38 protein-coding genes (1 of these 38 cut by a window edge) are annotated in these 49347 nt (G+C 61.2%); 12 read left to right on the top strand and 26 right to left on the bottom strand.

Going from position 1 to position 49347, the window contains the following annotated elements; genetic code table 11:
• A partial coding sequence (locus DW195_RS05150) for a bifunctional 5,10-methylenetetrahydrofolate dehydrogenase/5,10-methenyltetrahydrofolate cyclohydrolase (protein WP_147356490.1) occupies positions 1-895 on the bottom strand: 895 nt, incomplete at its 3' end.
• A gap of 2 nt (positions 896-897) precedes the next feature.
• A complete protein-coding gene (locus DW195_RS05145) occupies positions 898-1530 on the bottom strand; it encodes a cyclodeaminase/cyclohydrolase family protein (RefSeq protein ID WP_118094757.1) in 633 nt (210 codons plus the stop codon).
• A 377-nt stretch (positions 1531-1907) separates the two neighbouring features.
• Here DW195_RS05145 and DW195_RS05140 point away from each other — a divergent pair, with 377 nt between their 5' ends.
• From DW195_RS05140 to DW195_RS05130, 3 genes are all read left to right on the top strand, one after another.
• Positions 1908-2507 carry a hypothetical protein gene (locus DW195_RS05140; RefSeq protein ID WP_147356489.1) on the top strand — a complete coding sequence of 200 codons (600 nt, stop codon included), beginning with the start codon at positions 1908-1910 and terminating at the stop codon, positions 2505-2507.
• Between the two features lie 240 nt (positions 2508-2747).
• The gene (locus DW195_RS05135) at positions 2748-3341 is read left to right on the top strand and encodes a hypothetical protein (RefSeq protein ID WP_118206050.1); all 594 of its coding nucleotides are present in this window, start codon (positions 2748-2750) and stop codon (positions 3339-3341) included.
• Between the two features lie 305 nt (positions 3342-3646).
• Entirely contained in the window at positions 3647-6112 is a 2466-nt protein-coding gene (locus tag DW195_RS05130; protein WP_118206049.1) for a phosphatidylinositol-specific phospholipase C, read from the top strand.
• Positions 6113-6207: 95 nt separating this feature from the next.
• Here DW195_RS05130 and DW195_RS05125 read toward each other — a convergent pair whose 3' ends face one another.
• Positions 6208-6477 carry a hypothetical protein gene (locus DW195_RS05125; protein WP_118206048.1) on the bottom strand — a complete coding sequence of 90 codons (270 nt, stop codon included), beginning with the start codon at positions 6475-6477 and terminating at the stop codon, positions 6208-6210.
• Between the two features lie 167 nt (positions 6478-6644).
• On the opposite strand from DW195_RS05125, the gene DW195_RS05120 reads away from it, so the two are divergent.
• The 3 genes from DW195_RS05120 (at position 6645) to DW195_RS05110 (ending at position 8803) form a co-directional block, all read left to right on the top strand.
• A complete protein-coding gene (locus tag DW195_RS05120) occupies positions 6645-7694 on the top strand; it encodes a YhcG family protein (protein ID WP_118206047.1) in 1050 nt (349 codons plus the stop codon).
• A gap of 66 nt (positions 7695-7760) precedes the next feature.
• On the top strand, positions 7761-8549 hold the full coding sequence (locus DW195_RS05115) for an ADP-ribosylglycohydrolase family protein (RefSeq protein ID WP_118206046.1): 789 nt from the start codon (positions 7761-7763) through the stop codon (positions 8547-8549).
• Positions 8550-8581: 32 nt separating this feature from the next.
• Positions 8582-8803: a hypothetical protein gene (locus tag DW195_RS05110; RefSeq protein ID WP_118206045.1), complete on the top strand. Its 222-nt coding sequence runs from the start codon at positions 8582-8584 to the stop codon at positions 8801-8803.
• A 514-nt stretch (positions 8804-9317) separates the two neighbouring features.
• Here the strand turns inward: DW195_RS05110 and DW195_RS10750 are convergent.
• From DW195_RS10750 to DW195_RS05095, 3 genes are all read right to left on the bottom strand, one after another.
• Entirely contained in the window at positions 9318-9488 is a 171-nt protein-coding gene (locus DW195_RS10750; protein WP_117764911.1) for an SHOCT domain-containing protein, read from the bottom strand.
• Positions 9415-9786 carry a DUF1499 domain-containing protein gene (locus DW195_RS05100; RefSeq protein WP_055250926.1) on the bottom strand — a complete coding sequence of 124 codons (372 nt, stop codon included), beginning with the start codon at positions 9784-9786 and terminating at the stop codon, positions 9415-9417. The genes DW195_RS10750 and DW195_RS05100 overlap by 74 nt, the downstream gene beginning before the upstream one ends.
• 116 nt (positions 9787-9902) lie before the next feature.
• Positions 9903-11240: a hypothetical protein gene (locus DW195_RS05095; RefSeq protein ID WP_118206044.1), complete on the bottom strand. Its 1338-nt coding sequence runs from the start codon at positions 11238-11240 to the stop codon at positions 9903-9905.
• A 218-nt stretch (positions 11241-11458) separates the two neighbouring features.
• Here DW195_RS05095 and DW195_RS05090 point away from each other — a divergent pair, with 218 nt between their 5' ends.
• Entirely contained in the window at positions 11459-12640 is a 1182-nt protein-coding gene (locus DW195_RS05090; protein WP_118206043.1) for a cation diffusion facilitator family transporter, read from the top strand.
• Between the two features lie 18 nt (positions 12641-12658).
• Here DW195_RS05090 and DW195_RS05085 read toward each other — a convergent pair whose 3' ends face one another.
• The 12 genes from DW195_RS05085 to DW195_RS05030 form a co-directional block, all read right to left on the bottom strand.
• Positions 12659-13648 (bottom strand): hypothetical protein, encoded by a 990-nt coding sequence (locus DW195_RS05085; protein ID WP_118206042.1) that lies wholly within the window; start codon positions 13646-13648, stop codon positions 12659-12661.
• Between the two features lie 177 nt (positions 13649-13825).
• Positions 13826-15493 (bottom strand): formate--tetrahydrofolate ligase, encoded by a 1668-nt coding sequence (locus DW195_RS05080; protein WP_118206041.1) that lies wholly within the window; start codon positions 15491-15493, stop codon positions 13826-13828.
• Between the two features lie 144 nt (positions 15494-15637).
• Entirely contained in the window at positions 15638-16705 is a 1068-nt protein-coding gene (ruvB, locus tag DW195_RS05075) for a Holliday junction branch migration DNA helicase RuvB (RefSeq protein WP_089572158.1), read from the bottom strand.
• A complete protein-coding gene (gene ruvA, locus DW195_RS05070) occupies positions 16705-17325 on the bottom strand; it encodes a Holliday junction branch migration protein RuvA (RefSeq protein ID WP_117806235.1) in 621 nt (206 codons plus the stop codon). Before ruvA ends, ruvB begins: the two co-directional genes overlap by 1 nt.
• Entirely contained in the window at positions 17325-17846 is a 522-nt protein-coding gene (gene ruvC, locus DW195_RS05065; RefSeq protein ID WP_035137351.1) for a crossover junction endodeoxyribonuclease RuvC, read from the bottom strand. Before ruvC ends, ruvA begins: the two co-directional genes overlap by 1 nt.
• 164 nt (positions 17847-18010) lie before the next feature.
• A complete protein-coding gene (locus tag DW195_RS05060) occupies positions 18011-19996 on the bottom strand; it encodes a hypothetical protein (RefSeq protein WP_089572161.1) in 1986 nt (661 codons plus the stop codon).
• Between the two features lie 117 nt (positions 19997-20113).
• The gene (locus DW195_RS05055) at positions 20114-20476 is read right to left on the bottom strand and encodes a desulfoferrodoxin family protein (RefSeq protein WP_089572163.1); all 363 of its coding nucleotides are present in this window, start codon (positions 20474-20476) and stop codon (positions 20114-20116) included.
• Positions 20477-20626: 150 nt separating this feature from the next.
• Positions 20627-24091 carry an SNF2-related protein gene (locus DW195_RS05050; protein ID WP_118206040.1) on the bottom strand — a complete coding sequence of 1155 codons (3465 nt, stop codon included), beginning with the start codon at positions 24089-24091 and terminating at the stop codon, positions 20627-20629.
• Positions 24092-24226: 135 nt separating this feature from the next.
• Positions 24227-28030 carry a DNA polymerase III subunit alpha gene (dnaE, locus tag DW195_RS05045; protein ID WP_117716861.1) on the bottom strand — a complete coding sequence of 1268 codons (3804 nt, stop codon included), beginning with the start codon at positions 28028-28030 and terminating at the stop codon, positions 24227-24229.
• A gap of 178 nt (positions 28031-28208) precedes the next feature.
• Positions 28209-31841: a UvrD-helicase domain-containing protein gene (locus DW195_RS05040; RefSeq protein ID WP_118206039.1), complete on the bottom strand. Its 3633-nt coding sequence runs from the start codon at positions 31839-31841 to the stop codon at positions 28209-28211.
• A gap of 3 nt (positions 31842-31844) precedes the next feature.
• Positions 31845-35015: a PD-(D/E)XK nuclease family protein gene (locus tag DW195_RS05035; RefSeq protein ID WP_118206038.1), complete on the bottom strand. Its 3171-nt coding sequence runs from the start codon at positions 35013-35015 to the stop codon at positions 31845-31847.
• Between the two features lie 157 nt (positions 35016-35172).
• A complete protein-coding gene (locus DW195_RS05030; protein WP_022094855.1) occupies positions 35173-35472 on the bottom strand; it encodes a YerC/YecD family TrpR-related protein in 300 nt (99 codons plus the stop codon).
• A 324-nt stretch (positions 35473-35796) separates the two neighbouring features.
• Between DW195_RS05030 and DW195_RS05025 the strand changes: the two genes are divergently transcribed.
• Positions 35797-36162, top strand: a complete 366-nt coding sequence (locus tag DW195_RS05025; protein WP_055250947.1) for a phage holin family protein — start codon at positions 35797-35799, stop codon at positions 36160-36162.
• Between the two features lie 142 nt (positions 36163-36304).
• Here DW195_RS05025 and DW195_RS05020 read toward each other — a convergent pair whose 3' ends face one another.
• Complete coding sequence (locus DW195_RS05020; RefSeq protein WP_118206037.1) at positions 36305-36733, bottom strand: Rrf2 family transcriptional regulator; 429 nt, start codon at positions 36731-36733, stop codon at positions 36305-36307.
• Positions 36734-36986: 253 nt separating this feature from the next.
• Here DW195_RS05020 and cysK point away from each other — a divergent pair, with 253 nt between their 5' ends.
• Complete coding sequence (gene cysK / locus DW195_RS05015; protein WP_118206036.1) at positions 36987-37925, top strand: cysteine synthase A; 939 nt, start codon at positions 36987-36989, stop codon at positions 37923-37925.
• Positions 37926-37982: 57 nt separating this feature from the next.
• Positions 37983-39206 (top strand): tRNA 2-thiouridine(34) synthase MnmA, encoded by a 1224-nt coding sequence (mnmA, locus tag DW195_RS05010; protein WP_255413539.1) that lies wholly within the window; start codon positions 37983-37985, stop codon positions 39204-39206.
• Positions 39207-39342: 136 nt separating this feature from the next.
• On the opposite strand, the gene DW195_RS05005 is transcribed toward mnmA, so the two are convergent.
• Together DW195_RS05005 and fucO are read right to left on the bottom strand one after the other, a co-directional pair.
• On the bottom strand, positions 39343-40386 hold the full coding sequence (locus tag DW195_RS05005; RefSeq protein ID WP_118206034.1) for a M42 family metallopeptidase: 1044 nt from the start codon (positions 40384-40386) through the stop codon (positions 39343-39345).
• A gap of 604 nt (positions 40387-40990) precedes the next feature.
• Positions 40991-42157 (bottom strand): lactaldehyde reductase, encoded by a 1167-nt coding sequence (fucO, locus tag DW195_RS05000; RefSeq protein ID WP_022094861.1) that lies wholly within the window; start codon positions 42155-42157, stop codon positions 40991-40993.
• 415 nt (positions 42158-42572) lie between these two features.
• Between fucO and DW195_RS04995 the strand changes: the two genes are divergently transcribed.
• Positions 42573-43109 (top strand): hypothetical protein, encoded by a 537-nt coding sequence (locus DW195_RS04995; RefSeq protein WP_117757906.1) that lies wholly within the window; start codon positions 42573-42575, stop codon positions 43107-43109.
• A 79-nt stretch (positions 43110-43188) separates the two neighbouring features.
• Here the strand turns inward: DW195_RS04995 and DW195_RS04990 are convergent, their stop codons facing one another.
• Positions 43189-43908 carry a YoaK family protein gene (locus tag DW195_RS04990; protein WP_118206033.1) on the bottom strand — a complete coding sequence of 240 codons (720 nt, stop codon included), beginning with the start codon at positions 43906-43908 and terminating at the stop codon, positions 43189-43191.
• A 253-nt stretch (positions 43909-44161) separates the two neighbouring features.
• Here DW195_RS04990 and DW195_RS04985 point away from each other — a divergent pair, with 253 nt between their 5' ends.
• The gene (locus DW195_RS04985; protein WP_233540822.1) at positions 44162-46303 is read left to right on the top strand and encodes a YgiQ family radical SAM protein; all 2142 of its coding nucleotides are present in this window, start codon (positions 44162-44164) and stop codon (positions 46301-46303) included.
• On the opposite strand, the gene DW195_RS04980 is transcribed toward DW195_RS04985, so the two are convergent.
• The 4 genes from DW195_RS04980 to DW195_RS04965 all read right to left on the bottom strand — a co-directional run.
• Positions 46300-47211 carry a CPBP family intramembrane glutamic endopeptidase gene (locus tag DW195_RS04980; RefSeq protein ID WP_147356488.1) on the bottom strand — a complete coding sequence of 304 codons (912 nt, stop codon included), beginning with the start codon at positions 47209-47211 and terminating at the stop codon, positions 46300-46302. The two genes, DW195_RS04985 and DW195_RS04980, sit on opposite strands and share 4 nt — an antisense overlap.
• 88 nt (positions 47212-47299) lie before the next feature.
• Positions 47300-47503 carry a hypothetical protein gene (locus DW195_RS04975; RefSeq protein WP_117734431.1) on the bottom strand — a complete coding sequence of 68 codons (204 nt, stop codon included), beginning with the start codon at positions 47501-47503 and terminating at the stop codon, positions 47300-47302.
• 214 nt (positions 47504-47717) lie between these two features.
• The gene (locus DW195_RS04970; protein WP_147356487.1) at positions 47718-49094 is read right to left on the bottom strand and encodes an ATP-binding cassette domain-containing protein; all 1377 of its coding nucleotides are present in this window, start codon (positions 49092-49094) and stop codon (positions 47718-47720) included.
• 3 nt (positions 49095-49097) lie between these two features.
• Positions 49098-49347, bottom strand: partial view of an ABC transporter substrate-binding protein gene (locus tag DW195_RS04965; RefSeq protein ID WP_118206029.1) — the 3' end only. The gene runs 806 nt beyond the window's last position; the window shows 250 of its 1056 coding nt (coding positions 807-1056); its start codon lies off the right edge, out of view; its stop codon occupies positions 49098-49100.

Below are 49347 nucleotides of genomic sequence, written 5' to 3'. Positions count from 1 at the left end.
CTTGCAGCGACGGACCTCGGGACGCTCTTACACCACGTCTGCGCGCGCCACCGCGCTCGGCCGCTTCGATCACGTGTTTAGCGAGGATCGCCGTCGTCACAGCGCCCACGCCGCCCGGCACGGGCGTGATGGCTTTAACGACCGGCTCCGCAGCATCAAAATCGACGTCACCCACCAGCTTGCCAGCGGCCTCGTCCCAATTAATGCCAACATCGATGATCGTCTGGCCCTCGCGAACCGCGTCCACGCCAATCGTGCGCGCGCGTCCAACGGCAGCAACCACAATGTCGGCAGTACGGCACTCGGCAGCAAGGTCGCGCGTATGCGTATGACACGTTGTCACGGTCGAATTGCGCGCCGTAAGCATGGCAGCAACAGGACGCCCGATCACCAGCGAGCGCCCGACCACAGCAACCTTAGCTCCATCCAGCTCAACGCCGTAATGATCCAGCAAAGCAAGCACGGCTTCGGCTGTGCAGGGGGCAAAACCCTCGCCGCGCCCCGAAAGCGTGGTGAGCAGCGAAGCCGGCGTCATGGAGTCGACGTCCTTGGCAGGATCGAGTGCCGCGGCAACCGCGTCCTCGTCAAGGCCGGCGGGCAGCGGGCGGAACATCAGGCAGCCATGAACAGACGAATCGGTATTGATGTCCTCGATGGCCGCCAACAGCTCGTCCTGCGAAACATCGGCGGGAAGCAAAACGCGGCGAGCCTCAATGCCAACCTTTTCGCAGCGCTTGAGCGCACCGCGCTCGTAGGATAGGTCGTCCTCGCGTTCACCCACGCGCACGATAGCCAGCGTCGGCACAACGCCGCGCTCGCGCAAAGCCACGCAGCGAGCAGCAAGTTCCTCAGTCAAAGCGCGAGCAACGGGGGCACCCTTCAGCAGTTCAGCCATGGCTATCCCCTCTTCCTTGCGGCGTCGGCGGCGCGGCGCGCCAGCGCATCGGCGCGCGGCAACCACATGTCGAGCAACTCATCACACGCCGTCTCGAGCTCCTCAGCACGAGCGCGATCCTTCATAGACGTGGTGTTCGCAAAGAGCGTCAAGCTCGCGCCCTGCATAGCGGAACGGCAGAACACGGCGCCGCACGCCACATCGGACAGCAGCTGACGCGAACCCTTGTCGGCCATGTCCTCGAGCAGCGCCAGCGCGCGCCCGCAGGCATCCATAATGCGATACGGCGGCATAGCGGCCACATGCAGCGCATCCTGAATCGCGGTCGCTCGAGCCGGATCGTCACGCGGAATACCGTATGCCGCGGACACCTGCCCATAGGCACGAACGTCCTCGGCAACCAACTCGACAAGCTCCTGGGCCAGCTCATCAGCATGGGCAAACGCACGCGTCAGGTCATCCGCACGATCAGCAAGCGCGGGATTGGTCGCACCGTAGCGGGCAACCATTCCGCACAGCGAGGCGCCCAGCGCGCCCACAAAGGCGCTCGCGCTGCCACCGCCGGGAACCGGCTCGCGTGCGGCAAGTGCCTCGGCAAACTCTCGACAGGTTTTATCCATCATCTCTTGGCTCATACGCACGCACCTTCAAGTCATATACATCGGTCAGGCGGCAACCGCCGACCAACCGCATCGAACACGTAATGGTGCTAAGTCTAGCCCATAAGCACATGGGCGTCAGCACACCTGGCCATCGCGGATTTCTATGACGAACGATAGGCCATGCCAACGCAAACATGGGACACATGGCCCACGTTTCGAGACTCCCGGGCAGCGGCAACTAGGGCATACATATAGGTAAGGAGCCCCATGTTGGGGCAACGCTCATCACGGCACCGGACGACGAATGGAGGAATCACCGCACAGCAAACAAAGTCATCATGTGCACGCGCAACCGCCGCCCCAGCGATCCGCGGCACACGATGTCCCTGGCAGACAAGGAGGACGCCACCATGAAGAAAAAGACCCTATCGATCCTTTCCCTTTGCATCGCCCTCTTTGCCGCGTTTGCCCTTGTCGGCTGCGGCGGGAGCGCATCGGGCGGCAGCAGCGCCTCCAAGAGCGAGAGCAAGGAAAAGACCCCCGTCGCCAAGAAGACCGACTTTATCTGGTTTAAGGTCGAGATGCCCGAGGGCGTCGGCGTAAGCGACTCCGCCGGCAAGAATGCCGACAGGGTCCAGCTCACCTTCCCCGAAGACGAGAACGCCTCGGCCGATCGTTTTATCCCCGTTTGGAAAAAAGCGCTGACTGCCGAGGAATCCCACGCCGACCAGGCGGAAAAGAAGGGGGATACGTTCCAGTGGAAGGATGGCGGGTCCGTCGAGTATAACGGCAGGACGTGGCTCGTCGGAACGTACGAGGACAACAGTGGCATCACAACCCTCCTCTTTAGCGACGTTGAGCCGGGAAGCGTCTACGTCCTCATCTCGAACTTCGACCAGCACAAGAAAGAAGCCGAGGCGCTCCTCAACTCCATCGAGTTCCCCGATGACATGGCAGAGGCAGTTTCCGAGGCACGCGAAGTCGAGATTTCGAGCATCGAGATCAAGTAACGGGACACCCGCACGCGCCTACGCGCACCAGCGCGCATGCGCCCATTAAAACAACGGGCGCCCAACCCGGGGGGGGCCGACAGCATCGGCCCTCCCCTCTTTTTGACCCGCGCATATTGCCACTTAACGGCGCAATTCCGGCCCTCAGAATGGGACACATGGCCCACCCTAGCGAGCCGTCCGCGCGTACAGTAAAGGCAGGCAATCCATGGGCGGTTACAGATCGAGGAGGACACGACCATGAAAAAGAAGGCCTTAGCGATTCTCACCCTCTGCATAAGCCTCTTTGCCGCAGTCTCCCTGGTGGGCTGCGGCGGCAGCGGCGGCGCTACCGGCAGTGGCGGTGGCGGCGGAGCAGAAAAGCCAGCCGTGGATATGAGGACCGACTTCATTTGGTTTAAGGTCGAGGTCCCCGAGGGCGTCGAGATCACCGACGTCGCCGGCGACACCGCCGACAGGGCCCAGTTTAAGTTCACCGAGAGCGAGCACGCCAGCGACCGCTTCATCCCCGTCTTCGACACTGACAAGAACGCCGACGAGCTGTTTGACTACGAGGCAAAGTGGAAGGCCAACTCCGGATGGACCGAGAGCGATCCCGTTAAGTACAACGGCAAGACCTGGCGCAGCGCCTACTTTACGCACACGGGCGGCGTGACGACCGAGTACTTCACCGACGTTGACGGCGGCAGCGTGTACGTGCGCATCGACAATGTCGAAGAGCACAAGGACGCCGTCGAGACCATGATGAAGTCTCTGGAATTTGCCGACGACATCGCCGAGGCAAAGACCGAGGCCATGGACGTCAAGCTCGACGATATCGAGATCAAGCGCTAAGCGACTGGCGAGCGCAGCGGGAAACACGGGCGCAGTGCAAACAAGCGACGGTGCCCCAGCGTTTCGTACTAAGGGAGGGCCGGTAAACCGACCCTTCCTTTCTTATGCCGGTAGCCGACGAACGCAGGATGCCGGACGCCGAAACCACCCCAAATGTGGCAACGGTACGAAAACGGCAAGCACCCCAACACGTCCACCCGCCGATTTATAGCGCCGCGCACACAATTTAAGCCGACGCCTTTAAACATCCGGGCAGTATAGTGACCAAAATGAGTGCATAACCGCACCCTGCGAATGGAGGAGTTATGACCGAACACCACGCCATCAGTCGCCGAGCGTTTACGCTGGGCCTTGGACTTGCAGCGTTGTCGCCTCTGGCAAGCCTGCCCGAAACCGCCATGCTGGGCATTAGTCCGCGGACAGCCTTTGCGGACGGCACGGCCGAGTCAGCGGCCACCCTCGACAAGTTCGTCATTCGCCTTCGCCCCGCGGGCTATTTTCGCACCGCGAGCGTCAACGAAGACGGCAACGTCATCGGCAACGTCTGCCACCTGTTTAATGACGGCACGTCCAGCAAGCTCATCCTTGAGCATGTACTGACCGATGCGGACGGCACAAACTGGTACGCCATCCGCACCCTGCTCAATTTCGAAGAGCACAAGAAAACGGGCAACAGCATTTGGTCGGTCGATGGCGACTCGGACAAAGATGGAAAGGTCATCCACGTATGGAGTGGCGAGCATGACGGCAAGGCCAGCCGCTCTTTTGCGTTCGACCGCCAGCTAAACGGAACCTACATCATCCGAGACCGCACAAACGAGAAAAAAGACATTAATTACCTGGCCATAGAAAAGGACGGCAAAGACCAAGACAACAATAAGATCTGCCACAAGAGGAAGAGCATTCCTTGGGAGCTCGAACTTGTCGGTTACGACATGGGCGAGATCAATACCACGGTTAGAAGTATCGACTGGACCACGTATAGCAGCTACGTCGACGGACCATGTTGGATGAGCTACGTCGATGGCAAGAAATACCTCGACGAGCTGAGCATCCCAGGCACGCACGATTCGAGCACCTGCAGTGTGGACAACGACACCGAGCCCCAAACCTCGCTTGTAAAGTGCCAGCAGGACTACATACCAACGCAGCTGCTCGAGGGAATCCGCTATTTTGATATCCGGCTCGGAAAGGGCGACAACCCTGGCATCGACCATGGGATGTTCTACCTGCTCAAAAAAGACGGGAACTTTCTGCATCTCTCCGATGTCATCGGGTACTTCAAAACGTTTTTGAACGAACACCCGTCAGAAGCGCTCATCATGCTCGCATCGCGCGGCAACGACGAGGCTACCAACGAAAGCATAACGACGGCCTTCGCCAAGGTTATGGCCGATAACCCCGATCTGTTCTACACGTCGAGCCACGTCCCCACGCTGGGCGAGGTGCGCGGAAAGATCGTCCTGCTGCGTCGATTTGAACTCGCCGGCAACAGCGTAGACGGCCACACGTGGGGCCTCGACCTCACCGAATGGGACGACAAAATCAAGACGCATTCCGGAAAGTCCATGTGCCTCGTGAAATACGAGCAAGGCTTTGAGGCTGCGGGCAATACGGGCGACAAAGAGCCCTATAGCACAACGGTATATGCCCAAGACCATTACAGCTGCACGGGGTCCAGTAAAATCGACTGGGTCGATATGGCCCTGAAGGCAGCGACCGAACTCGAGCGCAACCTCGTATATATCCCTGCCGAGGACGGGACAAAGGTGCAGGTAACGGAGCGCTGCTGGTTTATCAACTACACGAGCTGCACGCAAAACAACCCATTTACCGCAGCGCGCGTGGTCAACGAGCATCTGTACAAGAGCTCGTATATAAACAGCACCGGAATTGAGAGCACTAAGGCAGACTGCCGCAAGCACATTGGCATCATCGTATCCGACTTTGTTGATGCGTCACTGGCCCGGAGCATCTACCAACGCAATTACAACGATGCGCAGCATAAACAGACCGTTTCGTGCTATCTCCCGACCCGCATGCGCATGACGTACGGCGACTCGCTGAGCGATGCCTCGCTCCAGGATGGCAAGACCGTTGGCGAGGGCCATTTCCGCCTCGTCGGCAGCAGCAACGTACTCAACGTGGCGGCTTCGGGCCATGCGTTTGCCATCGAATATGTGGATGTCGACGCCTTGGGCAACGAGACCGTTACGGAGCTGCGGGGTCATGTGCCCATCGATATCGATCCGCGCGCGTTGACGCCCCATTTTGAGGGGCTCGAAGGCCTTAAGGCCGGCGAAGACGTGCGCGCCAAGATTGCGGCATCACTCGAGGGCAAGCTCGAAACCGATGCCTGCACGGCCCAGCTCGAGTTTGTGCACGACGCGAACGGCGCTCCGGGCACGACAATGGCCGAGGGCGAAACATTTGCCGCAGGGACGTACTGGGTGCGCGCGAAAGGCCTTTTGGGCGACGCGGCACAGAACTACACGCTCGCCAGCGATGGAGCCGCAAGCTTTACCGTAGCGGCCTCGGGCAGTGCAGGCGGCACCGGCGCCGGCACCGACGGTGGCACGGGTTCCAACGCAGGCAGCACTGATAAGAACGGTAAGGGCAACAAGGGCAAGAACTCGGGCGGAAAACTCGCCGACACGGGCGACGGCTCCGGCATTGCCGCCGGGCTCGCTGCCGCCGCCGTGGCGACAACGGTCGCCGGCGCAGCAATGCTTGCAAATGACCGCGAAGACAACGGAGACGTTGACGATTAGGCCAGCCGGCCCTTTTGGACACATCGATTTAATGAGGGGCGCAGGACACCGTTCTGTGCCCCCGATTTTTACCTTGGCCCGAACGCCGCCATAGGCTACATCACCATGTCCAGCGCGTTAACAAACTCCTGGGCCTTCGCACGGCTGCTCAGACTAAAGACGCAAGCAGTCAACAGCCTGTTACGTAGGAAAACGTCGCGGCCCTTGATCCTGTTGACCCCCGTGATGTCCTTAAGATAGACAATCTCGGTGTGCTTGCCACCAAACGTGCCCTTCTTGAGCACCTCAATACGGTTAGGGTAGATCTTGACGTCTTTAAACCCACCCGAACCCTTGTCCTGAAACAGCAAGGTGTTGTTGTCCATGCGTGCCACTCCCATGGGGTTCGTTAAAACTGTCTCTATGGCCACATTTTAGTCACAGCAAGACCCCATGCGAAGATGTCAGACAGCGCAGCAATTCGTGTCCGCGCGAGGCTTTAAACTAAATGCGATAAAGATGCATTCCACAAGAGGAAAGTGGGGCGACAGTGATGGGCGAACTGGTAAACCGCGGGGAATCGACAATCGTGCCAGAAGTTTTTTACAAGCAGGTTTCCTCGATTCTCAACGCCGCTCGCGACAAGGCCTATACCGCCGTTAACTATGCGATGGTTGAGGCGTATTGGGATATCGGCAAGAGCATTGTTGATGAGCAGGGCGGAGAGGAGCGCGCCAAGTATGGAGAGGCGCTGCTCAAGGCCCTCGCAATCAGACTTACCAAGGATTTTGGTAAAGGTTTTGAAGCAAGAGAGCTGCGTAAAATGCGTCAGTTCCATCTTGCATTTCCAATTCGGGACTCACTGCGTCCCGAATTGAGCTGGACACATTACCGCAGGTTAATACGCATTCCTGACCCCGAAACTCGAACATGGTACATGAACGAATGCGCCGATTCTCGCTGGAGCACGCGTCAGCTCGAACGCCAGATCAACACCATGTTCCGAGAGCGCCTACTTGCCAGCAAGGACAAGGAGGCCGTCACCAAGGAAATCCAAAAGAGCGCCCCGGCTCGTCGCCCCGAGGATATCATCCGCGACCCATACGTACTGGAGTTTTTAGGTTTCACGGACGATGCTGCGTTTCGCGAGAGCGATCTAGAGCAGGCACTCATAACGCATCTTCAGAAGTTCCTGCTGGAGCTTGGCCGTGGCTTCGCTTTCGAGGCGCGCCAAAAGCGCATCACCTTTGATGGGCGCCATTTCTATATTGACCTTGTGTTTTACAACTATCTGATGCGCTGCTTCGTGCTCATCGACCTTAAGACCGATGACCTTACGCATCAGGACCTGGGCCAGATGCAAATGTATGTGAACTACTACACACGCGAGCTCATGAACGAAGGCGACAATCCGCCCATAGGCATCGTGCTCTGCGCGGACAAAAGCGATTCGATTGTCGAGTACACGCTGCCCGAAGACAACGACCAAGTGTTTGCCGCCAAATACCTGCCGTATCTTCCAAGCAAGGAAGAGCTGGCGCGCGAGCTGAGTGCCGAGTACCGCGCCATCAACGAAGCGACTAATGGCGAAACGCAAGGGTAGCGGCACGTTGCGACCGATACCCCCCCCCACGGCGTTTCATATCCCCCGACATAAGAGGAGCGCTCCATGACAGACGGACCGAAAACAACACTGCGCGACTGCATCTATGGGCTCGCCGTCGGCGACGCACTGGGCGTTCCTTACGAGTTCAGGCCCCGCGGCACGTTCGAATGCGCGGACATGATCGGCTACGGCACGCATGGGCAGCCCGCCGGCACCTGGAGCGACGACACATCTATGACGCTTGCTACCTGTGATTCGATTAGGGAGCTCGGGTATATCGACACCGCAGACATGCGCGACAAATTCGTAAGCTGGATTGCCCGTGGCGAGTATACGATCGACGGCGTTTTCGATTATGGCGGCACGACCGCCCGCGCCCTGCACACCGGCAAAGGAGGCTCCGGCGAGCGCGACAACGGCAACGGATCGCTCATGCGCATCGCTCCCCTGGCGTTCACCGATGCGACAGACGAAGAGGTCAGCAAGGTCTCCGCGATTACGCACGCTCACAGAACATCGACCGACGCATGCGTCATATTTGTCGAGCTGATGAGGGATGTGATGAACGGCACGCTTCCCTCGTGGGCGCTTCATCTGAAAGGTGTGCCTGAGCAGGAAATCAGGTCCGGCGGCTTCGTGCGCGACACCCTTAAGGCCGCCAGCTGGTGCTTTGTCAACACCAACAGCTACGAAGATTGCGTCCTTGCCGCCGTCAACCTGGGCGACGACACCGACACCACCGCAGCCGTCGCCGGCGCCCTCGCCGGCACGGTCTACGGTCTCAAAGCCATCCCACAGGAGTGGATCGACACTCTACGCGGAAAAGAGCTGATTGAGAGCTGCTTGTTTTAGGGCGCCATTCAAGAAATAAGGCAGGAGGCACCATGGAGAGGAAGATCGCGAATTTAGACGAGTTCCAAGTGGACGAAAACGGGATTCCGCTATTTCCAGCAGGACTGAAGGAAGAAGCCAACCTCTACGTCCTCCCCGATGGGCGCTACCTCCCCTGCGGGCTCTACAGGACCGCGGACGGCGGTTCGCTCATTTATGAACCGTTCGAACTCAGCACCTTCGGGCAGATGCTTGCTCAATTCAAAGAGTGCTAGAGGTTTGATTGCCCGTTAGATCGACACTGTTCCAAACCATGGGGTGGGTAGGATGTCTCCCACCGCGGCCTGTGAGGTAAAATCTTGACTGCCGCGGAATCCGCCTGCGGGCAACGCTCCGATCTCCGATTGGGGTGAAGCCTATGAACTTGTTTCTTGAAATCCTGCGCCTCTCGATGTATGTGACCGGCATTGCCCGGAACCTCTACTCGATCTGGCGGGAATATAAGCAGTAACGGATAGCGAGGGGAGTCATGAAAAGGGCCGGTTGCAGCCGGCCCTTTAGACATTAGCACCTGCGTTGCCCGCGTCTCCGAAGTTTGAGTAGCTGAGGAGCGGGTTCCGCGGCACATCTTGATTTTACCCAGTGGCAAGACTCTTTTACAGCCGTTCCACCGTTTATTTACATCCGCCAATCAAGACGAGGCTACTACGCACCTTTATTACACACGATGTTTTCAGCCTGGTATAAACAAGTTCAATAATAGAATGCAAATCCAACCATCGTGTCTGATTACGAAAGGATTTTTGCCTTTTCTGCAGCAAACTCTTCCTCGGTAAGTACTCCACTCTCACGCAGTGCTGCAAGCCTCTCAAGCCTTGCAACTACATCAACCACTATCCGCCAGCGTCTCAATAGTCTGTGAAACCTGCGGATACCGCTCGAGCTCCTTCGATAGGGCATCGACTATCTTGGCAATATTCTTTGCATTTTTGCCCCCGTTTAATACGTTTGCCCTGACCTTAGATGACGACTTGACAGTAACGCCAGATCCGCCTTCAACTGGAACAACCGAAATACTGATATTTTCGCCCCAAGACCAAAGGCTCATACCAATCTCGGCTGCAACTGTTCTTGTTGTGGGCGATGCACTATCAACTTTTACTTTAGGCAGCTTTTCCATAGCTGCCTTCAAGGCATTAAACGTGTCGTCAGGAGAATACGGTACCTGAAGCTGAAGCTGCTGATCCGCAAAACCCATAATCTGGCCTCCGCTTCTTACAAGATTAAGGCTATCGGCAATGGTAGCACGTTCCCAGCAGTCTTAAGTTCGTCTCATGACCTTGCGATGCAGCCCGACGCCCCGGCACCACTCCCCTACTTACCAAAAATCGCAGCGAACAATCCCTTGCGTTTGGGCTTTTCTTCTCGGTAGGAACCCTCAGCTGCCGCTGCAACCTGGCGCGGTTGCTCGCCACCTCCACGGCGCACGATCTGGTATAGGAAGGGCGATTTAACGTATTTGACCTCGATGGGCGTGGCATGCACGGTGCTCTCACCGGACAGATGCAGGCTCGAATTGAGCGGCGCCACGACGTGCGTTTCGCGCTTGTCACTAAACACCACCGCGGCCGCGCGGCCCGTCTGTCCGTTTACGGCAATGCGCACCTGCTCGCCATCGCGGCTGTCCGTCGCCGGACGATCGACAAAGTAGACCGGCACCATCACCAGGCCATCCTTATGCTTGCGGGCCTTGCATGCCCACGTGCGGATGCTCTTTTTATTGAGCCCCAGTACAGCCTCAGCATCGTTGCCCGCAACGTCGAGCGCCAACTTATCAATGACCACCTGGTCCTTGGTAGACGCATCGACAGAGACGACGCGGAAGTCGCCTTCCTGCATGGCGGGATCGAACGGGCCGACCTTGGCAAAGTCCCATGGCTCCAAAATGCCCATGAGGCGAACGTCCAGGTAGTTTGCCCTGGGATATGCCCAGTCGAGCGCCTCGTAGTACACCAGGGTCTCCTTGCTCAGGCCCCTGCCCGGGAAGCTCGCCATCATGCGCAGGTCCGCCAGCGCCATGGGGAAGTAGAAGAGCATCATGTCGTTTTGGATCGCATCTTCTACATCGTGCCCGGCAAAGGCATCCGGGTACTGGCGCACCAGCTGCAGCGCGTTGGCACGTGCCTGCTGCGGCGAGATTTCGCAAGGAATACCCTGCTCAGGCACATACTCCGCACCTACGCCCATGGTCAGGCGCTTGCTAAACGTCCCCGGCTTGAGCAGGTCGGCAATGCCGATCTTGTTGCCGCAGGACGGGCACTCAAACACGCGCTGCGTTGACTCGCCCTCAAAGGACGCTCCGCAAAAGGGGCAAGGAATGCTCACATGCGTGGTCTCTTGGAACTCCTGCGCCGTGCCGCGGTCCTCCCACAGCAGATGCTCCAGAACCGACTGGTTGCGCCAGTACGAATTGAAGAAATACCAGTCCGGGTCCTCCGGGCGCTCGAGCTGCGACACGTGGGTGAGCTTAAGCAGTCCATCGACAACCGTCAGCGGCGCATGACGAATGCCCAGGGCGCTCTTGGGCTCCCCCGCATCGGCCTGCCACGGAACGACCGTGCCGCAATAGGCGCACTCAAAGCTGCGTTTAGCCTGGTGTGAGTACATAGGGCCGCCGCAGTTTTGGCATTTAATGGCAAACATCTCGTCCATGGATACGTCCTCCTTTGCACAGGGGCTGTCGACATTAAGTATGTCGGGCAGGCAGGCACATGCCCATACCCATGTGGCCCAAAATGGACCACCCAAGCAGACGAGAAGGTTCGCTCGTTAGCACCGGCAGACCATTGCTGCATTTTCTGAGCATCGGTGCACAGCGCCCCCGCGCGAGCTACACTATCCCCTTAAACATGATTGTGAGGACGACCGCTATGCTATTTGTAAATCGGCTGGTACATACACTTGTTCCCGGCAGCGAGGGCGAGCCGGTCGATACATCTTGCCGCACCAACGCGGGCTTTGCCGCAAGCCTCATTTGCATTGGCCTCAACATCACCCTGTGCCTAGCCAAGGGCATCGCGGGCCTGCTCGCCGGTTCCGTCTCCCTCGTCGCCGACGCTTTCAACAACCTCTCCGATGCCTCGAGCAACATCGTGAGCTTGCTCGGGTTCCGCCTTGCCAGCCGCCCGGCAGACGAAGGCCACCCCTATGGCCACGGCCGCTACGAGTACCTAGCCGGCCTGTTCGTCGCCGTCCTGGTTTGCGCCGTCGGCATCAACCTGATCCTCGGGTCGGTCACTAAGATCATCAAGCCTTCCCCCACTGCATATTCGGTGCTCTCCTTAGCCGCCCTCGTCTTGTCCATGCTCGTTAAGCTCTGGATGGCCGCGTTCAACCGCACGCTGGGCGACCGCATCGACTCGGAGACGCTCATCGCCACAGCACAGGACTCCAAAAACGACGTCATCACCTCGGGCTCGGTCTTGGTGGCGGTGCTTATTTCGCAGACGACCGGCTTTGACCTCGATGGCTGGGCAGGCCTGGGTGCGGGCATCTTCATCTGCATCAGCGGCATGGGCCTGGTGCGCGATGCCATCAGCCCGTTGCTGGGACAAGCGCCCGACCCCAAGCTCGTCCAGGCAATCCGCGACAAGATCATGTCCTATCCGCAGGTCTTGGGCACACACGACCTGATGGTGCACGACTACGGCCCCGGTCGTCAGTTTGCCAGCGCCCACGTGGAGATGCCCGGCGAGGGCGACGCGTTTGAGCACCACGAGATTCTGGACACCATCGAGCATGATATCAAGCGGCAGATGGGAATCGGCATCACGCTGCACTGCGATCCCATCGCCACCACCGGCGACGACCTGCGCGGCTGGGTCAAGCGCGGCGTCATGCAGATCGATCCCGCGCTCTCCATCCACGACCTTCACGAACACGATGGCTTTGTGTCATTTGACCTAGTGCGTCCCGACGACTTTGACATATCCGACGAGGAGCTGCTGGAGCTCGTCACGCGCATCGTGCACGAGCGTCGGCCCGATGCGTCATGCGTCGTCACGTTTGACTCGGGCTTCAGCTCACCCGACCGTCCGGCCGAGCAGCTGTAGCCCCGCTCCGCTCGGCCGCTAGTTTCCCTGTGCACCCAAAATGCCGTTTTGTAGGGCGTTCCAGGCATCTGTCGCCATGTCTCCCAAGTTCTGCGCGGTGTCGCCCAGGTTTTGTGTCGTATCGCCCAGCTCTTGCGCCTTGTCTCCCAATTCCTGCGCCTTGTTGCTCAGGTCCTCCAGCATGTTGGAGCTCGAGCTGTCGGTGCCGCTTTGGCCGTCGGACGAGTTGCCCGAGCTGTTCTTATGCGTGAGTTGAATTTCGAGGTTGCCGTTGTCGTTATAGTAGGCAGAAGTAACAACCCAGTTGGCATCGACGACGGGCGTTGAGCCATCATCAGTCAGGACCACGGCATTCGAAAGATCGGCGCCGCGCGACTTGAGGAGCTTCTTGGCGTTGGACCAGTACTGCCCCGGAATATCGCTCAGATCGACGGTACTAGACGAGGCGGACGCGGTTTGCTCGGCAGTGGTATCGGCCGTTGAGCTCCCCCGCTTGTTGAGCATGCCCGACACGATGGCAAACACAACCGAGAGAGCAAAGAAGATCGCCAACACGATGAGGATCTTCTTGATCACGCTCGACGAACGCGACGGCTTCTTCTCCTCGTCCTCGCCATATTGCGGAATCGACTTGGGGTACTCGCGATACGGCTCACGCGACTCGTAGCGAGGCTGCGCCGTGCGAGGCATATACGTCGTCTGCTGAGGCTGCGGAATGGGATTCTGCGGCAGGTCATCATAGGGATTCGGTGTCGAGGCGGCATAAGAATCCTGCGGCGCGTAATCAAACGGGTCCGGAGCTGCGTTGCCATAGGGGCCTTGCGAAGATGCGGCGTAAGAATCCTGCGCCGAGTCGCCATAGCCCATAACCCGGGTGGGCTCGGCAGAAGGCTGTGTCGCGGCGGGGTCGGTATAACCGGGGTTGGGAACAACGCGGGTCGCATCGGCGCTATCGCCAGCCTGCGCGGAACCGTAGCCACCCATTACGGTCGTCTTATCCTGGTCCATGCAACGATTCCTTTCCGTCGCCGTAAGCATCAAGTTATCCATGCATTCTACCCGCGCAAAAGCCTATGGTGGGCAAAGCCATCGGTATCTACAAGACATGCGCGGGCCTAAGGATAAACAAGCCCCGCCGGGCCTTGTGGGCACGGCGGGGCGGGCTAGCAGCTATGGACAGCAGACTTAGAACAGGCCGGTGATGTTGCCGTCGTTGTCAACGTCGATGTTCTCGGCCGCGGGGACCTTGGGCAGGCCCGGCATGGTCAGAACACTGCCAGTCAGTGCGACCACAAAGTGGGCGCCGGCGGAAACCTTGAGCTCACGCACCGTGATGCGGAAGTTCTCGGGAGCGCCCAGGGCCTTGGCGTTGTCGCTAAAGCTGTACTGCGTCTTGGCGACGCACACCGGCAGGTTACCAAAGCCGTTCTCGCGCAGCTCGGCGAGCTGGCGCTTGGCGGCCGGCGTAAAGTCAACGCCGTCGGCGCGGTAGACCTTGGTGGCAACGGCCTCGAGGGCATCAGCGACATCAGCGCCGTCCTCATAGGCAAACTTGAGCTCGCTCGGCTGCTCAATCAGACGCATGACCTCATCGGCAAGCTCGAGCGCGCCCTCGCCGCCCTTGGCCCAGACCTCGGAAAGCTTAACGTTGACGCCGAGCTCCTGGCACTCGGACTCGATGAGAGCAAGCTCGGCCTCGGTGTCCGTCGGGAAACGGTTGATGGCGACCACGCAGGGCAGACCATAAACGTTCTGGATGTTGTCGACATGACGCAGCAGGTTGGGCATGCCGGCCTTGAGGGCCTCGAGGTTCTCCTCGTTGAGGTCGGCCTTGGCGACGCCACCGTTGTACTTCAGCGCACGAGCGGTCGCGACGACCACGACGGCGCTGGGGCGAACGCCCGTCATGCGGCACTTAATGTCGAGGAACTTCTCGGCACCCAGATCGGCACCGAAGCCGGCCTCGGTAATGGCGACATCGCCAAAGCGCATCGCCATACGCGTAGCCATGATGGAGTTGCAGCCGTGGGCAATGTTGGCGAAGGGACCGCCGTGGACAAACGCGGGCGTGCCCTCGAGCGTTTGCACCAGGTTGGGCTTGAGCGCGTCCTTAAGCAACGCGGCCATGGCACCCTGGGCCTTAAGGTCGCGGGCACGGACGGGCTCGCCGGCAAAGCTGTAGCCGACGACGATCTCACCCAAGCGTTCCTTGAGGTCGCTGATGCTCGTAGACAGGCACAGGATTGCCATGACCTCGGAGGCGACGGTGATATCGAAGCCGTCCTCGCGCGGCACGCCCTGGGCCTTACCGCCAATGCCGTCGATAACGTGGCGCAGCTGACGGTCGTTCATATCGACGACGCGCTTCCAAGTAATGCGCTTAACGTCAATACCGAGCTGATTGCCCTGCTGAATATGGTTGTCGAGCATGGCGGCCAGCAGGTTATTGGCGGCGCCGATAGCATGGAAGTCACCGGTAAAGTGCAGGTTGATATCCTCCATGGGGATGACCTGAGCCCAGCCGCCGCCGGCAGCGCCGCCCTTAACGCCAAAGACGGGGCCGAGCGAAGGCTCGCGCAGGGCCACGGCACTCTTGACGCCGCGACGACGCAGGCCATCGGCCAGACCGATGGTCGTGGTGGTCTTGCCCTCGCCCGCAGGCGTTGGGTTGATAGCGGTCACGAGGACGAGCTTGGCCTGGTGATCGGTCGGCTCGTTGAGCAGTGAATAGTCGACCTTGGCCTTGTCGAAGCCGTACGGAATAAGGTGCTTAACGTCGACGCCGGCGTTCTTGGCCACCTCGGTAATAGGCAGCGGCGTGACAGAACGTGCGATTTCGATGTCAGTAGGCATGGGCGGTCCTTTCGTTACCGAATGAGAAAAAGACCAATTCAGCATAGCACGGGCGCGCAATAGTAAAACGCCCATAACCGATGAACGGCGATATGTTTACCCGATGCCCGGCGATAGCCCAACAGCCCGCCAAAACAAAGCGCCCTAAACGGTAGGTTCAATCCCCAGGTGCTCAAAGGTGCGAAGCGTTGCCTGACGGCCCTGCGGCGTACGAATCATCAACCCGCACTGCAGCAAATAGGGCTCATAGACATCCTCGAGCGTGCCCGGGTCCTCGCCCACCGCGCTGGCAAGGGTCGTAAGTCCCACGGCACGACCGGAGAACGTCTTAGCGAGCGTCTCCAAAATGCGAATATCCATCCAGTCCAGACCGAGCTCGTCGATCTCGAAGAACTCGAGCGCCTGGCGACAGATATCGAGCTCGATGGGGCCGTTGCCGCGCACCTGTGCGTAATCGCGCACGCGCTTGAGCAGGCGGTTGGCAAGACGTGGCGTGCCGCGCGAACGCGAGCCGATCTCGAGTGCACTGGGATGGTCGATCGTCACGCTCAGGATAGTCGCCGAGCGCGTCACAATCTGCGCGAGTTCCTCGACCGTGTAGTAATCCAGGCGATATGAAATGCCAAAGCGGTCGCGCAACGGGCCGGTCAACATGCCTGAGCGGGTCGTTGCTGCTACCAGCGTAAACTTGGGGATATCCAGGCGAATCGAGCGCGCCGCCGGACCCTTGCCAATCACGATATCGAGGGCAAAGTCCTCCATCGCGGGGTACAGGACTTCCTCGACCGAACGGTTGAGGCGGTGGATCTCGTCGATAAACAGCACATCACCCGGCTGCAAGTTAGTAAGGATGGCCGCCAGGTCGCCCGTGCGCGCGATGGCGGGGCCACTCGTGGTCTTGATCTGAGCGCCCAGCTCGTTGGCGATAACCGTAGCCAGCGTGGTCTTGCCCAGACCCGGAGGGCCCGAGAAGATCACGTGGTCGAGCGTCTCGCCACGGCTCTGCGCCGCTTCGATCAACACGCGCAGGCTCTGCTTGATATGCTCCTGGCCGCAGTAATCGTCCAGGCGCTGGGGGCGCAAAGTGCGATCGACATCGAGGTCCTCGGCCGTCAGCTCCGAGCCCACCATGCGCTCGCCGTGCGCCATGGATGCCGCCGGCGAGTTGCCGGGCGTCGCCCACAGGTCCTGAGAGTCATCGGCTTCCCACATCACGCATCCATTCCGAGTCGCTTAAGCGCCGCGCCGAGCAAATCCTCGACACGCATATCCTGCCCATCATACCCGCTCAGGGCAACATCGGTCTCCTGCGGGCTAAAGCCCATGGAAAGGAGCGCCGCACGGGCGTCATCGATGGCCGAGGGAGCGGCAGCGGGCACGGGCATCGCAACCTGGCCGGGAATCACGTCGACCGGCACAAAGCCCTTGTCCTTGGCAAAGGTGCTCTTGAGCTCCAGGATCAGACGCTGAGCTGTCTTTTTGCCCACACCGGGCACCTTGGCCATGCCCTTGTCGTCCTCGGCCATCACCAGCGAATACAATTGCCCCACGGTATAGGTGGAAAGCACGGCGAGCGCCAAGCGCGGGCCAACGCCCGAGACAGACACGAGCCGATCGAACATCGTGCGCTCATCCTTAGAGGAAAAACCGAAAAGTGTCATGGCGTCCTCGCGCACCTGCATACGCGTGTAGAGGCGGACCTCGCCGCCGGGCGTCGGCAACGTGGCCGCAGTGCTGCCCGAGATGCCGAGCTCAAAGCCAACGCCCGACACATCGACGACAGCAGAGCTCATCGTGGCCTCGACAAGCGTTCCGTGGAGCTGGGAGATCATCAGTATCCGGTTCCTCTCTGTTGATAGAACTCGCCGCCGGTAAGCGCCCGGGTGCGGCTGAGGTTAACGTGGCAGATGGCGCAGGCCAGGGCATCGGCGGCATGGTCGGGATGCGGGTCGTGATCGAGCTGCGTGAGCGTACGAACCATATACGCGACCTGCCGTTTGTCCGCAGCGCCGGTGCCCACAACAGCCTGCTTAATCTGCATAGGCGTATACTCGCCAATCTCGAGCGCGCATTCCGAAAGCGCCACGAGCGCGGCGCCACGGGCATGCGCCGTAGGGATGGCCGAGCGAACGTTGGCGCCAAAGTAAATGCTCTCGATAGCAGCGGTATCGGGTCGATAGCGCTCCACGACACCCTTGAGGTCGCGGGCGATATGCGACAGGCGCACCGCGAGCGGACTGCCTGCGCTGGTCTCGATGCAGCCATAGGCACGGCAGCGAACCTCGCCACGCCGCTCCTCGATAATCCCCCAACCCGTATGAGCCAAACCGGGGTCGATGCCCAAAATAACCAAGCCAACCTCCCCTCGCCACAAGCGCAGCGCAAGACAAGGCCCCGCGCATCATTCACGAACGTCTGTTCTAGAATAACACAACGGGGGCAAAGTGCTTAAAGCAAGATAGATTCGGCAGAAGCAATGTGTGTAAGAGAATCTCTCCCGCAATGTTTCCGTCTGCCCTAGTTCTGGCTAAAGAACGGGAACTGCCTCGGATCCACCGGCGGATGCGGCATCGGCGTGCCCTGGGGTCCACCCTGCGGGCCACCCTGGCCGCCCATCATCTTATCGATGGCGTCCTGAACCTCGCCCTCGAACTTTTTCATGCCCTCGTGCAAACGACGCTGACCGTCCTCAGAGCGCAGCTCCTCCATCTGCTCGGGCGAAATACCCAGCAGCTCACCCAAAATGCCCATCATCTCACCGCGCATACGGTCACTCGTATCGTCGTCGGCAAAGCGACGCACCTCGGCGCGCGCCAGCGAATCAACCGTCATGCGCTCCTTGCCGTTGAGCCCCAGATCGGACCACGCAAGCATGTACGGCCAGGCGCGCTCGGCAAACGAACGGGCAGAGACGATCGGCACCGTCGGCAGCATGCGGCGGGCGGCCTCGCCCTGACGCACGAGCATCAGCAGCAGCGAGCAGGCCTCAGGCTTGCCAGCGGCCATCGGGATGTCGTCGAAAGATCGATTGCGGTCCACGTGCGACTCGAGCGCACCATCGACCTCACCCGGCTCGAGCCCGCCGAGCAGCTGTGCCGCGCGGTCGAGCATATCGACCGGACCGTCGAGCGTCGAGAGCGCCTGCGCCAGCACTCGCTCCATACAATCTTCCACCGCGTTGAGCGTCACGAGCTCTTGGGGCACCACGGCAGACGTGCGGTTGCGCACGCGCGCCACAAACTCAAGCGTCGACAGGTACACATCGCCAAAGGGCGCGTAATCGCCCTGGTAGCCGCCGCAAAGCGCCGGCGCCGCCAGCGCGTACTCGGTTTTGGACAGCGGACTCAACGCCATCGCACCCAGCTCGAGCGCCGTGTCCTCCAGCATGAGGCCCAGCGTGCGAGAGCGCAGGCGCTCGGCGTCGCCCGCCGACACATCGCGGTCGAGCACGCGCGCGGCATCCGGCGCATCGCGCTCAACCGTGCGAATATGCAGGCGCTCGGCAATGGCGCGAACGGCGGCACAGCGAGCAGCCTCGGCCTCCTCCTGCGCCGGCGTAAAGATGCGGTTGCGCCCCAGCACCAGGCCAATCACATTACGTGGGCCCAGAGCGTCGACGGCCAGCGCCGCCAGCAGGGACGACGGCAAGTCGCCCTCGAGTGCCACCACGGCGCGCGACGCACCGTGGGCCCGGGCGTTGTCGCGCACGGCGAGCACCAGCGCCTGCCACAGCCACTCCTCGGAACGGAACTCGGGCAGTTCGTGATCTTCCAGGGCATCGAGCATCACGCCGCGCTGAATCTCCTGAACCAGCAGGCTCTCCTCAAAACACGGCGCTTGGGCCACCACGCGACCGCAGTCGTCGAGCACAAACGAACCGCCGGTATACACCGACTCGTCATAGGCACCGACCGGCGCCATACAGGCAAACCACACGCTGCGCTTGGATGCGATCTTGCGGTAGGCGCCGCTGCGAACGGCGGCAATGGCGGCAGTCTCGCGGTCGGTCATGTCAAACGCATTGAATTGGAAATACGCAATGAGGTCAACACCGGTCGGCAACATCTCGAGTTCGCGGTCCAAGTCAAAAATCACGGCGATGCGCACGCCGTCCACGTCGAACACCGGCGGCGCCCAACGCGTGTCGTTGTTCTCGCCACGCTGCAGGGCAATGCTCGAACGCGCCGGCACCACATGACCGTCCTTGAGCATCATGTAGTCGAGCAGCGGCTGACCCTCAAACGAAACCGCCGCGGGCACGATGCAGATCATGTCAAGCTCCTGGATGCGCTCGGCGACACCAGTCAAGCCGGCAAGCATGTCGTGCTCAAAGTCGGCAGCGCCCACCAGGCCACCGGGCATGGCGCCCATAAAGAGCGGAGCCGGAACGCACAGCACGCGCGCCCCGCGCTCGTGGGCCAGACGAGCCTGGTCCTCGATGCGGCCGCAAATGCCCTCAATATCACCCAGGCGCATATCGATCTGTGCAAGCGCGAGCTTCATGGCTCAGCCCTTTCCGTCGTAAACCATCGAAATCGTAGTAAAAGCGCCGGCCGCATGATGCAGTCGGCGCTCGCATGTGCATATGCTAGCTATGATACCCCGAGCGGGGGCGCGCTCCTAGAACGTCGCGGACCACAGCCCGTGCAGGTTGCAGTAGGCATAGACGGTACCGGTCTTGGAACCGCCGGCAAAAAACGTCGCGGGCTTCATGCCGGGCTCAAGGTAATGGACCTCTAAGCGGCCCTCGGCCTCAAGGGCGATCCACTCAATATAGTGCTCGGGCAGGCTGGGGTGCTCGACCGAGCCAACGCGTGCGCGAATCACGTGACCGTCGCGCTCGGTCTCGACAACAGGCACGTGCTTCTCGTGCGCCGCGTCCTCAGTGTTTGCGGTCAGTTCCGTGCAACCGGCAGGGGTTGCAACGTCGTTGCCAAGGGCGGCAATGAGCTTACCGTCGGGGTCCTTAAAGAATTTCGCCATGATGTTCTCCTTTGCTGACGTGCCAATGTTCTTGATGGTTCTTATGCCCAAAGGCAGACAAACCATCCACGGCATTGCAAATGAACACATAACGGGCGGGGACGATGGGGCAGCGTGCGCTATCCGCCCTGGCGGCCCCACCCGAGCGGGTTAGCGCCCGTCGCCGCCCAGCAGCGCCAGAACATCTTCGCGGGTAAACAGCGCCGACGAGATGCCGTCGCCGCCGAGCACGCTGTTGACCAGGTCGCGCTTGGACTCCTGCATCTGCATAATGCGCTCCTCGATCGTGTCCTTGGCGATGAGCTTGTACACGGTCACGGTATGTTGCTGGCCAATACGGTGCGCGCGGTCGGTCGCCTGGTCCTGCGCTGCCACGTTCCACCACGGGTCGTAGTGGATGACCACGTCGGCCGCCGTCAGGTTAAGGCCCACGCCGCCCGCCTTGAGCGAAATCAAAAAGACCGGAACCTCGCCCGCTTGGAACTGCGCGACCATCTTGGCGCGGCTCTCCTTAGACGAAGCGCCCGTGAGCTTAAGGAAGGCGATGTCCTCCTTGGCCAAGCGCTTACCGATGATATCGAGCATACCCGTAAACTGGCTGAACAACAGGATGCGATGCCCGCCGTCGAGTGCGCCGTGCACGAGCTCCATACACGTATCGAGCTTGGCGCTCCCCGCCTTGTAATCCTCGTAGTGTAGACGCGGGTCGCAGCAGATCTGGCGCAGCTTGGTGAGCTCGGCGAGCACCTTGAGTTTGTCCTTCTTAAACTCCCCAGCCTCGCGGTGCTGCACCTGCTGGGCGATGCGGTCCTGGTTGGCCAGGTAGAGCTTGCGCTGCTCGCCGGTAAGCTGCGCCATGACGGTGTCTTCGATCTTCTCGGGCAGGTCGGCCACCACGTCTTCCTTAACACGGCGCAGCACAAACGGCGACACGAGCGCCTGCAGGCGAGCGGCGCTATCGCCCTCGGCATGCTCGGCCGGGCTTTCGAAGCGCTTTGCAAACGACTCGCGCGTACCCAGCAGGCCCGGCATCAAAAAGTCGAAGATGCTCCAGAGCTCGGACAGGCGGTTCTCGATGGGCGTGCCCGTCAGGGCAAAGCGTACACCGGCCGGCAGGCGCTTGGCGGCGCGCGCTACCTGCGTGAGCGGGTTTTTAATGTACTGGGCCTCGTCGAGCACCACACGGGCAAAGTCCTGCTCGACGTACTCGTCGATATCGCGCCGCATAAGGTCATACGACGTTACAACCACGTTATGCTCGGCCACGCCGGCGATTTGCACGCGACGCTGGGCCTTGGCGCCCACGATGGCGCACACATCGAGCGACGGGGCGAAGCGCTCCAGCTCGGCGGTCCAGTTGTACACAAGCGACGCAGGGCACACCACAAGCGTGGGCTTAGTGTCCCCCGCCTCCACGCGCGCCAGGACATGCGCAATCATCTGGAGTGTTTTGCCCAGGCCCATGTCGTCGGCCAAAATACCGCCAAGGCCCAGGTGTTCGAGCGAGCCGAGCCACTGGTAGCCGTCGACCTGGTAGCCACGCAGCGTGGCCTTGAGCGAGGCAGGTACCGTAAAGTCCATCTTGCCGAGCGTGTCCAGGCGCTCGACGGTACGGCGGAACGCAGCGTCGCGATCGGCCTCAAGCGCCGGCGTGCGCGCAAGCATGCTGTCGACGAACAGGGTACTCGACGCGGGAAGCGACACGCCGTCGAGCAGGTCGACAGCATCGACCCCCAGATCCTCGGCAAGGCCAAACGCGGCGCGCGCCCCCTCGTCCAGGCGAACGATGTCGCCGGACGTCAGGCGCGCAAACGTTTGATGACGCTTGTACGAATCGAGGTAGACGGCAAGGTCTGCCGCTGAAAGGCCGCTCGCGCCCAGTTCGACATCGAGCAGGTTGCTCTTGACGGTCGCACGCACCGAAAGCTTGGGCGCAGGGCGGACCGAAATCTGGCGCAGACGGTCGCTGAGCATGACCTCACCCAGCTCGGACAGGGCAGACAGGCCCTCGGTCAGCAGGCAGAACAAGCGGGCGTCATCGCGTTCCTCAAACGCCAGGCCGCCCTCGTAGAAATCGAAGTACAGGGCCGCCGTGTCCATAACGCGAAACTCCGCCACCTCGTCGCGGGGCGGCACGCCGGGGCGTTGCTCTTCGAAGGGACTGCCCGGAGCGCCCAGGCTAAAGAGATCCGCCGACCAGTCGCCGTAGGTAACCGTAATTTTGCAGGTCACGAGCCCATCGTCGACGCCGATTGCCATAGCAAAGCTCGGCTCGGGTGCCACGGTATCGAGCGCGGCGGGCGCGGTGAGGTCGGTGTAGTCGCGCAAAATGGGTAGAGCCATACGACAGAACTCCCCCACCTGGTCGGCAGCGATATGGACTGGCGTGCGACAGGGCAGTAAGCGCGATAGGAACGGCGCCGCATGCTGGGCAAACGCCACATCGGTGCGGCGCGCACGGCGGGTGTCGACCAGATAGGCAACGTCGCCCGAAGCAAAGCAGTATGCATCGGCCGGCAGGCGCAGATCGTAGCTGTCACCAGCCGCCGGCGCGATTTTGGCGGCAAGGAGCGGTGGGCGCTTAGCGGACGCCTCGTCCTCCCCTTGCGGAGACAGCTCAACCGCCACGTCATAGGTGCGATGCGCCGCCGTCCCCCGAGACCAGGCGGGCTCAAAAGAGATGGTCTGGCCGCGCAGCAGGTCCAGCACATATACGATGCTATGCTCGGACAGCGGCAACTGACGCTCGGCAACAAAACCGCTGCGGGCAAAGTCGTACGACGCCGAACGCGAGCTTGTGATGTCATCGAGATAGGCAACTGTCGTCACAACAAGGTTGAGCAGCTTTGTCGACACGTCTTCGAAGGCTTCGGGCGTATGGACAAACGTGAGCTTCTTGCCGTACGAGAAGGTGCCGCCTCGGACATAGGCGTCGGCCATGCCGTCGATATCCTTGACCACGTAGGACACCGAACCGCAGCGAATGCGGAACTCGAGCGCCCAGCTAAAGCGGTCGGCGAACAGCGGATTGTAGTACGGCACCAACGAAGGCTCCAACGCCGCTTTGGGAGCGTCGGGATCAACGGCACCGGCAAGCTTGCGGCGCATGCTCGCCAGCTCATCCATGCGCGCGTCCGAAAGATCAGAAAGCGCCGCCATGAGGCTGGGGCTCGTGGGGACGGGCGCCGGAAAGGGAAAGTTAGGGTTGACGGCCGGCGCTTTGGGCGCGGTGCGAACGGGCTGTTTCGGCTGCGCCGTAAACGTGCGAACCGGTGTGCGCAGCCCCTCAACAGGCTCAATGCCGCTGGCGTCCAGGTATGCCAGCGCTGTGGCGATGGCGTGCTTGCACATGCCAGGGTAGCGATAGGCAGCGGGGCAATCGCAGTCGTAGTCGATCACCTCGTGCTCGTCCATGTCGAGCGCCACGTGCGTCCTGTACAGGTCGCCGCGCGAGCCGCGCACCGAGCCCTCAACCGTCACGTTTTTGGAGAAGCGCGAGCCGCTGTCCTCGATCGACAGCACGGCGCCGTTGAGCATGAGCGAACGCCCCTTCATAAAGGTGCCGCTCAGCGCCGCCTCTTTCCGAAGCGCCCGCACAAACGTCCCCTGCGCCATCGCTTCCTCCAATCTCGCACGCCAAATGATTTTTCTGGGACGGGGATGAAAAAATCATTCCCGTCCCAGAAAGACTGGTCTACCGCTACACGTCACCCAAAATGATTTTTTAATCCCCGTCCCAGAAAAATCATTTTAGATAACCGTCACTCTGCCTTGGTTGCCGACGATGGCCTTGGCCTCGGCCAGCAGCGGAATCGAACGCGCGTTGACCTTGGCAGGTACCTCGGCACGCAGCACGCGCCCGTCCACCTGCTCGATAAAGATCTCCACGCGGTCGCCGCCCGGGTTAGCGGTGAGCACCGTGGCCAGGCGCGCCATATTGCCCTGGCTAAAGCGGCTGTTGGGCACCATGACCTCAAACACCTTGGGCTTGTTGTTCTCCTCGTTGAGCTCGAGCGGCACGATCTCCTGCGCGATGATCTGGTCGCCGCGGTCCGAGCGCTCGAGTTTGCCCTTAATGCGCACAAAGGCATCGGACAGCTGCGCGCCGGTCTCGGGATCGACCTCGCCGTACAGGTACCCCTCGGCCTCTTTATAGGTCTTGGGGAACACGACGACGGTGGCCTCGCCTTCCATGTCCTCGAGCTGCACGATGCCCATGGGGTCACCGTTTTTGGTCACGCGTTTGGACACGCTCGAGACCATGCCGGCCCACCACAGCGCCTTGCCCTCGGGAATCTCCTGGTTGATGGTGCCGCCCGTAGGATTCTGGACTTCGTAGCCGGTATCGATCTGCGAGAACGAGAAGTCGCGCGCCTTGGCTAGTGCATACTCAAACGGGCGCAGCGGGTGGTCCGAGACATAGATGCCCAGAACCTCCTTCTCCTGGCTCAGCTTAAGGTGGCGGTCCCACTCCTGACCATCCGGATCGGGCACGCTCACCTCAAAGCCCGAGCCCTCAACGTCGCCAAACATATCAAAGAACGACGTCTGACCGCTCGCGCGATCCTTCTGGCGCTTCACCGCGGCATCGATGATGTTCTCGGGGTTGTTCTTATCCACAAAGTGCATCATCTGGCGACGCGGATACCCCGTGGAGTCGAAGGCGCCTGCCTTGATGAGCGATTCGATCACGCGGCGGTTGGCCTGGCTCGAGTCCACGCGCTCGACAAAGTCGTGCAGCGTCTTAAACGGGCCGCCCGCCTCGCGCTCGGCGATAATCGCCTGCGCCACGCCGGTGCCCACGCCGCGGATGCCGGCCAGACCAAAGCGCACGCCCTCCTTGGTAGCCGTGAACTCGGTACCGGACTCGTTGACATCTGGCGACAGCACGGGGATGCCGTCGTGACGGCATGCCGAGACGTAGTGCACGATCTTGTCGGTCTTGCCCGTATAGGACGTCAGAACGGCCGCCATGTACTCGTGCGGATAGTGCGCCTTGAGCCACGCCGTCTGCATAACCAAGATGGCGTAGCCGGCGGAGTGCGACTTGTTGAAGGCGTAGGACGCGAACTCGAGAACATCGTCCCAAATCTTCTGGGCGACCTCGCGCGTATAGTTGTTCTTGATGGCGCCGTTCATCCAGTGGTCGTAGGTGGTCTCGTCGGAGCCATCCTCCCAGTGGAGCACCGTCGACGTGAGCAGCTTGATTTTCTTCTTAGCCACGGGCTTACGGATACGCGAGTCCGATTCGCCCTTGGAGAAGCCGCACATCTCGACGGAGATGAGCATAACCTGCTCCTGGTAGACCATGGTGCCGTAGGTTTCGCCCAGGATGTCGTCCAGGCGGTCGTCGTAGGAGACCGCCGGCTCCTTGCCGTTCATACGGTTGATGTAGGACGAAACCATGCCGGCGCCCAGCGGGCCCGGGCGGTACAGGGCGATCAATGCTACGACGTGCTTGTACTCGGTGGGCTTCATGTTCTTGATCGTGGCCGTCATGCCGGCGGACTCGACTTGGAAGACGCCGGCGGTGTGGCCGGAACCCATGAGCTTAAAGATCTCGGGATCGTCAAAGGGAATCTCTTCCTCTTTGATGTCGATGCCGAAGTTCTTTTTGATGTTTGCCTTGGCCTTGGAGATAACAGTCAGCGTGCGCAGGCCCAAGAAGTCCATCTTGAGCAAGCCCATGTCGGCAACGGTATGGCCCTCGTACTGGGTAATCTCGACGCCGCCCTTGGTGTCGAGCTTGGTGGGCACGTGCTCGTTGACGGGGTCGCGGCAGATCAGAACGGCGCACGCGTGCACGCCCTCGCCACGGGTGAGGCCCTCGATTGAGAGCGCCGTGTCGATGATGCGGCGGGCGTCGTCGTCCTTTTTATATGCCTCGGCAAAATCGGGGTTAAACAGGTCCTCTTTGCCGGGTTGCTTTTCGAGCACCTGCTTGAGCTTGACCTTGGGGTCGCTCGAGACCATCTTGGACAGACGCTGGCCCATGTAGACCGGGTAGTCCAGGACGCGAGCGGCGTCGTTGATGGCCTGCTTGGCCTTAATGGTCGAGTAGGTGATGACGTGGGTGACCTTCTCGGGGCCGTAGAGCTGGCGAACGTGCTCCACGACCTCGAGGCGCCGCTCATCGTCGAAGTCCATATCGATATCGGGCATCTCGGTACGCTGCGGGGACAGGAACCTCTCGAACATCAGACCGTTCTCGAGCGGGTCGAACGCGGTGATGTTCATGGCGTAGGCGACGATAGCGCCGGCGGCCGAACCACGGCCGGGGCCGACGCCGATGCCGTTGTCCTTGGCCCATTGCACGTACTCGGCAACGATCAAGAAGTAGGCGGCAAAGCCCTTGTCGCAAATGACCTTGTATTCGTACTCAAAGCGCTCTTTGATGTTGACGCCACCGATCTCGCGCGTGGCCCAGTCGTCACCGTAGTGCTGGCGCAGGCCCTTCTCGCACTCGCGGCGGAACTGGCTCTCGTGCGTCTCGCCGGGATCGAGCAACGGGAAGCGCGGCAGGATGATGGAGTCCCAGTCCAGCTCAACGTAGCACTTGTCGGCGATCTCGAGCGTGTTGTCGCAGGCCTCGGGGCAATACGGGAACATCGCCCGCATCTCCTCCTCGGTCTTCATGTAAAACTCCGAGCCGGTCATGCGCATGCGGTTGGGGTCATCGACCTTGGCGTTCATGCCAATACACATGATGACGTCCTGCACGGGAGCGTCCTCGCGGCGCAGGTAGTGGAAGTCGTTGGTAGCGATGACCTTGACGCCTACCTGCTTGGCGATGTCGATGAGCGTGCGGTCCATCTGCTCATCGGTCAGGCCGTTGTCGGTGGTGATGCCGTGTTCCTGGATCTCGATATAAAAGTCGCCAGGTTCGAAGGTATCACGGAAGGTCTCGGCCCACTTGATGGCGCCCTCCATGTCACCGCGGTCGATGTACTTGGGGATGATGCCCGCGATGCAGGCGCTCGTGCAGATCATGCCCTTGGCGTGGCGGCGCAGGTTGTCGAGCGTCACGCGGGGCTTGTAGTAAAAGCCCTGCACGGCTGCCTCGGAAACCGTCTGCATCAGGTTGACGTAGCCCTCCTGGTCCTTGGCCAGAAGGATCATGTGGTAGAGCTCGGGCTTATGGTCGCGGGCAAGCGTCTCGTCCGGCGTAAAGTAGACCTCGCAGCCAAAGATGGGCTTGATGACCAGAGGCGGCTTGAGCTCGTCGATGTTGCCCTTCTCGTCCCACATGGCCATGTCCTTAACGTACTGGGCATGCTCGCGCGGGTTTTCCTCGGGATCGGGCTCCACCAGCTCGTCGCGGCGATCCTTTTCCAAAAAGGCCTTGTCGTGGCTCCAGGTTTTGTACTCGGGCGTGTTGTGGTTGACGGCGTCGCAGGCCAGCGCCAGGTCGGGTACGCCATACATGTAGCCGTGGTCGGTAATGGCCACGGCGGGCATGCCCAGCTCTACGGCACGGTTGACCATATCCTGGATACGGGTTGCGCCGTCGAGCATGGAGAAAACGGTGTGGTTGTGCAGATGGACGAATGCCATGTGATGAGCTCCGATGCGGGTTCGTGATCTTAGGGTTACGATTCTACCGCACAGCGCGGACGGCACCCGAACCTAGCCCAAACCCACACGGCTCCTCTTGCAGTTGCGGTGAAATGCGGACTGTTTGGCGGCTTTTTTGGCCAAAACAGTCCGTATTCCACCGCAAGTTATCTGAGGACTAGAGATTGTAGGTGACCACTTGGGGCTCGGCGGGATCGACGAAGAGGGTCGGATCGGCCTGCTCCACGCGGACGAACTTGACGGTCACGGCCTCAAAGCCCGTCTTGTGCAGAACATCAGCGTAGACACGCGCCTGCAGGGCGTGCTTCTCCTGCAGCTGTTCCGACGTCTCGTCCGGTGTGCCGCCTGTCTTGTAATCGATGACCAGTGCGCGTGACGGATCGGCCGGGTCGGTCGCCAGTGCATCGATGGCGCCCTCGGCATATGCACCGTAGCGGGCGATGTCCTCGTCCTCACAGCCCAGCGAAAAGAACGGCACCTCGGCGCGAACGCACGGCCACGCGAGCAGGTCGGCACGAACAGCCGACTTGAGCCAGCGGTCCAGGGCAACGTCGAAGCGTTCGCGCTGCTCCGGCGTCAGGCGCCACAAGCGTGCCAGCGCATCGGCGCGCTCAGCGGGCAACGCGTCGGCACCCATCTCGATCAGCCACTGGCAGGCAGCATGGAACGCCGAGCCCAGCGCCATGGGGTTGCCGGCGGGCTCAACGGCGGTCACGTCTGCATCCGTCATCTCGGAACCATCCGACTCCGCATCATCGCCGGCCTCGTCCATGGGCACGTGTGCCTCGGCGGCACGGTCCTCGGACTCGGCATGCAGTGCCGCGGCAATTGACGAGTAGCTGTACGAATCGCGCTCCGGATACGGACAGGTGCCCATGCGCACGCCCACCGCCTGGGGATACACAAGCTCAAACGAATCGGGCTCGGGGTCGGCAGGACCGGGAACGGCGGCGCGGGCATCTGCACCGGCACCCTCCGCCTCCGCATCGCCGCGGACAAGCCTGCCCTCGGCATCCAGCGAAGCGTTGGCCTCAAACGCCTGCTCGCCAAAGGAAAAGTCCGCGAGCGAAATGAGCTCGTAGTCGCCCGGCTGGGAGTTGTCGAACACCAGGCGGTCGGCATCGAGCTGCGGCATGTCCAGAGCGTCGGTCGGCAAAATACGGCGCAGCACGTCGTAGGTCAGATCGGTCTCAACGTCGAAGGTCGGCGCACACACCTTGCCACGGCTCACGCCGGCATCCATCGCCAAGATCACCAGCTCGCGCGCACGCGTCATGGCAACGTAGAGCAAGCGGGCCCGCTCCTCGAGCGAGAGCCGCAGGTCATCGTTGCGCAGGCGAACGAATGCCTCGGCGGGAGAACCTGTCGCGCAGACATCCTCCATGAGCTCCGGCGGCAGCCACAGCGATGTGCCCTTGCCCTTAAACGCATGCTCAAACTGCTTTTTGACGTCGTCGCCCTTCACAAAGGTTCCGTCGGCGAGCTTAACGCCGTCGAAGCGTGCCGGCAGCGCCACGACCTGCGCCCCGCCGTCGACGCGACCCATCTGTGCCGCACCGGACGATTTGCGCACGCCAAAACACTCGGCGACCGCCACGACCGGATATTCCAGACCCTTGGAGGCGTGCACCGTCATGATGCGTACCGCGCCGTCGCCCTCCTCGTTGAGGGCACCCGGGGCTTCCTTGCCCGCCAAAAAGCGGTCGAAGGCCAGCGCGATGGAACGCGGCGAGTTGCCAAACTCGGCCTCCGCCTCGGCCACGGCGTCGAGCGCCTTGAGCACGTTGGCGGCAATGGCCTTGCCCTCGGGGCCGCGCTTCGCCAGACGCACGAACCAGCCGGAAGCATTGACCACGTCGCGCGCGATGTTGGCGAACGAATCACGTCCCACGCGGCGCAGCGCATAGCGCAGCACCTCGCGGGCGCGCGTCACCAGTGGCAAGCCCTGCAAGCCGGGCACATCGGAATCGCTCATGATGCCCGCATCGATGTTGCGGCGCGACGTCTCCCCCGTCTGCTCGTCCAGCTTGGTCGCCAGCGCCAGGAATTCCTGAGCGCCGAGCGCAAACATCGGTGAGGCCAGCAGCGGCATAAGGCCCTGCGCCGTATCGGCCGGGTTAGCAAGCGCGCACACCAGGGCACGCACCGTTTGGACCTCGGCAGCCTGGGCAAAGACCGAACCGCCTGCGATCACGCAGTCGAGCCCCTGGTCGCGGAAGGCCTGGGCGTAGACGTCGGCGTTGGTCATGCGGCCCAGTAGCAGCACTATGCCGCCCTGGGGCTGGCCCGCTTTAACGAGCGCTTGGAACCGCTCCGCAATCGCACGAGCTTTCGCCTGCGTTCGCTCCTGGGTGCTGCCGCCGGCAACGAGCAGCGCCTGGCGGCGCGAAGCCTTTGCCTTGAGCTTGTCCTCGCGATCGTCACTCGGCTCAAGATCCAAGAACCCCTGCATCAAACCACCGGTATCGCCGTCAAAGACGCGTGCCACATAGCGCAGCACCTCGTCGTGGCTGCGGAAGTTGCGCACGAGCTTGACGAGCTCGCCGGCAGGGGCATCGGATGCGACGGAGGTCTCGGGCGCAGCAGAGGAGCCCACCTTGCGCTCCTGGCGACGGAACACCTCGACCTCTGCCCCACGAAAGCGATAGATGGACTGCTGCGCATCGCCCACGGTGCACAGCGCGCGCTCCCCCGCACCCGTCAGATAGCGAATCAAATCGACCTGCATCTGGTCGGTATCCTGAAACTCATCGATCATGACCATCTTAAAGCGGCCTTCATAGGCCGCTCGAATAGCCGGGTAGTCGCGCAGCGCCTCATAGGCCATGCGCAGCAGGTCGTTGTTGTCGAGGGCGGACTGGCCGGCCTTCAGCGCGCGATACTCTGCCTCCACGGAACGGGCCAGGCCCACCAGCGCATCGAGCGCCGGACCACCGCAGGCAAGCACGATATTGATAAACGCATCGGCGGCCTCGGCCTTGAGCAGCTCAATCTGCTCCTTAGGGAATGCCTTGCTCGCGCGCGGCATGGTACACGACATCATGAGTCGCGCCGCATCGACCATGGTCTTGCCGCTCGCCTCGAACGCGTCGATGGCATCGAGCGCCGTCTGTGCCTTCTCGGTCGCGGCCTTGCTCGCGCCCAACGCCGCGCGATAGGCATCGGCCAGCGCCGAGGTGTCGGCCTGGCCGCGTGCCACGTGTACATCGTCCATGCCGCCCGGCAGCTGGCTCGATAGCTCCAACAGATCGCGCACCAGGCCTTTGACGGTCGTGCCGGCGCCAAAGGGACCGCCCTCGCCCGCCATGGGATACCAGGCGTAGAGGGCCTTGAGCGATGCCGCGAGCTCGGGGGCGGCATCGGGCGCCGTCGCGCGACCCAACACATGCTCAACAGCCTGATCCATGAGCTCGTCGGTATCGGTGAGCACCGTGAACTCGGGATCGATGCCCAGCTCCAACGCGTGTGCGCGCAGGATACGCGAGCACATGCCGTGAATGGTCGAGATCCACGCGTCGTCGACGGTCAGTGCTTCCTCGTCCGTGCCCTCGTCGATAAGCGCACGGCGCACGCGGTCGCGAATCTCGGCCGCGGCATCTTTGGTAAAGGTGATGGCGAGCACCTGGTCCAGATGCTCAACGAACGGACCGGATTCGGGCGAGAGCGCGTAGACGATGCGACGCGTGAGGGTAAAGGTCTTGCCCGAACCGGCGCCCGCCGAGACAAACAGCGGACGGTCGAGCGTCTTGACGATCTGCAGCTGTTGCGGCATCAAGGTCGAAAGATCCATGGTCTACACGTCCCTCCTTACAAACGTTCCTTCGTGGTTATACGAGCAGCGCGCATGCGCGGCCTGAACCGACGTCGGGTCGACGGCGGCAACGTTGCCCGCCTCGAGCTCGCGCAGGCGCTCGGCGATGCCGGCCTCCACGCGATCGAGCAGGGCGTCGAAGTCCATGCTGCCACCCTCGCCCGGAAAGCCCTTCTTAAGGCCCGGGATGCGACCGTCGCCGCGCTCTTCCTCGAGCAGCTCGGCGCTCGCGGCACCGCGCAACGCCGGCTTGCCGCCCTTGGTCGAAAAGTAGAGCGCCGCGCGGGTGTCCAAATCCAGCGCCCGGCGCATGGCCTGGGCGTAGATGAGCGTTTGGGTATGTGGCGGCAACCAGCGCGGATCGTCGATGGGCGCTGCGTCCGATTCCTCGTCGCGCACCGTAGGGTCGGCGAGCTTAAACTCCTCAACGCCCGTGCGATGCTTGTAGTCGATCACCACGGCACGATTCTCGGCGTCCACGTCCACGCGGTCGATGCGCCCGCCAAGCGGCCAACCGGCATACTCGACCTTAAGCTCATTAAAGGCGAACTCAAGGTAGCGCGGGACAAAGGGGCCAAGCGCCTCGGACTCGTAGGCAAGCACGCCCTCCAGCTGGGGCAAAATCTCGGCCACCTGGCGCTCCTCCACCGGGGAGAGCGGCACCAGCGGGCCCTCGGTACCGCGCTTGCCGGCGTGCTCGGCCAGGGTCTCGTCAAAGACCTCGTGTAGCAGCTCCTGTGCACGCGGCAGATTCATGGGCGTCACGCGCTCCATGCCCTCTTGGGGCAGACGGGCGTGCAGGTGCTCCAGCACGTCGTGGACAAAGTTGCCCTTCTCCATATTGCCAAAGCCCGCGTCGATGGACTGGGGCTTCACGCGGTACGAGACGAACCAGCATAGCGGACAAGTCGAATAGGCCTCGATCTGCGAGGCAGACGTCAGGCGCGGTACCAGCGGTGCATCCTCGCCCTCGCCATCGCGACGGCGCAGGACCAGATATGGAACGGCCTCGGCGCTCAGATGCTGAGGGGCTTCACAGGTCACGCGCTCGCACTTGAGACCTTCGCCTGCCGCGGGATCGAAGTCCCTTACAATATCGCCCTCACCCACGCACATCACCTTGTCGGCGCCAGCGGCCTTGTCGTCGTCAGTGGCCTTAGCGTCGTCAGCTGCCTTGTCGGCGTCTGCGGCCTTAGCAGCTTCAGCGGCCTCGGCATGCGCCCGCAACTCGGTCCACACGGCAGCCGGGTAGCACTCGCGCGCTTGGCGATCGTGCGTCACGCGGGCAAGCGCAACCGGGCCGCGTGCCGCCTGCATTGCACGGCCAAAGCGCACGCGCAGCAGGGCGGCGGGCTCCAAAGACACGCCGTCGCGGCGCAGCCCGGCCGTCAGCGTGGCCAGCGGACCCTCTTCGTGCGAAAGCGGATAGCTGTCCAGGTCGACATCGGCAAACAGCACGGCATCGTAGCTGCCGGGGCGCAGAACCGCCGCATCGGCAAGCGAAGCAAAGCGAACCTGGGCACGCGGCGCGCGGTCAACCTCGTAGGTCTCGTAATCGTAGGCGGTGCTACGCTTGTCCACCTTGGTGCGAACGCCATCGAGCACGGGCACGGTCGCGGCCTGCGACACGTCGAGCGCGCGGGCGCCATTCATAAGGATGTCGATGACATGGCGCAGCAGGGCCACCTCCGCCTGGCGACGGGCTTGGCCATCCAAGCTGCCCAGCGAGCGATCGGGCAACGCCTCGGCAACGGCAAGCATGGCCTTGAGCGCCGCCACGGGCTTGTCACGCCACAGCGCCTGGAACACGTCCGAGACCACACACGGCACATTCTTAAACCAGTTTTCGTCGCTCGCCGCCTTGCGCGCGCCCCTCACCTGGCCCTGAACGCTCTGCAGCAGGCTCTTAACGCCCGCGGTAGTCTTGCTGCGCGAGAGACGCATATTCTTATCGAAGGTACGGGCATTGACGGCATCAGCGCCCGAAAGCGGACTGTAGATCCAGTCGGTAAGCTCCGGCGCGGGCCACCACTCGGTCTTTGACGCCATGCCCTCATCGGCGGCTTTCATACGCTCGATCAGGTTGGCGAGCGCCGTAAACTGCCTGCCTGCAATGGACTGGGAAAACGCCGTGAACTCAGTCGTCTCGGCGGCGATATGACGAGCCGCCAGACGAGAGGCGAGCTCACCGAACAGCTGGGGTGCCCGGGCAGAAACAACGAGCACGCGCACGGGGTCGGCGGGCGTTGCAGTAGCTTTATCGGCCTTGGACTCCTTGTGCACTTTCACCAACTTATCGATGGCATCCGCATAGACATGAGCACGGGCATGGGGCCCGGCGACCTCAATAAAGGCAGGCTGAGCGGCGGTCCCGCAAGCGGCATCAGACGCGCCGACACCCTCCCCCAGCGACGTGACCTCAAACAGCACGCCACGGACATCAAAGGCCGTGGCAAGCTCCTCGCGCATCGCCGCCTGCTCGCGGGCAAGCAGCACGACGACCTCTCCCCCATTGTTCGCCACGGCAGACAGCAGCTCGAGCAGACCGTGCGTAAACGACGTGATACCGCGCACGCATACGGCGCGGGCGCACGCCGGCAGGCTATCGGCCAGGGCACCGGCCATAATGTCGGCCGCCTCGCAGGGCTCGACCATATCTCGACGGTCCAAACCGCCCGCGTAGGCACGCAAAAGCTCGAACACGCGAGCCTCAGCGTCGCTTTTGGGCTCGGGCTGAGCGGCGGCATCACGGCAGCGTTCGTCGCCCGTCCCCGCCACGCCAGGCAACACATCGCGGGCCATACGCGAAAGCATGCGTACCGTGCCTTGGCTGCGCGAGAGCGGCTGCAGAGCAGCGTCGTCGCAGCGGTCAATCATGTCCGAGAACAGCATCTGGCGCTGAAGGTTATCCACAAAGCTGCGGCCATCGCCCATAAGCTCCCAAAGCGAGCGAAGCCACGATGTAGGCGTCTTGTAGTCAATACCCAGCGAAATCCCGGCTTCCGCCGCATCATGACGGCACAGGTCGAGCTCGGCAAACGTAGGTGCCAGCAGCACGGCACGTCCGTGGCAGTCAACAAGGTCGGCAAGCAGCGCCGACTCGGCATCACTCAAATCCGTGCCGGCATTGGTGGTATAGATTCGAACAGGCATGGTCCTCCACTCAAACCGTTCGCAATAATCAATACTTCCATCCTACCCGCCCACGCGGACAGATTTGCCCCACGCCAACAGATTTCCTCCGTCCCCAAGGGATCAAAAAACCGCCCCCGAAGGGACGGTTCTGCGCAATTCGTTTGTCGCCGATGGCCTACTCGCCATCCTCCAGTTTGATGAGGATCTTGCGATAGCCACCGTACTCGCCATTAAGCGCCTTGGACACGCGGCTCACCGTGGTGGACGAAGCGCCGGTGCGGGCCTGAACCTCAACATAAGGCTCGCCCTCATCCAGATAACGCGCAACCTGCAGACGTTGCGAAAGATCGCAGATCTCGCGCGGCGTGCAGATATCGGTTAAAAACGCCTGGATATCCTTCTCGTCATCCAAAAGACTAAATGCGTGGACCAGCTGCTTGACATCAGGCTTGTCAAACATGTTCTCGATATTCATCGATCACCGCCAAACCCGCCAAAAGGCATCGAAGTTGATACTGACATCGGGCATCGTTCGCCCGTTCTATGCAATAGGGCAACGCCTGTGGCTTTTGCCCGTAGCAGTTTAGCACACCACCAAACTAAAGCGACAAGACTCTCTGCCAGCGGCGCGTTTTTCAGGACGAACGCCGTTTAAAAACCGAATGCGCACGTAAGCTCCATGAATATTTGAGACAATGGGCGCCCAAACACCGCGGCGCGCCCGCGCAACCATCCAGGTCGCCGCCGCAAGCCGCTTCACGCGACGCCAGCAACCCCGGCGCAAGAAAGGATTCACGCCATGCGCTTTATGCTTAACTGGCTCTTCACCTCGATTGCCATCGCGATCGCCACGTTCCTCGTCCCCGGCATCCAACCCTTCGGTTTTGCCGAGGCCTGGGTCTGTTTCGCCTTTGTGGGACTGTTCCTCAACATCGTCGATTCGCTCGTCAAGCCGTTCCTGACTGTCATCTCACTGCCGCTCACTATTATTACGCTTGGTATTTTTCAGCTCGTAGTCAACAGCTTTATGCTCGAGCTGGCCAGCTACCTGTCGGTCAATCTGCTGGGCGCGGGCATCTCCATTGCCAGCTTTGGATCGGCCTTTATGGGCAGCATCCTGGTATCCATCATGCGCAGCATCCTCGACAGCATCGCCGAGGGCTAAAACAGCCGTTCCGACCGCGCCCATCTCAACAGCCCAAAACAAAGGCCGCCCATCGCAAAAATGGGCGGCCTTCTAATTTGTCAAGTCTCAGAGAGCGAGACAATCTACCATTTCTACCCCGTCCCCAAATGGCAGGTGTGGGTTAGAAGACGTAGTCGTAGCCTTCGTTGGGAGCGACAAGTTGATCGAGTGTCACACCGTCGAGGTAGTCGTTGATGAGCTTGTCGAGGTTCTTCCACACGTCAAGCGTGGGGCACTCATCCGAACGCGAGCAGCCCTTGCAGTCGCCATCCAGGCAGGCGACCGGCGCCAGACTACCCTCGGTCAGGCGCAGAATCTCGCCCACCGTGTACTGCTCGGGAGGGCGCGTGAGCACGTAGCCACCGCCCTTGCCACGCATGCCCGAGAGCATGTTGGCGCGCACGAGCGTAGCCAAGATGTTCTCGAGATATTTCTCGGAAATCCCCTGTCGCGCCGCGATCTCTTTGAGCGGGATGCGACCGGCCGCCTGATGCTCGGCCAGATCGACCATAACGCGCAGGGCATATCTGCCCTTAGTAGAAACCAACATGTATGGTGCTGCCTTTCGGTCATTTAGTCCGTAGAAATTCTAGCCGAAAAATTGGTTTTGAAAATACCCATTCCCGTCAAGGTGGTTAATCGACTCGTAATAATCTTCTATTTCCTATTGCATTACTAGGCTTTAGTGTCTACTATGCTTGCCAACAGAAATACGAACAACCTATAAGGTTTATAGGTTTTACTGTTGCACTCACCGTACAACCACACGGCAACCGGCAACTTGAACACTTTGGAGGTTCATCATGAGCAATGTTTACACGTCCATCGATCAGCTTATCGGCCACACCCCGCTTCTGGAGCTCACCCACTTCGAGGCCGACGATGACCTCAAGGCCCGTGTGCTCGTCAAATTGGAATACTTCAACCCCGCCGGGTCCGTCAAAGACCGCGTCGCCAAGAACATGATTGACGAGGCCGAGAAGGCCGGCAAGCTCGTGCGCGGTGGCGACTACACCATCATCGAGCCCACGAGCGGCAACACCGGCGTCGGCATCGCCTCGGTGGCGGCGGCCCGCGGCTACAAGGTGATCATCACCATGCCCGAGACCATGTCCGTCGAGCGCCGCAAGCTGATGCAGGCATACGGTGCGCAGCTCGTGCTCACCGACGGCTCCAAAGGCATGAAGGGCGCTATCGCCAAGGCCGAAGAGTTGCAGAAGGAGACCCCCAACAGCATCATCGCCGGCCAGTTTGTGAACCCCGCGAACCCGGCCATTCACAAGGCCACGACCGGCCCCGAGATCTGGGACGACACCGACGGCAAGGTCGACATCTTCGTCGCCGGCGTCGGCACCGGCGGCACCGTGACCGGCGTGGGCGAGTTCCTCAAGGAGCAAAACCCCGAGATTCAGGTCGTCGCCGTCGAGCCCGCCACCTCCCCGGTGCTCTCTAAGGGCCAGGCCGGCCCGCACAAGATCCAGGGTATCGGTGCCGGCTTTGTGCCCGACGTCCTCGACACCCAGGTCTACGACGAGATCATCCCCGTCGAGAACGACGACGCCTTTGCCACCGGCCGCGCCGTGGGCCACAAGGAGGGCGTGCTCGTGGGCATTTCGTCCGGCGCCGCCGTGTGGGCCGCACTGCAGCTGGCCAAGCGCCCCGAGAACGAGGGCAAGACCATCGTGGCGCTGCTCGCCGACACCGGCGAGCGCTACCTGTCCACGGCACTCTTCCAGGACTAGAGCTCTCGTTCCTAGAACGAGTCCAAGGCACGCCGGTCTCCCCTCTCTTCTGGCAGCCTGAGCTCATCCCAACAGGGTGTCCCACAGGACGCCCGAACTTGCTACAATGTCTGCGGCGCGGAACCAGCCTCCCGCGCCGCTTTTCTTTTTTGGCCACATGCCACCAAGGAGAACCTCCCCATGCACAACAAGCGCGTGCTCGTCGCCATGAGCGGCGGCGTCGATTCCAGCGTGACCGCGTATCTGCTCAAAAGTCAGGGTTACGAATGTGTCGGTGCCACCATGCGCCTCACCTGCCCCGCGCCCGATCCCACCACGGGCATGAGTAAGGTCGACCGCGACATCGCCGATGCAAAGGCCGTCGCCGAGCGCCTGGGGATACCCCATCACGTGCTCGACTTGCAGCAAACCTTCGACCGCAACGTGATCGAGCGCTTTGTGAACGCCTACCAGGAGGGGCTGACGCCTAACCCGTGCATCATCTGCAACCGCCATATTAAGTTTGGCGCGCTGCTCGATGCGGCACTCAATATGGGCTGCGATTACATCGCCACAGGTCACTACGCCAAAACGAGCCAGGCGTCCGACGGAACCTGGCAGCTGCATCGCGGCGAGGACCCTAAAAAGGACCAAAGCTACTTTTTATATTCGCTTACGCAGGAGCGCCTGGCGCACACGATCTTTCCGCTGGCAGGCCTGGACAAGGAGCACGACGTGCGCCGCATTGCCGCCGAGCAGGGCTTTGCCAACGCCAAGAAGGCCGAAAGCGAGGACATCTGCTTTATCGCGGATGGCGACTATGCGGGCTATATCGAGCGTCGGTGCGGACATCCCGCTACACCGGGCGATATCGTATGGCGCGACGGCAGCGTGGTCGGACGCCACAACGGCGCGTTGCGCTATACCATCGGCCAGCGCAAGGGCCTGGGCGTCGCGATGGCGCATCCCGTGTACGTAACGGGCGTCGACGCCGCCAACAACATTGTGCATCTGGGCGAAGCCGAGGACCTAACCGCGGCGGCGCTAACTGCCAATGAGTGGATCTGGAGCGCGCCGGCAGAGTGCATGGAGGCCGAGCTCGATGCCGGCGGCATTCGCGTGGGCGCCAAGTACCGCTACCGACAGAAAGACCAGGCAGCGACCCTTACGCGCGGCGAAGACGGGCAAATGTTGCTGACCTTTGACGAGCCGCAGCGCGCCATCGCCCCCGGACAGGCCGTCGTCGTCTATCGGGGCGACATCGTCCTGGGCGGCGGCACCGTGACTGCCGCCATCAAATAGCCCCACCCCCTTCATAAGTTGCGGTGAAATAGGGACTGTTTGGTGGTTTTAAACGCTTAAACAGTCCCTATTTCACCGCAACTTAGAGAGGACGGCCTCGGTCGGTACTGCCGTGCCAGCCGAGGCCGCTGCATCGTTAGCGCTGTACGTAGGCGCGGACGAGCTCGAAGGTGTTGCGCACGCCGTCAATGTGGCTGCGCTCGTAGTTGTGGCTCGCGTACACGCCGGGGCCGATCAGACCATGGCGAATGTCGTAGCCGGCCGAGAGCGTGGCCTCGACGTCGGAGCCGTAGTGCGGGTACACATCGATGGCGTAATCGAGCTCCAGCTCGCGCGCGATGTTGGACAGCGTGGTTACCAGATCGTAGTTGTACGGACCGCCCGAATCCTTGGCGCAAATCGAAACCATGCGCTCGGTGCAGCCCAGGTCGTCGCCCACGCAGCCCATGTCCACGCTGATCATCTCGCGCGTGTCGGCCGGTACAAAGGCACCGCCGTGGCCGACCTCCTCGTACACCGTAAAGAGCAGCGATACCTTGCGCGAAAGCGTCACCTCGCCGTCGGCGACGGCGCGGGCCAAACCCAGCAGAATCGACGCGGACAGCTTGTCGTCAAGGAAACGGCTCTTGATGTAGCCGCTCTCCGTCACCGTGGTGCGCGGGTCCATAGCGATGATATCGCCGGTCTGAATACCCAGCTCAAGCACATCGTCCTTGCTGTCAACGTTCTCGTCGAGCAGGATTTCCATGTTCTTCTCGATGGTCTTGACCGGCTCATCGGCCACATGCGCCGAAGGCTCGGTGTTGAGGACCACGCACGTGTAGACATTGCCGTCGCGCGTATAAACGGTGCAGTTCTCGCCATCGGCCGTGGACCACTGGTGCCCGCCGAGGGTCGTGGGGCGCAGGCGACCATTGTCCTTAATGGAGCGCACCATGGCGCCCAGGGTATCAACATGGCTCGCCAACACGAGCGGCTCGCCCTCGCCGCCAAGCTCAACCAACACGTTGCCCTTATTGGAGCGCTCGGGCCCAAAGCCCATATCACGCAACGTTTCCATCAGATAGTCTGTCGCCGCACGGGTATAGCCCGTAGGCGAAGCAATCGAGGTAAGCGCCTTAAGCTGTCCAGCGATATAGGAGAGCGTCTCCTCTAGAGAAGCATCAACATTAGAAGCCATATGCATCCTTCCAAGTAAAACTAAGACCGAGTCCCGATTTTAACCGTTCTGCACGTGCAATGCCCCAGGAGCCGAACCGCCTCCAGACGTCCCCGCACCGGTTTTGTGCACACACACGGTTTACAATCCCAATCTTGAATAAATCCTATCGGTATCTGCATAAAAATGAGGCATCTATTTGCTTCGTCTCAGGGTACCCCACCTTGGACCGTGCAAAAAACGGAGTATTCAGCACCGTGGGCCCCAACGGCCCCATCACAAACGACATAACGACGCGGTTGCAGCAGTGTTGTAGGCCGGCGCAAACCAAAAACGCAGTGGCAGCCCCCTCCGCTCATCGATAGCCCACCCACAATGGCTTTCGATGAGCGTCTGCGGGCTGCTGCGGCCCACTCACAACGTTATGCATTTTTCAGAGCCTGCTGAATACTCCCAAAAATGCACGCTGAGAAGTGCACCACCTATCCGCAGCGGGCAGCATGCCTTAGTTTTGCTCGCCTCAGGGCATCGACGCAGCACAAAAAGCCCCGCCGTGCTACGCACGGCGGGGCCAGCAGCAAGTCAAAAGGCCATACGCCTACGGACGAAGGACCACCAAACTGGGCTAGGCAGCCGGGCAAATCTTCTTGAAGAGCTCGATGACGTCGTCGAGCGTCGCCTCGCGCGGGTTGCCCGGGAAGCAGGCGTCGGCCATGGCGTCCTTGGCCAAGACCTCGATCTCGTCGGCCTTCATGGCCTCGCAGACGTGCGGGATGTTCACGTCGGCAGAGAGCTGCTTGACGGCGGCGATGGCGGCGTCGGCAGCCTCGTCGGTGCTCATGCCCGTGGTGTCAACACCCATGGCAACGGCAACCTTGGCCAGGCGCTCGGCGCAAACCGGCTTGTTGAACTCCATGGCGATCGGCAGCAGCATGGCGCAAGCGACGCCGTGCGGGGTGTCGTAGTGAGCGGACAAGGTGTGAGCCATGGCGTGGTCGATGCCCAGGCCAACATTGGAGAAGCCCATGCCGGCGACATACTGGCCAAGAGCCATGCCCTCGCGGCCGGAGCCGGGCTGACCGGACTTGGCCTCGGCGACAGAGTCGCGCAGGTTCTCGCTGATCAGCTTAATGGCCTCAAAGTGGAACATGTCGGAGAGCTCCCAGGCGCCCTTGGTGGTGTAGCCCTCGATGGCGTGGGTCAGAGCGTCCATGCCAGTGGAAGCGGTAAGGCCGGCGGGCATGGAAGCCATCATGTCGGGGTCGACGACGGCGACCTCGGGAGCGTCGTTGGTGTCGACGCACACGAACTTGCGGACCTTCTCGGGGTCGGTGATGACGTAGTTGATGGTCACCTCGGCGGCGGTACCGGCGGTCGTCGGCACGGCGATGGTGAACACGGCGTGGTTCTTAGTCGGAGCAACGCCCTCGAGGCTGCGGACATCGGCGAACTCGGGGTTGTTGATGATGATGCCGATGGCCTTGGCAGTGTCCATGGAGGAGCCGCCACCGATGGTCACGATAGCGTCAGCCTCGGCGGCCTTGAAGGCCTCGACGCCGTCCTTGACGTTCTGGATGGTGGGGTTGGGCTTGATCTCGGAGTAGAGGCTCCAAGCGATGCCGGCAGCGTCGAGCTCGTCGGTCACCTTAGCGGTAACGCCAAACTTGACCAGATCGGGGTCGGAGCAGACGAAGATCTTCTTGTAGCCGCGACGCTGGAGCTCGCCGGGGATCTCCTTGATGGCGCCGGAACCATGATAAGAGATGGTGTTGAGAACGAAACGATTAGCCATTGATAGCCTCCCATCGTGTGCGGGGCGCCCATTACGCCCCACGCTATGAGTCCCATCCTAACGCTTTTGAAACAAAAAACGCATGAGAACGTCAAAAGTGTTAAAGCGTTTCAACATAATAACGGAGCCCCAGTCCTTCCCTCCCGACAGCAGCGAAGGCTAGATTATAGGAGCAATCGCCCAAAGAATACGACCAACTCAGTCAATAAATTGTTTCTGTTTTAGCAATATATGTTTGACAATACGTTTATAAAAGGATACTTTATAGTAAATAAAATGCATGCAGCAAATAGCGTCATTCATTTTGTTAGAAATTGCCCATGCGGTTATTGCAGCTGCATGTACCGCAACGTACAGCGCAATTCTCCGCACGAAGTAGAAGACGGTTCCAATTCGATCGAGGCGATGACGCGTGATGGCTACTGGTCCTAAATCGAGCAAGACGGCTACAAACGAATATCGAATCTCAATTGAAGGTAATCCTTATCCGCATACTCTGGCTCTCATCAACCCAGCGGGAGACAACCTCAACATCAAAAGACATGGGTTCACGGGTCCACTAGGACAGCTATCGAGTCTTAAATATACCGTTTATGACGATGCGAATGAAAAACTCTTCACTGTCGTCGACGGTGGCTTTAGCAACATGCCCAGGGTTGCGCTCATCATCGAACACAAGGAAGTTGCGGTGTTCGATTATGGTCTAAACAGACTTGAGATGAAGTGCGTAACGAACATACCGAATTACGCAATAAAAGGTAACTTCCTATTTGGAGATTACGATATATTCAGCCAACAGGAAGTGAAGCTATCTTCAGTTATCGTCCTTCAATGTGATAAACAATCGTGCTTTAGCATACAGGTTTTGGATAAAGCCGAATTAGCCGCCGCAATTGGAATACCTACAGCCATTGCCCTTCTTAGGGCTCGGATTGAAGAGCATCTCGAATAAATCGCAAAAAGCAGTTCGTAACAACATTCAGGAGCTAGATAGTTTTTCTGGCTCCTGAATGTTGTTACGAACATGCACCTTAGCGCTTAAGACTCGTGGTCTGCCAGTCAGCTACGATGCGGGCCCATTTCCTGTGCAAGTCGCGTTCGCGATCGATAAACATGATGGCAAACGCGATAAACAGCAGCATGCTCGCCACCGCAATGGCGTGCAGGCCCATGCGCTCAATGCACCAGTTGCCCAGCACGGCGCCAAACACAAAGGTGAAGATCACGCCAAAGTACAGTGCGCCGTTTTCCAAAAAGCCGCGCTTGTGGGTGATGATATAGTCGTCCACGTTTTGCAGGGCGTTGCGCAAGTTGCCGATGCACATGGTCGTAGCGATGCCGTGACCGTGGATCTTGCGGAAGCTCTCGACCTGCATGCCGCAGGCAAACGAAGTGAGGCAGTTGGCGAGCAGGTTGTAACCGCCACCGGGGATAAAGCTCACGCCCAGCAAGATGACGGCTTCAAAGAACACCGTCACTTGGCGCCAGTGAATCACGCTGCCAAACCGTTCGTGTACCAGGTCGGCAAGCATAATGCCCACGGCAAACGACACCACGGGGAAGAAGTAGCGCCCCGCAAGTGCCCAATTGCCCTCCGAGATGCTCACGCCCACAAGCAGGATGTTGCCCGTCTGCGCGTTTGCGAAAACATGGTCGCGCCCAATGTACGAATACACATCCATAAAGCCGCCGGCGAGCGCCAGGATAATGCCCAGTTCGATGGACTCCGATATCTGTTTGGCACGCTGCATCGTCGTGCATCCTCCTTGTTGACGACCCTCTCGTGCGTTGGCGGAAACATAGCCGCCGTTCATACTGTAACCCATTGACAACATGGCGTGCGCGCGAGACGAACCCTTCAGCGCAGGGATACACAGTCTGGAAACAAACGACACCCGCACCGACACGCCGATCCGCCAGCTCGTGTACTCCACCAGTCTTTTTAGCCCCGTCCCAAAAAGACTGGTTACAATTACGTGCAGCATACAAACACCGGGAGGGATCGTGGCAAAAAAGCCTCAGCACGCTCAGAACAACCAGCGCAGTCAGCAGGGCAAACAGGGCCAGCAACAAAAGCGCGGCGGCAAGGCGCAGGCCACGGTCGCCCGCACCAAGCATTCCCAAGCGACGCCCGCCCGCCCCTGGCGCCCGGGCCGCGATAGGTTCCTCCCCGTCAGCCGCGCCGACATGGATGCGCGTGGCTGGGACCAGTGCGACTTTGTCTACATCTGCGGCGATGCCTACGTGGACCATCCGAGCTTTGGCATGGCCATCATCAGCCGCGTGCTCGATGCGCACGGCTACAAGGTGGGTATCATCTGCCAGCCCGACTGGACCGACCCCGCCAGTATCACCGTGCTCGGCGAGCCGCGCCTGGGCTTTCTCGTCAGCGCCGGCAACATGGACTCCATGGTCAACCACTATTCGGTGACCAAGCACCGCCGCCACACCGATGCCTATACCCCCGGCGGCGAGGAGGGGCGCCGTCCCAACCGAGCCGTCACGGTCTACGGCAACCTCATCCGCCAGACGTTCAAGGACGCTCCCATCATCATCGGCGGCATCGAGGCAAGCCTGCGCCGCCTGGCCCACTACGACTACTGGCAGGACAAACTCAAGCGCTCGGTACTGCTCGACTCGGGCGCCGACATCCTCATCTACGGCATGGGCGAGCATGCGATCGTCGAGATCGCCGACGCGCTCGATGCCGGACTGCCTGTCGATCAGATCACCTACGTCAACGGTACCGTCTACCGCACGGGTTCGCTCGACGAGGTCTACGACTACGACCTGCTGCCCAGCTGGGACGACCTTGCCGCTGACAAGCTCAACTACGCGCGCAGCTTTAACGTGCAGCAGCAGAATATGGACCCCATCACCGGCCATCGCCTGGTAGAGCCCTACCCCAACAGCGTCTATGTGGTGCAGAACCCGCCGTCGGCGACGCTCACCACCGATGAGATGGACGAGGTTGCCGAACTCCCCTACGCACGCGATTGGCATCCCGACTACGACGCGGCAGGCGGCGTGCCGGCCTTTGCCGAGATCAAGTTTTCCATTAGCTCCAACCGCGGCTGTTTTGGCGAGTGCTCGTTTTGCGCGCTCACCTTCCACCAGGGACGCGTGCTGCAGATGCGCAGCCACGACTCGATCATGCGCGAGGCCGAGCTGCTCACGCGCGATCCCGAGTTTAAAGGCTACATCAACGACGTGGGCGGACCGACGGCTAACTTTAGCCGCCCGGCCTGCGACAAGCAGCTCAAGCACGGCGTGTGCAGGAACAAGCGCTGCCTGTGGCCGAGCGTGTGCAAAAACATGGTGGTCGACGAGAGCGGATACACGCAGCTGCTGCGCGACCTGCGCCAGCTGCCGGGCGTCAAGAAGGTCTTCGTCCGCAGCGGCATCCGCTTTGACTACACCATGGCCGACTCCTCGGACGAGTTTTTGCGCGAGCTGCTGGAGCACCATGTCTCGGGCCAGCTACGCGTAGCGCCCGAGCACGTGAGCGACGCGGTGCTGTCCGTGATGGGCAAGCCGAGCCGCGCCGTCTACGACGCGTTCTGCCGTAAATTTGAACGCCTGAACCGTGAATACGGACTCAAGCAGTACGTGGTGCCGTATCTGATCTCGAGCCATCCCGGCTCGACGATGAAGGAAGCCGTGGACCTTGCCGAGGCCGTGCGCGACATGGGCTACATGCCCGAACAAGTGCAGGACTTCTACCCCACCCCGTCCACCATGTCGACCTGCATGTACTACACCGGCGTGGACCCACGCACCATGCAGCCGATCTACGTGGCACGCGACCCGCACGAGAAGGCCATGCAGCGTGCGCTCATCCAGTACCGCAAACCCGAGAACTACAAGCTCGTGCACGAGGCGCTGGAAAAAGCCGGCCGCCGCGATCTGATTGGCTACACCAAGCATTGCCTGATTCGTCCCGTGCCCCCGCGCCCGGGCGAGACGTCTGCTGGCGGCGGACACGGCACCGGCAAGAAGGGCGGCAAGGCCCACGGCGGCGCCACCGGCAAGGGGCCCAAGGGCAGCAAGGGCCACGGTGGCATGTCGCGTGCGCAGAACACCGCCGGCCGTAACCGCGCGGCCCAGGGACGTCAGGGCGCCAACGGCGGCGGACGCCGCAATTAGGACAGCGGTGCTGTCTCTATGCCCGTCTCGCATGCGTGGCGCAGTGAGCGCATCGTCTCCACGAGGATTATGCCGGCTATGGTGACCGTGATTATCACGTCGAGCGGTGTGTTCACAAACCACAACAGACCCATCAGGTACGACCCAGCGTTAAAGGCAAAGTGCAGCAGGATCGTGTAGCGGAGCTTTCCGGTGGTCACGAGCACCCAGCCAAAGATGAGGCCGGCGGCACCTGCATAGCAGCCCTGCACCCAGTTCATGTGCATAAAACCGAAGATCGCCGCCTGCAACACGACCGCCGCGGCGATACCCCAGGTACTCGGGGCCGCCCAGGGCACCATGGCGCCGTCTTGCGCCCGCGTGCGACGCAGGCGCTTCCAAAGTGGGCGGCACTGCGGGTTAAACGCTCGAAGCGAAAACTCAAAAATGATGCCGCGCACCAACAACTCCTCGCAAAAGGGAGCGCCGAGCACCGTGGTCAGGACGGCAAGAAGGTTGGTATCGCCCATGCCTGTTTCCTCGACGAGCTCGCTATAGTCTGCCGCAACCTCGGGCAGCAGCGACAGCACGCCGTCGCATAGGTAGCTAATGACCGCCTGCATGGATAGGCCGATCACGACAACGCATGCGATGCGCTTCCATGCAGCATTTGCTCCCCCGCCGAGCGGGCGCTCACCTTGCCGGCGCGCCATGAAGGAGCGGGGCCACAGATAGCGCCACCACAGCAGCGCCATCAAAAACGACGCCGTCTGAGCGGCAGCCTGGAACCATTGGATATCGAGGTTGTCGATCGGGAAACCCGTCAGTGCCGACACGATGTCCAGCGCGGAGAACAAAACAATGCTCAGGGCAATATCGGCAGCAACAACACCAAAACAGGCAAGCGCCCAAACCAGCGCATTGAGCATGCCAACCTCCTCAAAACCCGGCACTTAGGGACGTTCCTTAACTGCCGGCAGAAAAAGAACGTCCCCAAGTGCCGGCAGTTTGGGACAGTCATTGTTGATGAGAATCGGGCGCAGTGCCAAAAGCCCCGTTGGGCGAGATGTCGAACGGGAAGGTGCCGCAGCGATTGAACGCGGCGATGAACATGCGGATTGCGTTGGACGGCGTGGTGCCCACAAGTTGGGTTGCCGCCGCGAAGGCCGCCTTTTCCTCGGGCAAGACCTTCGCGACTACCGGGGTCATGTGTTCTGCCATGGCGCTTCCTTTTTGAAACGACGGTAGTGCGGATAGATGCGGGCCACGCGGCTGGGCGACGGGCTGTGAAGGCAACCCGATTGGCCCGCATCCGGAGTTTGTTTCTGCGGCGTTGGTATTACTTGGTATTCCTAAGTATTACCCCGCAGATAGAATACCACACCCGCCCCATGGGGACGGAGAAAAACGGATTATTTTGTTGCTGAGTAGGTATTTAGAGCGTGATGATGTCCGAGATATTGAGGGCCTGAGCGTCGGCGACATCGTGCGTGGCAAGCAACAGCATGCGGCCATTGAGGAGGTCGAGCATGACCTCGGCCGTCGCATCGCGCGCAAAGGTGTCCAGGCCGGTAAAGGGCTCATCCAAAATGACGGCACAGCCGCCACACAGCAGGGCGCGGGCGATCTCGACACGACGGCGCTGTCCACCCGAAAGCTCGGCCACGCGCGCATGCACGTCGATTCCCGGCACCAACCGGCGCAGCAAGGCCGCAGCGCTCGAAGCACTCACGCGCGCGTCGGCGCACACCAGCACGTTATCCAGGGCAGAAGCATCCTCGACCAGGCGCACATCCTGAAACACCATGGAGCACGGCGCGCACTCCCCCGCCGCAAGGGCAAGGAGCGTCGACTTGCCCACACCCGAGGCGCCCATCACACAGATACGCCCACCCGCGGGCACGTTGAGCACCAGCCCGTCGAGCGCCGGTGCCCAGGGCGCGCGATCGCCCACGGCAAGCGCAAGCTCCGCCGCAGCGCCATCGCTCGCAGCCCCCGCACGGCCGCGCAATCCATGCCCATGCGACTGCACCGCCGCACGCCACGCCGCAGGCCCCGAAGCCCGCAGCAGCCACACCAGCACGCGCTCGCATGCCCACGATGCCGCCACGACCAACACGGTCCACGCCAGCAGATCAGCCGTCTCAATCAAAAGCTTTGCCTGATAGATGCGCTCACCCACGGTGTCCGTCGCCATGCCGATCAGCTCCGCCGCCACGCCGGCCTTCCAGCTCATGCCAATCACGGCACGGGCGCACGAAAGCACAAACGGCAGAACTTCGCGCCAGGTATGGGCGCAAAACAGTCGCCAGCCCCGCACGCCATGCAGGCGGAACATCTGCTTCAGCGGTTTATTCACCTGTGCCAAGCCCTCGGCCAGCGAAAAATACACGCCCGGCAGCGCCATCAAAAAGACTGCCGCGATGCTCACGCGCGCCGATCCCAGCCAGATAAGCAACAGGACCACCACGCAGGCGACCGGCGTCGCCTTTACAAACGACAGCGCCGGAGCCACCAGGTGCGCAAACGCACGCGACCGCACCGAGACTCCCGCCAGCACGCCGCCGCACACCGCGGCAAGTGCCAGCCCGCCCAGTATCCGCGCGCCCGAGCCCGCCAAAATCGCCCAGGTACCGCCATCGCACACCAGGCGCAGCAGCGCCAAGGCAACAGCACCCGGCCCCGGCAAAATCAGCGGCTGCGCCACCAGCGCCGCCACCAGCATCCACACGGCAAGCCAAAAGGCGGCGACAGCACCACCTGCCGCCACCGCCTTCATACGCTCTGTCATTTGTCGAGCAAACGCACGCACGGGCTACTCCATGTAGTAGAAATCGTCAGCCGGGAGCTTACCGCCCACGGCGCTCGCATCCGCATCGGCCAGCACCTGCAGGTATCCACCGAGCGCCGCCTTCATATCTTTCCCCGTCTGGCACACGAGCATGCACCCGGGAATCGCCTTTTCGGCGATCTTGGCGTTGTCCACGATGCCGGCATCGACCACGGCCTGCGCCCAGTCTGCCGGCGCCGCATTGACAGCCTTAACGCTCGCCGCATGGCAGCTC

Origin of the sequence: Collinsella sp. AM17-1 (genome assembly GCF_003470665.1) — a bacterium.
Taxonomy (GTDB): Bacteria; Actinomycetota; Coriobacteriia; order Coriobacteriales; family Coriobacteriaceae; genus Collinsella.
This window is presented reverse-complemented; position numbering and strand designations above follow the sequence as displayed.

Excerpts from the sequence above, each read along its gene's own strand:
- DW195_RS05145 (WP_118094757.1), bottom strand. The coding sequence starts at position 1,530 with ATGAGCCAAGAGATGATGGATAAAACCTGTCGAGAGTTTGCCGAGGCA.
- DW195_RS05140 (WP_147356489.1), top strand. The coding sequence starts at position 1,908 with ATGAAGAAAAAGACCCTATCGATCCTTTCCCTTTGCATCGCCCTCTTT.
- DW195_RS05135 (WP_118206050.1), top strand. The coding sequence starts at position 2,748 with ATGAAAAAGAAGGCCTTAGCGATTCTCACCCTCTGCATAAGCCTCTTT.
- DW195_RS05130 (WP_118206049.1), top strand. The coding sequence starts at position 3,647 with ATGACCGAACACCACGCCATCAGTCGCCGAGCGTTTACGCTGGGCCTT.
- DW195_RS05125 (WP_118206048.1), bottom strand. The coding sequence starts at position 6,477 with ATGGACAACAACACCTTGCTGTTTCAGGACAAGGGTTCGGGTGGGTTT.
- DW195_RS05120 (WP_118206047.1), top strand. The coding sequence starts at position 6,645 with ATGGGCGAACTGGTAAACCGCGGGGAATCGACAATCGTGCCAGAAGTT.
- DW195_RS05115 (WP_118206046.1), top strand. The coding sequence starts at position 7,761 with ATGACAGACGGACCGAAAACAACACTGCGCGACTGCATCTATGGGCTC.
- DW195_RS05110 (WP_118206045.1), top strand. The coding sequence starts at position 8,582 with ATGGAGAGGAAGATCGCGAATTTAGACGAGTTCCAAGTGGACGAAAAC.
- DW195_RS10750 (WP_117764911.1), bottom strand. The coding sequence starts at position 9,488 with ATGCCCTATCGAAGGAGCTCGAGCGGTATCCGCAGGTTTCACAGACTA.
- DW195_RS05100 (WP_055250926.1), bottom strand. The coding sequence starts at position 9,786 with ATGGGTTTTGCGGATCAGCAGCTTCAGCTTCAGGTACCGTATTCTCCT.
- DW195_RS05095 (WP_118206044.1), bottom strand. The coding sequence starts at position 11,240 with ATGGACGAGATGTTTGCCATTAAATGCCAAAACTGCGGCGGCCCTATG.
- DW195_RS05090 (WP_118206043.1), top strand. The coding sequence starts at position 11,459 with ATGCTATTTGTAAATCGGCTGGTACATACACTTGTTCCCGGCAGCGAG.
- DW195_RS05085 (WP_118206042.1), bottom strand. The coding sequence starts at position 13,648 with ATGGACCAGGATAAGACGACCGTAATGGGTGGCTACGGTTCCGCGCAG.
- DW195_RS05080 (WP_118206041.1), bottom strand. The coding sequence starts at position 15,493 with ATGCCTACTGACATCGAAATCGCACGTTCTGTCACGCCGCTGCCTATT.
- ruvB (WP_089572158.1), bottom strand. The coding sequence starts at position 16,705 with ATGTGGGAAGCCGATGACTCTCAGGACCTGTGGGCGACGCCCGGCAAC.
- ruvA (WP_117806235.1), bottom strand. The coding sequence starts at position 17,325 with ATGATCTCCCAGCTCCACGGAACGCTTGTCGAGGCCACGATGAGCTCT.
- DW195_RS05060 (WP_089572161.1), bottom strand. The coding sequence starts at position 19,996 with ATGAAGCTCGCGCTTGCACAGATCGATATGCGCCTGGGTGATATTGAG.
- DW195_RS05055 (WP_089572163.1), bottom strand. The coding sequence starts at position 20,476 with ATGGCGAAATTCTTTAAGGACCCCGACGGTAAGCTCATTGCCGCCCTT.
- DW195_RS05050 (WP_118206040.1), bottom strand. The coding sequence starts at position 24,091 with ATGGCGCAGGGGACGTTTGTGCGGGCGCTTCGGAAAGAGGCGGCGCTG.
- dnaE (WP_117716861.1), bottom strand. The coding sequence starts at position 28,030 with ATGGCATTCGTCCATCTGCACAACCACACCGTTTTCTCCATGCTCGAC.
- DW195_RS05040 (WP_118206039.1), bottom strand. The coding sequence starts at position 31,841 with ATGGATCTTTCGACCTTGATGCCGCAACAGCTGCAGATCGTCAAGACG.
- DW195_RS05035 (WP_118206038.1), bottom strand. The coding sequence starts at position 35,015 with ATGCCTGTTCGAATCTATACCACCAATGCCGGCACGGATTTGAGTGAT.
- DW195_RS05030 (WP_022094855.1), bottom strand. The coding sequence starts at position 35,472 with ATGAATATCGAGAACATGTTTGACAAGCCTGATGTCAAGCAGCTGGTC.
- DW195_RS05025 (WP_055250947.1), top strand. The coding sequence starts at position 35,797 with ATGCGCTTTATGCTTAACTGGCTCTTCACCTCGATTGCCATCGCGATC.
- DW195_RS05020 (WP_118206037.1), bottom strand. The coding sequence starts at position 36,733 with ATGTTGGTTTCTACTAAGGGCAGATATGCCCTGCGCGTTATGGTCGAT.
- cysK (WP_118206036.1), top strand. The coding sequence starts at position 36,987 with ATGAGCAATGTTTACACGTCCATCGATCAGCTTATCGGCCACACCCCG.
- DW195_RS05005 (WP_118206034.1), bottom strand. The coding sequence starts at position 40,386 with ATGGCTTCTAATGTTGATGCTTCTCTAGAGGAGACGCTCTCCTATATC.
- fucO (WP_022094861.1), bottom strand. The coding sequence starts at position 42,157 with ATGGCTAATCGTTTCGTTCTCAACACCATCTCTTATCATGGTTCCGGC.
- DW195_RS04995 (WP_117757906.1), top strand. The coding sequence starts at position 42,573 with ATGGCTACTGGTCCTAAATCGAGCAAGACGGCTACAAACGAATATCGA.
- DW195_RS04990 (WP_118206033.1), bottom strand. The coding sequence starts at position 43,908 with ATGCAGCGTGCCAAACAGATATCGGAGTCCATCGAACTGGGCATTATC.
- DW195_RS04980 (WP_147356488.1), bottom strand. The coding sequence starts at position 47,211 with ATGCTCAATGCGCTGGTTTGGGCGCTTGCCTGTTTTGGTGTTGTTGCT.
- DW195_RS04975 (WP_117734431.1), bottom strand. The coding sequence starts at position 47,503 with ATGGCAGAACACATGACCCCGGTAGTCGCGAAGGTCTTGCCCGAGGAA.